Origin of the sequence: Halobacillus sp. B29, assembly GCF_052246755.1 — a bacterium.
Classification (GTDB): domain Bacteria; phylum Bacillota; class Bacilli; order Bacillales; family Halobacillaceae; genus Halobacillus; species Halobacillus halophilus.
On sequence record NZ_JBQQCM010000005.1, the window covers coordinates 173014 to 230684 of the forward strand.

At 43.0% G+C, this 57671-nt stretch carries 51 protein-coding genes and 3 riboswitches (1 of these 54 running past the window's edge); of the genes, 11 read left to right on the top strand and 40 right to left on the bottom strand.

The genetic code is table 11. The features are described from left to right. From argC to ACTWP7_RS08700, 3 genes are all read right to left on the bottom strand, one after another. Nucleotides 1–79, bottom strand: partial view of an N-acetyl-gamma-glutamyl-phosphate reductase gene (gene argC / locus ACTWP7_RS08690; protein WP_443122847.1) — the beginning only. It extends 959 nt beyond the left edge of the window; only the first 79 of its 1038 coding nucleotides appear in the window; it begins with the start codon at nucleotides 77–79; the stop codon falls past the left edge of the window. Between the two features lie 227 nt (nucleotides 80–306). Then, nucleotides 307–1320, bottom strand: a complete 1014-nt coding sequence (locus ACTWP7_RS08695; protein ID WP_443122848.1) for an NAD-dependent epimerase/dehydratase family protein — start codon at nucleotides 1318–1320, stop codon at nucleotides 307–309. A 769-nt stretch (nucleotides 1321–2089) separates the two neighbouring features. Continuing rightward, a complete protein-coding gene (locus ACTWP7_RS08700) occupies nucleotides 2090–3406 on the bottom strand; it encodes a lysine N(6)-hydroxylase/L-ornithine N(5)-oxygenase family protein (protein WP_443122849.1) in 1317 nt (438 codons plus the stop codon). Nucleotides 3407–3533: 127 nt separating this feature from the next. Between ACTWP7_RS08700 and ACTWP7_RS08705 the strand changes: the two genes are divergently transcribed. The 5 genes from ACTWP7_RS08705 (at nucleotide 3534) to ACTWP7_RS08725 (ending at nucleotide 8919) form a co-directional block, all read left to right on the top strand. Beyond that, entirely contained in the window at nucleotides 3534–3995 is a 462-nt protein-coding gene (locus ACTWP7_RS08705; protein WP_443122850.1) for a GNAT family N-acetyltransferase, read from the top strand. A gap of 839 nt (nucleotides 3996–4834) precedes the next feature. Next, on the top strand, nucleotides 4835–6367 hold the full coding sequence (locus ACTWP7_RS08710) for a spore germination protein (protein ID WP_443122851.1): 1533 nt from the start codon (nucleotides 4835–4837) through the stop codon (nucleotides 6365–6367). 2 nt (nucleotides 6368–6369) lie between these two features. Continuing rightward, the gene (locus ACTWP7_RS08715) at nucleotides 6370–7572 is read left to right on the top strand and encodes a Ger(x)C family spore germination protein (RefSeq protein ID WP_443122852.1); all 1203 of its coding nucleotides are present in this window, start codon (nucleotides 6370–6372) and stop codon (nucleotides 7570–7572) included. 9 nt (nucleotides 7573–7581) lie between these two features. Next, on the top strand, nucleotides 7582–7806 hold the full coding sequence (locus ACTWP7_RS08720) for a hypothetical protein (RefSeq protein ID WP_041601461.1): 225 nt from the start codon (nucleotides 7582–7584) through the stop codon (nucleotides 7804–7806). An 18-nt stretch (nucleotides 7807–7824) separates the two neighbouring features. Next, complete coding sequence (locus tag ACTWP7_RS08725) at nucleotides 7825–8919, top strand: GerAB/ArcD/ProY family transporter (protein WP_443122853.1); 1095 nt, start codon at nucleotides 7825–7827, stop codon at nucleotides 8917–8919. Nucleotides 8920–9346: 427 nt separating this feature from the next. Here the strand turns inward: ACTWP7_RS08725 and ACTWP7_RS08730 are convergent, their stop codons facing one another. From ACTWP7_RS08730 to ACTWP7_RS08750, 5 genes are all read right to left on the bottom strand, one after another. Continuing rightward, nucleotides 9347–9802, bottom strand: coding sequence for a cupredoxin domain-containing protein (locus ACTWP7_RS08730; RefSeq protein WP_443122854.1), 456 nt, complete (start codon nucleotides 9800–9802; stop codon nucleotides 9347–9349). Nucleotides 9803–10581: 779 nt separating this feature from the next. Then, the gene (locus ACTWP7_RS08735) at nucleotides 10582–11475 is read right to left on the bottom strand and encodes an RluA family pseudouridine synthase (protein WP_443122855.1); all 894 of its coding nucleotides are present in this window, start codon (nucleotides 11473–11475) and stop codon (nucleotides 10582–10584) included. Nucleotides 11476–11596: 121 nt separating this feature from the next. Further along, the gene (locus ACTWP7_RS08740) at nucleotides 11597–12502 is read right to left on the bottom strand and encodes a vanadium-dependent haloperoxidase (protein WP_443122856.1); all 906 of its coding nucleotides are present in this window, start codon (nucleotides 12500–12502) and stop codon (nucleotides 11597–11599) included. A gap of 73 nt (nucleotides 12503–12575) precedes the next feature. Beyond that, the gene (locus ACTWP7_RS08745) at nucleotides 12576–14384 is read right to left on the bottom strand and encodes an ABC transporter ATP-binding protein (RefSeq protein ID WP_443122857.1); all 1809 of its coding nucleotides are present in this window, start codon (nucleotides 14382–14384) and stop codon (nucleotides 12576–12578) included. After that, nucleotides 14384–16093 (bottom strand): ABC transporter ATP-binding protein, encoded by a 1710-nt coding sequence (locus tag ACTWP7_RS08750; protein WP_443122859.1) that lies wholly within the window; start codon nucleotides 16091–16093, stop codon nucleotides 14384–14386. Before ACTWP7_RS08750 ends, ACTWP7_RS08745 begins: the two co-directional genes overlap by 1 nt. Nucleotides 16094–16354: 261 nt before the next feature. Between ACTWP7_RS08750 and ACTWP7_RS08755 the strand changes: the two genes are divergently transcribed. Together ACTWP7_RS08755 and ACTWP7_RS08760 are read left to right on the top strand one after the other, a co-directional pair. Further along, complete coding sequence (locus ACTWP7_RS08755; protein ID WP_443122860.1) at nucleotides 16355–16582, top strand: hypothetical protein; 228 nt, start codon at nucleotides 16355–16357, stop codon at nucleotides 16580–16582. After that, nucleotides 16560–16943: a winged helix-turn-helix transcriptional regulator gene (locus ACTWP7_RS08760; protein ID WP_443122861.1), complete on the top strand. Its 384-nt coding sequence runs from the start codon at nucleotides 16560–16562 to the stop codon at nucleotides 16941–16943. The genes ACTWP7_RS08755 and ACTWP7_RS08760 overlap by 23 nt, the downstream gene beginning before the upstream one ends. A gap of 52 nt (nucleotides 16944–16995) precedes the next feature. On the opposite strand, the gene ACTWP7_RS08765 is transcribed toward ACTWP7_RS08760, so the two are convergent. The 10 genes from ACTWP7_RS08765 to ACTWP7_RS08810 all read right to left on the bottom strand — a co-directional run bounded on the left by ACTWP7_RS08765 (nucleotide 16996) and on the right by ACTWP7_RS08810 (nucleotide 28429). Then, nucleotides 16996–18225 (bottom strand): NAD(P)/FAD-dependent oxidoreductase, encoded by a 1230-nt coding sequence (locus ACTWP7_RS08765; RefSeq protein WP_443122862.1) that lies wholly within the window; start codon nucleotides 18223–18225, stop codon nucleotides 16996–16998. A gap of 443 nt (nucleotides 18226–18668) precedes the next feature. Continuing rightward, nucleotides 18669–19655 (bottom strand): Gfo/Idh/MocA family protein, encoded by a 987-nt coding sequence (locus ACTWP7_RS08770; RefSeq protein ID WP_443122863.1) that lies wholly within the window; start codon nucleotides 19653–19655, stop codon nucleotides 18669–18671. 66 nt (nucleotides 19656–19721) lie between these two features. Further along, nucleotides 19722–20423 (bottom strand): SGNH/GDSL hydrolase family protein, encoded by a 702-nt coding sequence (locus ACTWP7_RS08775; protein WP_443122864.1) that lies wholly within the window; start codon nucleotides 20421–20423, stop codon nucleotides 19722–19724. Nucleotides 20424–20489: 66 nt separating this feature from the next. Beyond that, the gene (locus ACTWP7_RS08780) at nucleotides 20490–21209 is read right to left on the bottom strand and encodes a CAP domain-containing protein (protein ID WP_443122865.1); all 720 of its coding nucleotides are present in this window, start codon (nucleotides 21207–21209) and stop codon (nucleotides 20490–20492) included. A 139-nt stretch (nucleotides 21210–21348) separates the two neighbouring features. Then, nucleotides 21349–22794 carry an aldehyde dehydrogenase family protein gene (locus ACTWP7_RS08785; protein WP_443122866.1) on the bottom strand — a complete coding sequence of 482 codons (1446 nt, stop codon included), beginning with the start codon at nucleotides 22792–22794 and terminating at the stop codon, nucleotides 21349–21351. Nucleotides 22795–22809: 15 nt separating this feature from the next. Beyond that, on the bottom strand, nucleotides 22810–23862 hold the full coding sequence (locus ACTWP7_RS08790; RefSeq protein ID WP_443122867.1) for a homoserine dehydrogenase: 1053 nt from the start codon (nucleotides 23860–23862) through the stop codon (nucleotides 22810–22812). After that, nucleotides 23862–25049 carry a M20 metallopeptidase family protein gene (locus ACTWP7_RS08795; protein ID WP_443122868.1) on the bottom strand — a complete coding sequence of 396 codons (1188 nt, stop codon included), beginning with the start codon at nucleotides 25047–25049 and terminating at the stop codon, nucleotides 23862–23864. Before ACTWP7_RS08795 ends, ACTWP7_RS08790 begins: the two co-directional genes overlap by 1 nt. A gap of 13 nt (nucleotides 25050–25062) precedes the next feature. Then, nucleotides 25063–26256, bottom strand: coding sequence for a cystathionine gamma-synthase family protein (locus ACTWP7_RS08800; protein ID WP_443122869.1), 1194 nt, complete (start codon nucleotides 26254–26256; stop codon nucleotides 25063–25065). Then, a complete protein-coding gene (locus ACTWP7_RS08805; protein ID WP_443122870.1) occupies nucleotides 26243–27223 on the bottom strand; it encodes a cyclodeaminase in 981 nt (326 codons plus the stop codon). The genes ACTWP7_RS08800 and ACTWP7_RS08805 overlap by 14 nt, the downstream gene beginning before the upstream one ends. A gap of 3 nt (nucleotides 27224–27226) precedes the next feature. Continuing rightward, entirely contained in the window at nucleotides 27227–28429 is a 1203-nt protein-coding gene (locus tag ACTWP7_RS08810; RefSeq protein ID WP_443122871.1) for a M24 family metallopeptidase, read from the bottom strand. 216 nt (nucleotides 28430–28645) lie between these two features. Between ACTWP7_RS08810 and ACTWP7_RS08815 the strand changes: the two genes are divergently transcribed. Beyond that, nucleotides 28646–29857, top strand: a complete 1212-nt coding sequence (locus ACTWP7_RS08815; RefSeq protein WP_443122872.1) for a threonine synthase — start codon at nucleotides 28646–28648, stop codon at nucleotides 29855–29857. Nucleotides 29858–30002: 145 nt separating this feature from the next. Here ACTWP7_RS08815 and ACTWP7_RS08820 read toward each other — a convergent pair whose 3' ends face one another. The 8 genes from ACTWP7_RS08820 to thiW form a co-directional block, all read right to left on the bottom strand. After that, nucleotides 30003–30719 carry a hypothetical protein gene (locus tag ACTWP7_RS08820; RefSeq protein ID WP_443122873.1) on the bottom strand — a complete coding sequence of 239 codons (717 nt, stop codon included), beginning with the start codon at nucleotides 30717–30719 and terminating at the stop codon, nucleotides 30003–30005. 751 nt (nucleotides 30720–31470) lie between these two features. Further along, a complete protein-coding gene (locus ACTWP7_RS08825) occupies nucleotides 31471–33012 on the bottom strand; it encodes a BCCT family transporter (protein ID WP_443122874.1) in 1542 nt (513 codons plus the stop codon). Nucleotides 33013–33180: 168 nt separating this feature from the next. After that, nucleotides 33181–34107, bottom strand: coding sequence for an oxidoreductase (locus ACTWP7_RS08830; protein WP_443122875.1), 927 nt, complete (start codon nucleotides 34105–34107; stop codon nucleotides 33181–33183). 863 nt (nucleotides 34108–34970) lie between these two features. Continuing rightward, nucleotides 34971–35588, bottom strand: a complete 618-nt coding sequence (gene thiE / locus ACTWP7_RS08835) for a thiamine phosphate synthase (protein WP_443122876.1) — start codon at nucleotides 35586–35588, stop codon at nucleotides 34971–34973. Then, the gene (gene thiM, locus ACTWP7_RS08840) at nucleotides 35585–36361 is read right to left on the bottom strand and encodes a hydroxyethylthiazole kinase (RefSeq protein WP_443122877.1); all 777 of its coding nucleotides are present in this window, start codon (nucleotides 36359–36361) and stop codon (nucleotides 35585–35587) included. The genes thiE and thiM overlap by 4 nt, the downstream gene beginning before the upstream one ends. After that, nucleotides 36352–37164, bottom strand: coding sequence for a bifunctional hydroxymethylpyrimidine kinase/phosphomethylpyrimidine kinase (thiD, locus tag ACTWP7_RS08845; RefSeq protein ID WP_443122878.1), 813 nt, complete (start codon nucleotides 37162–37164; stop codon nucleotides 36352–36354). The genes thiM and thiD overlap by 10 nt, the downstream gene beginning before the upstream one ends. Next, nucleotides 37161–37850: a thiaminase II gene (gene tenA, locus ACTWP7_RS08850; protein WP_443122879.1), complete on the bottom strand. Its 690-nt coding sequence runs from the start codon at nucleotides 37848–37850 to the stop codon at nucleotides 37161–37163. The genes thiD and tenA overlap by 4 nt, the downstream gene beginning before the upstream one ends. Nucleotides 37851–37896: 46 nt before the next feature. Further along, a riboswitch (TPP riboswitch) is annotated at nucleotides 37897–38004 on the bottom strand. A gap of 5 nt (nucleotides 38005–38009) precedes the next feature. Next, on the bottom strand, nucleotides 38010–38498 hold the full coding sequence (gene thiW, locus ACTWP7_RS08855) for an energy coupling factor transporter S component ThiW (protein WP_443122880.1): 489 nt from the start codon (nucleotides 38496–38498) through the stop codon (nucleotides 38010–38012). Between the two features lie 80 nt (nucleotides 38499–38578). Further along, a riboswitch (TPP riboswitch) is annotated at nucleotides 38579–38688 on the bottom strand. A gap of 97 nt (nucleotides 38689–38785) precedes the next feature. On the opposite strand from thiW, the gene ACTWP7_RS08860 reads away from it, so the two are divergent. Continuing rightward, nucleotides 38786–39313 (top strand): DUF3221 domain-containing protein, encoded by a 528-nt coding sequence (locus ACTWP7_RS08860; protein WP_443122881.1) that lies wholly within the window; start codon nucleotides 38786–38788, stop codon nucleotides 39311–39313. 37 nt (nucleotides 39314–39350) lie between these two features. Here ACTWP7_RS08860 and ACTWP7_RS08865 read toward each other — a convergent pair whose 3' ends face one another. From ACTWP7_RS08865 to ku, 6 genes are all read right to left on the bottom strand, one after another. Further along, the gene (locus tag ACTWP7_RS08865; RefSeq protein ID WP_443122882.1) at nucleotides 39351–41021 is read right to left on the bottom strand and encodes a PucR family transcriptional regulator; all 1671 of its coding nucleotides are present in this window, start codon (nucleotides 41019–41021) and stop codon (nucleotides 39351–39353) included. 16 nt (nucleotides 41022–41037) lie between these two features. Beyond that, nucleotides 41038–42012, bottom strand: coding sequence for a pyridoxal-phosphate dependent enzyme (locus ACTWP7_RS08870; protein WP_443122883.1), 975 nt, complete (start codon nucleotides 42010–42012; stop codon nucleotides 41038–41040). A gap of 999 nt (nucleotides 42013–43011) precedes the next feature. Continuing rightward, complete coding sequence (asnB, locus tag ACTWP7_RS08875) at nucleotides 43012–44517, bottom strand: asparagine synthase B (protein ID WP_443122884.1); 1506 nt, start codon at nucleotides 44515–44517, stop codon at nucleotides 43012–43014. A 214-nt stretch (nucleotides 44518–44731) separates the two neighbouring features. Next, nucleotides 44732–45328 (bottom strand): Fic/DOC family protein, encoded by a 597-nt coding sequence (locus tag ACTWP7_RS08880; protein WP_443122885.1) that lies wholly within the window; start codon nucleotides 45326–45328, stop codon nucleotides 44732–44734. Then, a complete protein-coding gene (locus ACTWP7_RS08885; RefSeq protein WP_041601463.1) occupies nucleotides 45321–45500 on the bottom strand; it encodes a hypothetical protein in 180 nt (59 codons plus the stop codon). The genes ACTWP7_RS08880 and ACTWP7_RS08885 overlap by 8 nt, the downstream gene beginning before the upstream one ends. A gap of 103 nt (nucleotides 45501–45603) precedes the next feature. Further along, nucleotides 45604–46440: a non-homologous end joining protein Ku gene (ku, locus tag ACTWP7_RS08890; protein ID WP_443122886.1), complete on the bottom strand. Its 837-nt coding sequence runs from the start codon at nucleotides 46438–46440 to the stop codon at nucleotides 45604–45606. Between the two features lie 101 nt (nucleotides 46441–46541). On the opposite strand from ku, the gene ligD reads away from it, so the two are divergent. Next, nucleotides 46542–48311, top strand: a complete 1770-nt coding sequence (gene ligD / locus ACTWP7_RS08895) for a DNA ligase D (protein WP_443122887.1) — start codon at nucleotides 46542–46544, stop codon at nucleotides 48309–48311. A gap of 74 nt (nucleotides 48312–48385) precedes the next feature. On the opposite strand, the gene ACTWP7_RS08900 is transcribed toward ligD, so the two are convergent. The 8 genes from ACTWP7_RS08900 to ACTWP7_RS08935 all read right to left on the bottom strand — a co-directional run bounded on the left by ACTWP7_RS08900 (nucleotide 48386) and on the right by ACTWP7_RS08935 (nucleotide 56780). Next, nucleotides 48386–49942, bottom strand: coding sequence for a fatty acid--CoA ligase (locus ACTWP7_RS08900; protein ID WP_443122888.1), 1557 nt, complete (start codon nucleotides 49940–49942; stop codon nucleotides 48386–48388). A 63-nt stretch (nucleotides 49943–50005) separates the two neighbouring features. After that, complete coding sequence (locus tag ACTWP7_RS08905; protein ID WP_443122889.1) at nucleotides 50006–50773, bottom strand: 3-hydroxyacyl-CoA dehydrogenase; 768 nt, start codon at nucleotides 50771–50773, stop codon at nucleotides 50006–50008. After that, nucleotides 50770–51930, bottom strand: coding sequence for a thiolase family protein (locus ACTWP7_RS08910; RefSeq protein WP_443122890.1), 1161 nt, complete (start codon nucleotides 51928–51930; stop codon nucleotides 50770–50772). The genes ACTWP7_RS08905 and ACTWP7_RS08910 overlap by 4 nt, the downstream gene beginning before the upstream one ends. 12 nt (nucleotides 51931–51942) lie before the next feature. Then, complete coding sequence (locus tag ACTWP7_RS08915) at nucleotides 51943–53091, bottom strand: acyl-CoA dehydrogenase family protein (protein WP_443122891.1); 1149 nt, start codon at nucleotides 53089–53091, stop codon at nucleotides 51943–51945. 271 nt (nucleotides 53092–53362) lie between these two features. Then, a complete protein-coding gene (locus ACTWP7_RS08920; RefSeq protein ID WP_014645160.1) occupies nucleotides 53363–54103 on the bottom strand; it encodes a Cof-type HAD-IIB family hydrolase in 741 nt (246 codons plus the stop codon). Between the two features lie 133 nt (nucleotides 54104–54236). Continuing rightward, entirely contained in the window at nucleotides 54237–55088 is an 852-nt protein-coding gene (locus tag ACTWP7_RS08925) for a MetQ/NlpA family ABC transporter substrate-binding protein (RefSeq protein ID WP_443122892.1), read from the bottom strand. Nucleotides 55089–55099: 11 nt separating this feature from the next. Next, nucleotides 55100–55762: a methionine ABC transporter permease gene (locus ACTWP7_RS08930; RefSeq protein ID WP_014645162.1), complete on the bottom strand. Its 663-nt coding sequence runs from the start codon at nucleotides 55760–55762 to the stop codon at nucleotides 55100–55102. Continuing rightward, nucleotides 55752–56780 (bottom strand): methionine ABC transporter ATP-binding protein, encoded by a 1029-nt coding sequence (locus ACTWP7_RS08935; RefSeq protein WP_443122893.1) that lies wholly within the window; start codon nucleotides 56778–56780, stop codon nucleotides 55752–55754. Before ACTWP7_RS08935 ends, ACTWP7_RS08930 begins: the two co-directional genes overlap by 11 nt. A gap of 153 nt (nucleotides 56781–56933) precedes the next feature. Further along, nucleotides 56934–57048, bottom strand: a riboswitch (SAM riboswitch). 206 nt (nucleotides 57049–57254) lie between these two features. Here ACTWP7_RS08935 and ACTWP7_RS08940 point away from each other — a divergent pair. Beyond that, entirely contained in the window at nucleotides 57255–57638 is a 384-nt protein-coding gene (locus ACTWP7_RS08940) for a DUF302 domain-containing protein (RefSeq protein WP_443122894.1), read from the top strand. Nucleotides 57639–57671 lie beyond the last annotated feature (33 nt).

The following is a 57671-nucleotide window of genomic DNA, read 5'->3' on the forward strand; positions in this document are numbered from 1 at the left end:
TAATGTGGGGATGTGAGTTAAGCAGGCGAAATAGTTCAACTCCGCCATAACCGGTAGCCCCTATGATTCCTGCTTTCAATTGAAAACCACCCTTATGTATATTTATGTTTAACTCTGTATATTTACAATATTATTAACCCTTATAAGGTATATGTCAATAGATTTATACGATATATTGTATATTTATCAAAATCTTAATCTTCGTTTATGACTATACAAAGGCAATACTTAACTTCAAAAATGCCTTGACGATGCATTGTGAATTCATCGCCCTGACTTTTATTTCATGTTCATAGTTTTGCATCTTTATGAACGCCTTAGCTTTTCTAATAAGACTTTCTCCTGCTCAGAATTTAACCCTGCATGATTCAAAGTTCCTCTATGGTTCCTGTACCACTCATACGTGTCACGGATGGTTTCTTCAACAGGACGAAAACGCAACCCCTTCTCAATTGCTCTTGTACAATCTATTCCGAAATCACCCTGGGTTGGTACCCAGAGCGGAAGCTCGATCCAAGGTTTAACGTTTTCTTTCAAAAGGAACGACTCCTCTGCCCATACAGGTCTGGCTTCAGGATTAAGTACTGTTTGACAACAATAGATGAGGCCTTCCATCGTCAGCTTTTCTCGCGGACCGTTAGTATTAAAAACTCCCGTTTCCTGATGTTCAATCATTTGGACAATCCACTTTGATAAATCACGTACATCAATGAACTGAATTTTTTTATCTTTTGGCTCCGGTACGATAAAAGCCTCCCCTGTTTCTACACGAACTGGCCAATACGTAAATCGGTCTGTCGGGTCGTCCGGCCCGACAATCAATCCCGGTCTGATAATGAGAGAACGGCTTTCACTCATTATTTCTTTCACAGCCATTTCACTATGGAACTTTAAAGGTCCATAATACTCATTGGCCGCCCTGCCTTTTACACCTTTAGTTGCACGGTCCAGTTCATTACCTGTTAAGGTAGATACTTCCCCGCTCTCATCAAGATGATCCTGGGCTGTGAGATGTTTGTAAACCGACATGCTGGATATGTAAGCATACAAATGAACCTGATCTTTTAATACCTCGGAGGATTGTTTAACTATTTCAGGCAAGTATCCACATGTATCGATAACTGCGTCCCAATGCTGGCCTTTTAACTTCTTTAAGTCATCCAGGTTTTCTCGATCACCAATTATTTTTTCTGTCTCTTTAAAGAATTCTGGATTGGTTTTGCCTCTATTAAATAAAGTAACTTCATGATTACGTTCTAATGCGCTTTCAACAATCGACTTACCAACAAATTGCGTTCCCCCGATAACTAACAGTTTCATAAAATGGACTCCCTTACTATTTAACTTTGTCACCTTAATAATTACTGCTGATATTTCACAAGAGGATTATTCCGCTAAAGGGCCGTTTAGTTGAAAACTCAGTTTCGAGATATTGGTTTGCCGTGAAGGTCCTGCGGGGGACGATTTCGCTTTCCGGGGTCTCACCGATTATGTTTATCCCACAGGAGTCTTCATCGTCCCTCTACGGACCTTACTAAATCAGAATCTCGAAACCACATTAAACATCACCTGCGTGATGAGGCCTTAGACCATGTGGTTTTCTACCTATTCTCAGGATGTAAAGACCCGCAATAGTCTGTCACAAAAGCATTTCTTAAAGATTAAGAAGGAGAACCTTTCTGTACTAGAAGGTCCATTCGCAGTATTATAGTTGGGTTGGTGGGGAAATGGCGAGACTCCCGTGGGAGAAGGATCTAGGTGAGACCCCACAAGGAGTGAAACGACTGAGGAGGCTCACCAGTTCCCCCACAGGAAAGCGAGTTATTTCCCCACCAACCCTTATCCATCTATCGTAACGGACCCATTTATCTCGAAACTGAGTCTTCAAGTAACGGGAGCTCTTCAAAAAGATCACTTTTTAATTATTGCAGATGATATTACTTTAATAATGATTCCATATTTTTTTATAAAATCCTTCATAAAATGAATTTATTCTAAAAAATTATAATATTAAACTGGTTAAGGTTAATCAAAAAAACACTCTTGAACAGCTGAGTTCAAGAGTGTTTAGGTTTATTATATATACCATTTAGACATTTCCAGTAAATGACTGGAAGATTCCATTATCGTCAAGTGAGTAAACTTCGCGTCCTGCTAAATGGTTGATAATCACTTTGTTGCGATGAACGGATAAGCCCAAATTGGTAGAACCAACGCCATGCGTATGGGAAATACCGCTGTGGACATAAATTTCATTTTCCGTATTTTTATTCAAAAGCATGCGATAATCAGAACTTACTTTATAACGTCCATGCTTGTCCCACTGAAGAAAGTCCTCGAGCTGATGAATAAAATCAGGAACATAAGGCTTATACCCTGTAGCAGCAATAACGACGTCTGTCTCATGCGTGAATTCCTCGTTTTTCTGCCAGTGCAGACAATCAAGCTCATAGCCGCCATTATCCTTTTCCCGAATACCTTTTACTTCACTGAGTACTCGAATACCAACGTCGAGCTCCTCTTGCCCAACAGAAAACTCATAGAGCAAATTATATATGTCATTAATTGTATGATTGCTTATCCCTTTATAATACAATCCCTGCTCAGCAAAGATTTCGTCTTTCTGATCCTGAGGAAGTTGGTAGAAGTAATTCACATAGTCCGGGGAAAAATGCTCTAAGCTGAGCTTTGACTCCTCCATGGATTCAAAGCCAGGGGAACGTGTGATCCAGTCCAACCGAAAGCCGCAGTCGCGCTGTTCCTTCAGTAATTCTCTGAAAGTTTCAGCTGCACTCTGTCCAGATCCAACTACCGTAATTGAGCCGGCCTTGCGACAGCGCTCCTGATTTGCTAGAAATTCAGACGTGTGGAACACATCTTCTGACGGAAGGTTTTGGAACGATTTCGGTAAAACGGGCACACTGCCGGTTCCAAGTACGAGATTTCTCGAACGATAAACTTCCTGTTCTCCCGTTTTAAGGTTGTTCACAGCTACTTCATAATATTCTTCATTTTCTTTCACATGACGAATGTTGGATACTCGTCTCCCAAATTTACAGCTGTCCAGCTGATGAGCAACCCATTGACAGTAATCATTGTACTCTCTTCTGGGAATATCCAAACGCTGCAGGAAATAAAACTGGTACATTCGATCATTTTTACTAATGTAGTTCAAAAAACTGTATTGGCTAGTAGGGTCTGCCATCGTTACCAGGTCGGCTATAAAAGGAACCTGCATCTTCGTCCCCTCAATCAACATCCCAGGATGCCAATCGAATTTATCATTTTGTTCAAAAAATAAGGGTTCTATGGTATCGATATCATCCAGTAAAGCCGCCAAGCTTAAATTGAATGGTCCAACGCCTACCCCGATTAAGTCATACATTTTCTCTGGTTGCTCCATCATCTCACTACTCCTTTTTCTGAAAAGACCTGCATTTCAGAAATCATTACATTACTTTTATGTTACCATAATCCCACCATAATATAATAGTTGTCTCCTAATGAGAGCTACGAAAAGAAGGAATGATTTCATGAATTCTGTAATACTGGAAGAAGTTCAGAATCGAAACGATTACATGTCTTATCTATTATTAGCAGATGAAAGCGAAGATATCATTAATGGATATATTAATGAAGGTGAACTGTATGTCATGCAGTTCGAGAATAAAGAAGTGGGTGTGGTTCTTTTCACTTTCCCGTCGATTGATACTGTAGAAATTAAAAATATAGCCATAACTGAAGAAGCAAGAGGACACGGGATCGGTATACAGGCTATTCAGCAGGCTGTACATATTTTTTCTAAAAGGCATTATGCACGGTTAATTGTAGGAACAGCGAATTCAAGTCTGGGCAACTTGGCCTTTTATCAAAAAGCGGGATTTCGATTTTATGAGATAAGAAGAGACTTTTTCCTCCATTATCCCTCTCCTGTTTTCGAAAACGGCATTCAGGCTCTCGATATGGTGGTGTTTGAAAGAACGCTCCAAATTTAATGGCTGAATCTAAAATAAACGAGGAAACAAAGAGTCCGTTACTATCAGGACTCTTTGTTTAAAGGCTTTTTATGGATTGGCGCTTAGGTTCTGCTAAACGTGACTTATGATGTTCTGTAAGAAGCTTATTGCACAATAGGGCCGGTTACTGTAAGACTCAGTTTCGAGATACCTTTGGTCCGTTACTTAATATAGAGGAGGGATGGCTGCGGAAACAACTCGCTTTTCTGCGGCCCTACACGAAGTAGGGTCGATCGACGTTGCCACAGGACGTGGCGATCTTAGTCGATCCTCCTTTTACCATAAGTCTCCTCGCTCGTTTCACTCCCTGTGGGGTCTCGCCTAGCTCCTTCTCCCGCGGGAGTCTCGTCGTTTCCTTCGCCACCCAGCCAGGAGGGGATAAAACGGCCCCTTCTATTAGAGAAGGTAACGTCCTCTAGTAACCATAAATGCTTATATAGCGGGGTTTATACCCTTGAATTCACTAGAAATTTAGCGTTGACCTTAGGTTAATGATCTTTATTTAGCAGACATCTTCGTAGAGGATTTCGAACTCCCTATTTCGCAAGGTCCGGAGGGGGACGATGAAGACTCCTGTGGGATGAACATGATCGGTGAGACCCCGGAAAGCGTATGCTTGAGGAGGCTCAGCACATGCCCACGGAAAGCGAAATCGTCCCCCGGAGGACCTTCCTCATAACCCAATATCTCGAAATCAAGTCTTCAAGTAACGGGAGGTTATCTTTAATAATTCACACGGAGATCTAACGAATTATATAAGTTAATAAAATCCAAACTTTGGTGCATGCTATCTATAAACTTTTAAAGGAGCGTGCGCTATGAACCAGGGAAATGAGCAGGGACCAAGTCAAAATCCCAATAAAGAATCTAACTCCCCGCCCCTACTTCCTCCTTTAGAAGACAGTTTAACCCACATTGAAACCGTACTTGGAAAAAGTACGGATCTTGTAATCAGACGATTTGCTATCTACAAGACTCACTGTGCTGCTCTTTATATAGATGGTCTTGTCGATAAGAATACGGTTCAGAATTTCATCATGGAAGCACTTATGCTTGAGATGCCGCACAAACGTGTTTCCGTGAAGGAACTTTACGATACGATTAAACACGCTTCCCTTCCTATAGGTGAAGTAACTGAATTCACCGATTATGAAGCACTTTTTAAGCGATTATTATCAGGCGAAACCATCCTTCTTATAGATAAAGAGAAAAAAGCATTAGCCGCCAGCACCCGGGGCTGGAGAGACCGCGGGGTACAGGAAAGCACTTCGGAAAGTGTCATCCGAGGTCCTAAAGAGGCGTTCACAGAAACGTTAAGGACGAATACAGCCTTGTTACGACGTAAAATAAAAGATCCTAAGCTTCGAATTGAAAGTAAAGCGATTGGTGAAGTGACTAGAACGGACGTAGCTGTCGTCTACTTGCAGGATATAGCTGAAGACAACATTGTGCAGGAAGTTCACCGCCGACTTGATAAAATCGATATCGATGGGGTTCTGGAGAGCGGCTACATTGAAGAATATATTCAAGATGCTCAGTATTCCCCTTTTCCCACCGTTTATTATTCTGAAAAACCTGATGCAATTGCCGGTGGATTACTAGAAGGACGGGTCGCGATCGTTACCGATGGGACACCGGATGTTCTCTTAGTTCCTGCTTTGTTTGTCAACTTTTTTCAATCAAGTGAAGATTATTATCAGAGAGCGGATATAAGTACGTTCCTGCGAATACTGAGGCTGGTCTGTTTTAATATTGCTCTGTTTATGCCTGCTTTATATATCGCTTTTACTACTTTTCATCAGGAAATGATTCCAGCACCTTTACTGATCAGTCTGGCCGCCCAGCGGGAGGGTGTCCCTTTTCCGGCTTTTGTAGAAGCCATGCTCATGGAGCTTACGTTTGAAATCCTGCGGGAAGCCGGAGTCCGTTTGCCGAAACCGGTAGGATCGGCTGTATCCATTGTTGGTGCCCTCGTACTTGGGCAGTCCGCTGTACAGGCAGGTTTGGTTTCTCCGGCGATGGTTATAGTGGTAGCTCTTACAGCCATTTCAAGTTTTGTTTTTCCTGCTTATAACATAGCGATTCCTATACGTATGCTTCGCTTTCTATTTATGATCCTTGCTGCAACGTTTGGATTGTACGGCATTATCCTCGGTCTGATTGCTATGGTCCTGCATTTATGCAGCCTAAAATCCTTTGGCGTTGCATACATGTCACCGTTTGCACCAATTAAGCCGAAAGAGCAGAAAGATGTATTAATCCGCTTTCCCCACTGGGGGCTGTTTTCCCGCCCAAGTTCTCTAACTAAGAAGAATGAAAAACGGACCAATCCATCTTCCAAGGAGAGTTGAGGATGAACACATACCATTTTCCCTTTAGAAAACTCTTGCTAATATTTATCTGCCTCCTCCTGTTAACCGGCTGCTGGAACAGCCGGGAGCTGGATGAGCTTGGCATTGTTGTTACGTTAGGGATTGATAAAACAGAAGAAGGCGAATATATTCTGGCGGTTCAGGTGATCAACCCTTCAGAGATTGCTACGGACGCTCCGACTTCACGACCTCCTGTTTCCACTTATACAACAACCGGCCGTACGCTTATGGAGGCGTTCCGCAGGCTTACGGCAAAAACCCCCAGGACTACCTACTTATCTCAGCTTCGCTTAGTTGTACTTGGAAAAGCTGTTGCTGAAGAGGGAGTAATGCCGGTTCTTGACTTACTCTACCGTGACCATGAATTCAGAACTTCTTTTTACATGACCGTAGCGAAGAATGCCAGGGTTGAAAGCATGCTCAGTATCGTTACACCTTATGAAAAAATCCCAGCCAATAAAATCATGGGTTCCATAGAAAATGTAGAACGTCATTGGGCTGCAACAAAAGGGGTTTCCATTGATAAGGTTATCGCAAGCATTAGAAATCCGGGAGAAGACCCCGTGATGAGTGGCATCCTCCTTTTAGGAGAAGAAGATATAGGGACAAACATGGGTAACGTGGAAAATGTCGATGCTCCTACAAAATTAGAAATCGATGAAATTGGCGTTTTTAAAGGAGATAAACTCGTAGGATGGCTAAACGAAGAGGAAAGCCAGGGGCTTAACTATGCGACCGGAAATGTACACTCTACAGTTATTACACACCCTTGTGACGATGAAGGATCGCTGAGCGTGGAACTGCTTCGAACAAGCGGAGCGATGAAAGGAAAAATTAAAAATGATCAGCCTGTTATTGATATAAAGATCGAAGCAGAAGGTAATGTAGGGGAAGTTGATTGTAAAGTTGACTTAAGTAAGCCTGAAGCATTAGAAAAAGTGAACAAACAAGCGGAGAAATCAATTAAAGAAAGCATTCAAGCCACCTTGGCTAAGGTTCAGAAGGAATATGGAAGCGATGTCTTTGGGTTCGGAGGAGTTATCCATCGCGATCAGCCTGAGTATTGGAAAAAAGTTGAGAAGGAATGGTCTTCCTATTATCAGGATGTTGAAGTCAATGTTGAAGCCAATGTGAAGATTAGAAGAAAAGGTAATTCAACACAGCCAATCAACAAAGAAAGTTAGGTGATAAAGATGTGGGCAACTATAGCCGTCTTAGCCGTTTCCACTCTGATTTTTTTCTTAGAGTTCCCGCGATTGAAGCGAAAAAAAAAGACGAAGGAAATCTGGTGGTTTTCCACTCTGCTGCTCATCGCTACGACGTTTAGTGTCCTGGAAAGCAGAAATGTGCAGCTGCCGAATCCATTGGATTACATTCAAGCCTTTTATACAACTATACATTCTTGGATTGGTTTATAGGAAGGAGCCAGAACACGCATGGATAATCAGACCATAAGCGCCAGGCAGTATATGTTCCTTGTCATTTTCTTTATTATTGGCAGTTCGATCCTGATCGTCCCTACCCCCCTCGCCGCCCAGGGAAAACAGGACGCTTGGATGTCGGTCATTCTCTCCATCCTAGTTGGGGTCATACTCGTCATGTTTTTAAATAAAATTGGAAGTTTGTCCTCCGGGAAAACATTTGTCCAAGCGGCTATTTTCGTATTTGGAAACTGGGCAGGACGCTTATTCTGTATATTTTATTTAAGCTTCTTATATATTTTAGCTTCTCTTGTTCTCAGAAATATTGGAGATTTCATGACCACTCAGATTATTCCAGAAACACCCTTACAATTTACTCATACTTTATTTCTGCTCGTAATCATTGCCGGAACCTATCTAGGTATTGAATCGATTGCCCGCTCATCTGAAATTTTTATGCCCTGGATGATTATCCTGCTCATTTTTCTAACTATATCCATGATGCCTCAAATTAATATGGATCAATTAAAACCTATGTTTGGTAATGGAGTTCTTCCAATAATCAACAGCTCTTCTGTAGTTATTGGCACTCCGCTGCTTGAGATGATAGCGCTATTAATGATTTTCCCTTATGTAAAAGAGGAAAAAAAAGCCAAGCGGGCCTGGATACTGGGAACTATTATCGGAGGAGGGGTCCTATTCCTTATCACCACTTTGTGCCTCCTGGTTCTTGGTAGTGATTTGACAGCTTTAAACGCTTATCCTACTTATCGAATTGCGCAAAAGATTAACATTGCTGGTTTCCTTGAGGGGTTAGAGATTATCATCGCGATCATTTGGATGCTTACCATATTCTTCAAACTAATCATCCTTTACTACGCTACTTCCGTGGGAATCGCCCAGTTCTTAACCTTGAAAGATCACCGCCCATTATTACTGCCCTTAGGAATGGGAATGGTTGTCCTCTCCATTATTGCTTATCCGGATGTAGCTTATTTCGAGACTTTCGTAGGGGAAGTATGGCTGTCTTATTCCCTTACCCATGGATTAATTCTGCCTGCGATTCTCTTGATAGGTCTGCTGATTAAAAAGAGAATGAGTGGAAGTTAAAAAGCACACCAATGACTGTCTCTGTTGGTGTGTTTTTGCGTTTAGATCATCCGCCTCCCTCACATTGAACACCTTTAATTTTCCAGCTGACTCATTGCTCTCCACGGCCAGTAGCAGAGGGATTCCCTGATCCCCCCATTCTAATAAAAACGTACATACCATTTTTGTGGAGGAGAGGGCCAACGTCCCATGAATTTCTTCTTTCCTGAGTCGATTAATAGAACATTCCCCATAGTAGCAGTTACAGCAGATGTGTATTCGCAGCGCTCAATCGAATGATCGGATAGGTAGTTCAAGACTTCTTCACATGGTCGGTCAAGTATAGACTCATCTAAGGAAATATTATGTATCTGAAATTCGATCGATGAAAGAAGCTACTAAATGAAAAAGCAAAAGGAGACTAAACTTGTCCCTTTTGCTTTTCCTTCTAATCTACAACAATATAGGCAATCATTGGTCCATTCGAATTAATGTCCGAGTGCGTGGTACAAATTAAGCGGTAGACTCCTTCTTTATCAAATTTCAAATCTACAATTGTTTCTTTACCCTGCTGGACCACTCCTTTAATGTCGGTACCTTCAATAAAAAATGGATGCTCTTTGCCATTTACACCGAATATACTTAATTTAATTGGTTCTCCTTTTTCTACAAAGATCGTACCTGGATCCCAACGATACGCTTCAATTTCTTTCCCATCAGCTGTTTCAGCTTTAAACTCCCCTGTTACAAGATTAATGACACGGGGTTCTCCATTTACTGGCTGGGATGAAGTAGCCATAGCACCCTGCCAAAAGTAGCTGCCTATAAAATAGGCAGCAAAGGCTACCAGAACAGCTGCTCCGATCACGGCCACCTTCTTGGCTGATAAAATTAATGCACCCATTTAATCCCTCCTAAGGCTTGTTTACTTATATATATGCAAACCGCCTTAGGAAACTTGCCTCCATTATTCAATAAATACCTTTTGCTTATTTCTTTGAATCTGTTAAATTTCCATATTGATTTTAAAGTAAAGCTCCCATTACTTGAAGACTCAGTTTCGAGATATCTCGTGAGAGAGTTAGGTCCTGCGGGGAACGACTCGCTTTCCGTGGGCATGTGCTGAGCCTCCTCAAGCTAACGCTTTCCGGGGTCTCACCGATCATGTTTATCCCACAGGAGTCTCCCCGTTCCCCTCCGGACCTGGCCGAATCTGATACTCGAAGCCACCTAACACTCTATAAGCATGGGGTGATGAGGTTATTTTCATGCTAGAACGATGTGAAAAAGCTTGTTATGGAAGCATTTTAGAACCTATTTAGGAGGAAAACATTCTCTCTTGAAAAGGGTCCGTTATTCTCACCTGGCTCGGTTGGCGAAGGAAACGACGAGACTCCCGCGGGAGAAGGAGCTAGGCGAGACCCCACAGGGAGTGAAACGAGCGAGGAGACTTATGGTAAAAGGAGGATCGACTAAGATCGCCACGTCCTGTGGCAACGTCGATCGACCCTACTTCGTGTAGGGCCGCAGAAAAGCGAGTTGTTTCCGTAGCCAGCCCCTCTCTATATCAGCAACGGACCTAAGATATCTCGAAACTGAGTCTTACAGTAACCGGCCCTATTGCGTAATAAGCTTCTTATGAAAATTAGTCATAAACTATAACAGAACCATTTTAGAAATCCATTATCTTGAATTGGATAGAAAGGGTTTAGGAATGGGGGATTCAAACCGCATTACTTTTTTGTTACTAGGATGTTGAAAAGCAAGAACATGGGCGTGAAGACCTAACCTTTTAATTGGATTTGTCCGTGCTCCATATTTATTATCGCCGGCAATTGGATGTCCAATTTCCTGCATATGCACACGAATTTGATTTTTCCTGCCGGTCTCCAGTTGAACCTCAAGTAAAGTTAAATTAGCATTTCCCTGCACCTTTTTATAATGAGTTATCGCGTGCTGAGCTCCCTTAGGATTCTTGGTTGTAAACATTTTCAGCGTTTTACTTTCTTTTACGTACGACTCGACGGTGCCTTCGGGCTGCTTAGGCGAGCCTTCCACTAATGCAGCATATTTACGCTCTTTAACCATTTTTTTCCATGATTGCTGGAGTTTTAATTTTGCTTCTTCGTTTTTGGCGAACAGCATAACTCCTGATGTATCACGATCCAAACGATGTACAACAAAAATTCTATGGTTTGGATTTTTACTTTTTACATAATTCATCAGCTGTCGATGTGCCGTCTCCTGTTTTTCTTTTGGAGAACCTATCGATAATAGTCCGGCACTCTTATCAATGACGATCAAATCTTCATCTTCATGTAGAATCGACAGACCTGTTAATGCGGCTTTTCGTTTAAAGGTTTTATTTTTTACGATTGTGATCTTCTGCCCTGGCTGTAATTTATGGTCATGCCTGGTTTGAACTTCATCCTCTACCAGAACTTGTCCTCGCTTAAGAACAGACTTCACTGAATTTCGACCTGTTTCGGGTAGCATTCTTAACAAAAAAGGCAATAGTTCATCAGACTGCTCTACGGTAAAGCTATTTTTCGGTGCATTATTTTTTCTTTGAGCCACATGACTTCCTCCTTATTTCTAGTACTCTTGTCTAGTTTACCATCTCACAGGCTGTTCTACCCCACAAATGGAAAAAGAGCAGCACCAGAGGCTGCTCTTTTCTTTATTATACATCTCTTTCTTAAATAAATAATTTAGGATCGACCCAATCATAGGTAGACGAATGTCCATTCGATTCATCCTCTCGAAGCAAGAGGGAGTCACATTTTTCATCGTAATCAAATGGGATAGCCTGCTCATATGTTCGAGGAATGATGTCAGCGTTTCTATATTCACGTGAAGAGCGGTCAATCGGCAATCCATCCACATTATCTTTCTTAAGCTCTTCAACCACAATCCTGCCAATCTGTCTTCCTAATCGAAGCCCTTCCGAATTATCTATTGGATAATGAACACCTGCGAATAATCTGGATTGAGCATTTTCTTCTGCAAGATAATGAAGTTTCTGACGTTCTGCAGGAAAGAAGTAACTTAGAATGACCTCAGCCGCTCCTGAAATGGAGGCGTGGCCTGAAGGATAAGAAGGATGCAAAGGTGTACAAATGTAAGTTGCCAAATGTTGATCCAATTGGTTAGGTCTTGGCACGAGCCATTTGTATTTCAATGTCCAGGCTACGACAAAAGCATCGTTCATACCGCCGAACAGCGCACTTAAAATTCGGGCTGCTCTAGGCGCTTCTATCCCGTACGTGTCAATTAGCCGATCTACAATGGGGACCCATTGTTTGGAAGCTGGACCAGTCCCCCAATACTCGGCAATAGTTTTTTCTCGTTCGGATAAATTCGCGACTGTACGCTGTACGACTTTTAATTGAGCGTACCAGTCAATGGTATCCGGATCTTTGATAGCTAAACGAATGGGCCGACCATCTAATTTCTTGAATCCGTGGCGCCGGCTGTGTTGAATAAAGTACGTCTTCCAATCTCCGGCATCTGGTTCCACTCCTCCTGCAATTGTAGGAGAATGGTCCGCACCCGCATATGGCAGTTCAGTCCAGAGTGGATAAGCTCTTTTTTCATGAGCCATATCTTCACCCCCCTTCCATATATAATATGGAAGGACAATCTTCAGGGTGTAAGCGTTCAATCTCCAGATTCCGTTACCCTCGACTTCCTGCCCGCTGTGTTTTAACCAGGTCAGCATAGAAGCCGTTTTGATCGACCAGCTTTTGGTGGCTGCCCTTCTCCACAATTTTCCCTTCTTCCAGAACAATAATTAAATCAGCCGCACGAATTGTATTAAGACGGTGAGCAATGACAAAGCTTGTACGGCCCTTCATCAGTCTGGATAAAGCATCATTTATTTTCATTTCTGTCACGGTATCAATACTGCTCGTAGCTTCATCCAATATTAATAAGGCCGGGGAAGCGATCATCGCACGGGCAATAGACAACAATTGGCGCTGTCCGTGACTAACTCCTCCTCCATCCGAATCAAGCCAAGTATCATACCCATTGGGCAGCTTTGTAATAAAATCATGTGCATGAGCCGCCTTGGCTGCATCCTCTACCTCTTCATCCGAAGCTTCCAGCCATCCATATCGAATATTCTCCCGAATGGTTGTATGGAACATGGTGGCATCCTGTAATACCACTCCCATCTGATTCCTCAAGCTGTCTCGAGTAATAGATTTTATATTTTTTCCATCAATTAAAATTTCGCCCTGATCAGGGTCGTAAAAACGGGAGAGCAAAGATATGATTGTTGTTTTTCCAGCCCCTGTAGGACCTACTAAAGCTACTGTCTGACCGCGTTCCGCCTCAAAGGTGATGTTGGTTAACGTTTGCTGATTATCCTCATATGAAAAATCCACCGCCCTGAATTCAACATCGCCCATGAGAGTCCCGGCCGCTTCCGCTTGTTCTTCATCCGATTTCTCTTCTGATTCATCTATAATCTGGAAAACTCTTTCAGCGCCAGCAACGGCAGAAAGAATCATGTTGAACTGATTAGCAAGGTCATTTAAAGGTCTTGTGAATTGACGAGAATAAGTGGTAAACGTAACGATAATGCCAATGGAAATAAATCCGTTTAAAGCGAGCAGACCGCCCGCTCCGACTATAATAGCAAAGCTTGCGTTGTTAAGCATATTCATTAGTTTGGGAATAAAACCTGTGTACACTTGAGCCCAGTAACCCGAATATTTTAAGGCTGCGTTTTTCGCTTCAAAATCCTGAATCACTCGTTCCTCTCTCGAAAACATTGAAATAATATTCTGCCCTGAAAACATTTCCTCCACATACCCGTTAACGTCACCAAGATCGTTTTGCTGCTTCTTAAAGAATTCTCCTGTTCGCTTCGTAATCCACTTCATACCAAAGTACATGACAGGAACGATCGTCAACGTCATAAGAGTCAGCATGGGACTTAACCAGACCATAATAACCACTGTTCCTATGATCGTAAGTACACTTGTGAAAAATTGGACAACGGCTGTATTTAAGGTGCGGCTCACATTTTCCATATCATTGGTTAAGCGACTCATTAACTCTCCCTGCTGACGCTGCTGAAAAAAGATCACGGGAAGCCGCTGCAAATGAGAAAACAAGTGATTTCGCATCGAGTACACGGTGTCCTGCGCTATACCAATCATCCAATAATTCTGAAGCCACAAAAACAATGAATGGAAAGCGTAAATAAGCAGGAGCCATCCAAGCATGATGATCACGTCATTTGAACTTGGTTCAGCAATCGCTAAATCTACCGTGACCCCGAGTAAATACGGACCGAGAAGAGATAGGGAAGAACTTAAGAGGATGACGGCAAGAACGGTATAAAAACGCTTCTTCTTATCTGCCATGTAATGCCAGATCCTTTTTAAAGTGGAACGAATATCATCAACCTTCGGTGGCGCTGTACCGATGCCTTGATGGCGTCGTATGGGAGGACGCCCTGATTTTTCTGCCATTATTCCGCCTCCTCTTGCTGGGACATGTAAACTTCACGGTAGTATGGACTGCGTGCGAGAAGCGTTTGATGAGTACCTTCGGCAATTACATTCCCATCCTCCATAAGAAGGATCTTTTGGGCTTGCTTTAAAGAACTGATTTTCTGAGCTACCATGAACACGGTGCAGGCCTCTTTTTCAAGGGTACGAAGCAACTCCGTCTCTGTATGGGCATCGAGCGCGCTTGTGCTGTCATCCAAAATTAAGATCGCTGGTTTACGAATAAGGGCTCTGGCGATAGATAAGCGCTGTTTCTGCCCCCCGGAAAGGCTCAGACCTTTTTGACCAAGGAGGGTATCATACCCATCTGAAAGAGTAAGAATGAAAGAGTGAATTTGTGCTTTTTTTGCCGCCTCGATGACTTCCTCCATTTCCGCATCCTCTTTTCCCCATAGAATGTTATCGCGGATACTTCCTGAAAACAGATGAATGTCCTGAGGAACTAAACTAATCTGCGATCTGATGTGTTTCACATCCAGTTCGCTGATTTCATTATCATCTAAATAGAGTTGACCCGATTGTTTTTCATATAATCGGGGTATAAGTCTTAATAAGGAACTCTTACCGGAACCTGTCTCGCCCAATATACCTACGGTTTCCCCGGATCGCACATGGAAGCTAACCTGATGGAGAACTTCTTCACTACCTTGCCTATAGGAGACCTGGTCAAATAAGAGACTTCCTTTTAACTCAGGTTTTTTGCCGTTCGTTTCAGAAAGATAAGAAGGGGTGCGTTCTTCCAGCACCTCCCCTAATCTGTGAGCAGAAGCATTCCCTCGGGAAAAAACCATAATAAGGAAGGTGAAAATGGAAAATGTAAACATGATTCGGGTGGCGTAATTAATCAGGGCAACCAGTTCCCCCGCCTTCACATTTCCTGCTTGGATATTTTCAGCCCCCATCCAGATGATGAGAAGGATTGTGATATTCATACCCAGCATAACGACCGGCATGGTTGTTTCCATCAGCCAGAGTGCCCGTTTGTTTTTATCAACTAAAGAATCATTCACTTCTTTAAAACGGGTTTCTTCATAATCACCACGGTTAAACCCTTTAATAAGGCGGATGCCGGTTAGGTTTTCACGAATCACTGTATTGACGCGATCTAACTTATTTTGTACAAGCTTAAAAAGTTTCACCCCTTTGAACAACACCCAGAAGAGAAACAGTAGAAATACTGGGACGGCAACGACAATTAGAAGGGCTAAGCCTGCGTTAATACTTAAGGCCATGATCACGGCCAATACAATAAACAGCGGAGCCCTGAGCGCTATTCGAACAAACATAAAAAGAAAGTTCTGAATTTGAGTCACGTCGTTGGTCATTCTGGTAATTAATCCAGGCGTTGAAAAAGATTGAAAGTTTTCATTTGTAAAATGCTGGACTTTCGTAAATAAATCTCGCCGTAAATCATAGCCTACTCCCTGACTGAGCTTAGCTGCAAAAAAAGAATTCGTAATTCCGGCTGCGAAAGCTAATAAGGAAAGAGCTAATAGCAGCCCTCCCCATCCAGAAACGACCGAGAAATCTTCTTTAAGAATTCCTTCATCGATGATTCGGGCCATTAGTAAAGGTTGAACCAATTCCACAACAAGCTCAATCCCCATAAGAGCTAAGGCTATAAATGCTGGTGCTTTATAATTTTTGGCATAGGAAAGAATCTTGCGCATAAAGGAGCCTCCGATTATGTAATAAATTGTTTACTATTATACAGGAGTAATGAAAGACAGCCTACTATCTAACGCACTTTATTACGTCCCCCCTTAGAAGAATGGCTTATGTCGCACCTCTTCCATCGTACTTTATTTGTCACTCGTTTATGAAAGCATAGCAAGAATAGAATAGTAACAAAATTGTAAGTACTTGTCGTCTAACGAAAAACAAAATAAAATTACAGTACCAGTGTTTCGGAGGAAAGAGTAGGTGAATGAGTGAGGAATAATGTTAAGCCCATATTCCCAGTTACGGATGAGCTGATTGAGCTTATAGACTTGCTTGACCGGATTACAGAGATCGATAAGGATCAATTTGTTCCCCATACCATGAATGTGCTGAATAAGGTCTATGCCCAGGGGATCATAGCCGGATATCATAAAGCACGTGCACAGAATAACCACGAAAATAATTTGAGACGAGGTGAAAAGGGTGAAAGAAAGTGAAACAGGTATTGAGATCACCCTGGAGATTGTCTGCGGTAAATGGAAAGGACTCATTTTATGGAAGCTCCTTCACGAAAATCCCATGAGATTTAATCAGTTAAGACGAGAGATCGATGGTGAAATTTCTTCTCGCATTCTATCCCGTGAACTAAGAAAACTTACAGACGATGGATTAGTCGAACGTATAGACTATGAAATGGTCCCCCCAAAAGTGGAATACCGCATTACCCCATACGGCAAAACGACAGCTTCTTTTTTAGCCAGCATGAACGAATGGGGACTTGAGCATAAGCGGATGTCAACATCTAAAAAAGAGATGGCCCGGCTTATTAATAAGAAAACTCAGGATGAACTTTGTTAATCTTGCCCATCCAAAAAATCAGCTTCCTGACTCGGTCAGGAAGCTGATTTTATTATTTATAGAGTTTCTTTTTCTTTAACGGGCGAGTCGTTTGATAGAGCTGATAATCATCTATCTTATCCTCCACGATCCAGTCCCTTAGAATTTTAGCAAGGATCATACTGTAAACCGTACCGTTATCACCGTAGCCCAACAAGAAGAAGCTATTTGGATACTCTTTATATTCTCCGATCACTGGAAGACCATCTACCATACCACCATAAAAAGCAGCTGAATAATAGGCAGGGCTCGTGTTGATATTTGGAAAAAGTTTATTTAACTCTTCCATAAGCTTCTTTCGCTTATGTACAAGCTTTCCATCTCGTTCTTCCGGGTGCTCTGTTTCTTCGTCAAGTCCTCCGATAATAATGCGGTTATCTTTCGTCGTCCTGATAAAAACATATGGTCGGGCAGTCTCCCAAATCAACGTGCGGTCATACCAGCCGCTAAAATGGTCTACGGGATCGGTCGTTACCGTGTACGTACTTACAAAACGTGCTTTCTTTTCATTTTTTATGTCCATATCATGATAGCCTGCAGCATAGATCACATGTTTAGCACGAATTTGAGGACCACGGTTTGTGGTGATGACAGGTTCTTCTTCCTCGTAATGTTCTCCGACCATCTTTGTATGTTCAAAAACCCTTACGCCTTTACTGGATGCATAGTGAAAAAGTCCATGAGTGAAGCTAAAAGGATTCATCTCTCCATCATTTTTAGAGAAAATGCCCCCTTGCTTGGTAAAGGAATAATGCTGGCTGATCCATTCTTCCGTTACCCACCTAGCCGGCGTGCCTCGTCCTTGAAGCCACTCGCACTCCCGCTGCAATGGAAGCAAGTCAGCATCTTTGCTCACGTAATAAAGAGTGTCCCTGCGTTTGAATTCAGCATCAAATGGCATTTGACCACACGCTGTCTCTATTTCATCAATTGCTTCCTGACATAACTGCAAGTGCCTTGTTACATAGTCATCGCCAAAAACATGAACGAGATCTGTAAATAATTTCTCGCCCGAGGATTGAAGCAAGCATGTATTTGTACTGGTGCTTCCGAGACCGATTTCTCCGGACTCAATGACGACCACATCCAATCCCTGATCGGCGAAATAATAGGCACATTGAGCACCTGAACTGCCCCCTCCTACGATCAGTACATCACACGTAATGTCCTCATCCAGAGCTGGATAAGTTGGTTTATCACTAAATGTGGCCGGCCAATAATAGGTTCCTGACTGTATATTCATAATTCCGCTCCTTACCCATTTTTTATAGTATTAGTATGAGTATGAAAAGGGTAAGCTATGTCGTTAGATTTCAATTTTTATATAAATCGCTCAGATTATTTTTTATACTGATGTTAAAGATAAGCTCCCATTAATTGAAGACTCAGTTTCGAGATATCTCGTGAGAGAGTTAGGTCCTGCGGGAGAAGGAGCTAGGCGAGACCCCACAGGGAGTGAAACGAGCGAGGAGACTTATGGTAAAAGGAGGATCGACTAAGATCGCCACGTCCTGTGGCAACGTCGATCGACCCTACTTCGTGTAGGGCCGCAGAAAAGCGAGTTGTTTCCGTAGCCAGCCCCTCTCTATATCAGCAACGGACCTAAGATATCTCGAAACTGAGTCTTACAGTAACCGGCCCTTTAGTGCAATATGTTATTTTAAATATCCACAATAATTTTTAACATTAATAGTCGTCTGCTTTAAACGCGATGCCCATCTGTTTTCTGGATTCGCCTAACACGTCAGCAGCGATTAGAGAATGTTCGAAAGAATTGATACTGGATTGCTGTTTACCTTGTTCGACGAGATGAATGAACTCTTCGATCTCATAAAACATCGGATCTTTATCAACTCTCCCCGGCAAGGTTTCTGTTGTGCCGTCATTGTATCGAATAAGAAGATCTTCAGGTTCAGAGATATTTGGAATAACTATCACCCCTTTTTCGCCTTGAATTTCAGAAGGTGCATAAGAATGAGTGATTTTCGAGTGTGTGATCACCGCTTCCAGCCCTTCATAACTGGCAATCATACTTCCTTGACCATCTACGCCCGATGCAAGCTTGACTCCATTTGCTTTGATGGACAAAGGAGCACCAAAAAGTACGACCATAGGATAAACCCCATAAATCCCTAAGTCCATATGGGATCCATTCGAAAACTCTGGATTAAATGCATTTAAGACTGTTCCTTCTTTATAGGCATCATAACGCGAGGAATACTTACCATAATTACCAAAATAGCGGCGGACTCGTCCGATTTTGGACAAGTGATCCTGTAGAGTCATAAATCCTGGCATAAGTGTAGATTTAACCGCTTCCATCAAAGCTACTCCTTCTTCCTGAGCAACTTTAATCATATTAGCTACCTCTTGCTGATTGGAAGCCATAGGTTTCTCACAAAGTACATGTTTTCCTTGTCTCATGCAGGTAATGGCTTGTTCTGCATGAAAAGAATTAGGGCTTGCTATGTATACGGCATCGACTTCTGTACTGGAAGCAAAGCTTTCAAGTGAATGGTACGAATGTTTCGCTCCATGATCAGAAGCAAACTCTCGCGCTCTCTCTTCGGTCCTTGAGTATACGGCCGTTACTTGGAAGCGTTCATGCTGGCTCCCGGCCTTCAAAAACTTTTCTGTAATGGTATTCGTTCCAATAATTCCGAAACGGATCAATATAAACCCTCCTCTTGTTGAATTATTTACTAGTATACAGGAGGATATGGCTCTCCGTGTAGAAGTTTATTTTTTCATCTGCTGAAGAGCCAGTTTAGCCAGAACCCGTTGTCCTTTTTCAGTAGGGTGAACATCTCCTTTAATGATGTAATCTGGATGACCTTTGAATGCGGAATTGGCATTCAACAGCTTCACTGAAGTGAAATGACTGAGAAGCTTAATTAATGAAGCATACTGTTGGTTAATGTAAGCTAATGGTGTATTAAGCTGGTCTCCCGCGGAAGGATAAGGATTGTAAATGTTATACACGAGAATCTGCCCCTCTGTTAGCTGATCAATCAAAACGATCGTGGAATATACATTGTATATCAGATCCCTTATTACAGGAGCAGCTTCATCAATCCGAATACCGTCCAATCCTTTATTCTTTTTCACTAAGTTAAGAAGATCGTTTCCCCCAATATAAAGAATGACATAGTCCGCTCCCTGTATAGATTGTCTGAACATATCATTGGAATGAACAGCCCTTAACAGTTCCCCGGATGTTAATCCTGGCACACTGAGATTAGTGACTTCCAAACCTGTTTCTTTCCCAATAAGGTAAGGAAAAGCTTTACTAGGAGGCATGTGGTTATCTTTCGACAAATTATATCCAAACGGAATAGAATCACCTATGGCTACTACCCGCTCTTCTTGTCTGGAATAAACATTGGACAGGGGCAGCAAAATGAAGATAATGAACGTGAATACCATAACTTTTTTAATCATATGCCCTGTCCTTTCTCGTGTTATGTAAAAAGCAGGACGCCGGACGAACCGTGACGTCTTGCTTAATTATTTTTTACCGATAAACATTTGTGTCCAGTAGTTTCCATCCTGATCGTATCCAATTCCAATATGGGTCAAATTCTTGTTCATAATATTTTTACGGTGTCCTGGACTATTTAACCAGCCTTTTACAACCTGATCAGCCGTTTCTTGACCGGCAGCGATATTTTCCGCTGCTGTACGGTAATCGACTCCGAATTCTTTCAGCATATCGAATGGTGTTCCGTAAGTTGGAGATGTATGAGAGAAGTAGTCATTGGCCGACATATCCTCTGACTTTTTCTGGGCAACTTTAGCTACTTGGCCATCAATTTTCAGTGGCTTCAAACCGTTTTTCTCCCGCGCCTGATTGGTTAACTTCACTACTTCTTCTTGAAGAGCTCCATTCACCTCTCCGAAACGCTCATCTTCTGCATTCCCCTGATCTCTGTCAGGCTCTGCCCTATTTTCTTCGTTATCCCTGATCGGTGCATCCATCATTCCGTTTGGTCCATTTGGATTTAATCCTTCAAAATGTATGTTAGGGTCGAACCTGTTTTGTCCTGGTGCAGCACCTGGATCAACTGCATTTTGACCCTTCTGCTGAATTCCTTGATCTTCAGGACCAAAACTTACTTCATTAAAGTTATTTCGCTGTTGTTCTCTAGCCGCTTCATCTGTGTTACAAGCTGTAAGCACGAGAGACATGATGAAGGCCGTAAACAATACAATTAAACCTTTTTTCATCTTTTATCCTCCTCAGGATTTCTTACGTTTACTATTCTCTCTTAGAGGGTTTTTATCCTGAGGTAAGCATTCCAATTTCCACTAAAAAAACCGCTATGTAGAAACATAGCGGCATCGAAAACAGGTCATAATAATCCTGTTAAATATTTGATTGTAAACGGAAACATACAACCTTCTGTTCTGTCATGGATTCGATCGCGAAACGGACCCCTTCTCTACCGATACCAGATCCCTTAGTGCCTCCAAATGGCATTTCATCAATACGATAATCACTGCTGTCGTTAATCATTAAACCACCAACGTCCATGTGTTTGATCGCATAAAAGGCATGCTGAAGATTATTGGTGAAAACACCTGCCTGAAGCCCATAGTTGACATTATTGGACTTTTCAATTCCTTCCTGCAGATTCTTCACTGGCTGGATGATGACGACAGGTCCGAATATTTCTTCTTGTGCAATTCGAGCATTATCAGAAACATCCGTTAAAACGGTCGGATAATAAAAAGCACCGTCCCTTTTACCTCCCGCTTCTATTTTCGCCCCTTCCTGAACAGCTTCTTCCACCCACGTCTCAACGCGTATGGCTTCTTTCTCTTCAATCATAGGACCTACATCTGTATGCTCATCCGTTTTATCGCCAACTCTTAAATCAAGGGTTAAATTCACAAAATCCTTTACAAAATCCCGATAAACTTCGCCTTCAACGTAAACCCGCTGAACCCCTATACAGTTTTGGCCAGCGGCTGAAAAAGCTCCTGATACACAAGATGAAACCGCATCTTCAAGATCCGCATCTTTTAAAACGATAACCGGTGAATTCGATCCTAATTCCATGCTCACTTTTTTTGTTCCCGCCTGGCTGGAAATTCGCTCACCTGCATCACCACCTCCTGTAAAAGAAATCATTTTTACAGCTGGATGAGTAACAAGAGGATCTCCTAACTGCTTACCTGATCCTGTAATTACGGACAGCATACCTTTTGGAAGACCCGCTTCTACTAAAGCTTCAGCTAATTTCAGTGCACTCAAAGGTGTTACCGAGGCAGGCTTTATGACAATCGCGTTACCAGCCGCTATTGCAGGACCAATTTTATGGGCCACAAGGTTTAATGGATCATTAAACGGCGTGATCGCACCCACGACTCCTACTGGAAAACGGTAATAGTAACCGGTCCGGTGTTCACTTCCTTCATTTTGATCAAAATTAATCGTTTCTCCCTTTATTCTTCGTGCTTCTTCGGCACTAATTCGAATCGTCTGCGTAGCTCTTTTTACTTCCCCACGGGCTTCTGTAATCGTTTTGCTTCCTTCTGAAGAAAGAATTTGAGCATATTCTTCTGCATGGGTTTCCATATAGTCGGCCGCTTCATTTAATACGCGGATTCGTTCGTGGACAGGCCATGGATCAACAGATTTGTATGTGCGGTCTGCTATTTCGATGGCAGCAAGCATATCCTCTTTAGAAGCAGCAGGAACATGGGCAATCAGCCTGTTATTCTGAGGATTAAGAACTTCAAATGTATGATCAGCATCAACCCATTCCCCGCCCAGTAACATTTTCATCGTTTTCACTTTTGTCTGCATGGCAGGCTACCCTCCTTATATTTTCGTTGGTGTGCGCTGCTTATGATAGTGAATTAAATCAATCAATAATGAATAACCTGTTTCCGTAAGACCTGCACCTGCTCCAGTAAGCATGATCGACCCCGCTAAATCACATTCATAGACAATCGCATTTGTAGCTCCGGTTACTCCAGCTAACGGATCATCCATAGGAATTCTCTCTGGTTTAACACTTGCCTTCACGCTTCCACTACTTTTTTCTACACGAGCAATTAACCGATACTTTTCTCCGTCTTTCCATGCGTCTCTTATTTTTTCCAAATTAAGTCCACTAATTCCTTCACACTCTACTTCATGTGGGGGGATAGGGGACCTCATTACATGACTGGATAAAATCGACACTTTATACCGAGCATCATAACCTTCCACATCACTGGTTGGGTCAGCTTCGGCGTATCCCAGTTTTTGAGCTTTTTCAAGTGCCTCCTTATAAGAAAGCCCCTTTTCCATTTCCGTTATCATATAGTTTGTGGTTCCATTTAATATGCCTTTGATTTCAGTGATCTGATTGCCTGCAAGAGTGGTTTCCGGCATTCGTAAAGCTGGTGTGCCGCTCATCACAGTGCCTTCGAATCCAAAGAACACACCCTGATCTTCGGCCAGTTGAACCAGTTCTTCGTAAGCAAGTGCGACCGGACCCTTATTGGTGGTTACTACGCTCTTTCCATGAGCAAATGCAGTCCGGCAATGAGAGATAGCAGGCTCTCCTGTTTTTACATCGGTAAACGTTACTTCCACAATAACGTCAGCATTGGAGTGCCTGATCGTTTCCAGACTACTCCACCCTTTAACCGTCTGGTGATCCTCCGGGTAAGTTTCTACTGTTGCATGTTCACTTATACCTTCAAATAATAAATCCAAGTTCAGCCCATCCGGATGATAAACGGCCCCGAGCCGCATATCGGCTACAGCAACGATTGAAAAATCGAGGCCATGCACCGTGTTAAGGTTTTCCTGGCGTTCTTTCATGATTTTAGCCAGCGACTGACCGACCCCTCCAAAACCAATAAAAGCTATTTTCATTGTCATCAAATGCCTCCCTGCTTTAGTAATTCATACGTACTTTCCGCAAGCACCCTGACTCCATCGCACATAGCAGATTCGTCTATATTAAAATCAGATTGATGGAGATTGGTCACCTTTTCTGTTGCACAACCTAAAAAAAACATGGCACCAGGAATTTTTTGTGTAAAATGACTAAAATCCTCACTGCCCATTCCAAAAGGTTCATTATATATCGTCATTGGATAAGCTGCTTTTCTGAAAACTGCATTAATTTCCGGCGCGTTATAGAGCGCGGGCTCTCCTTTTTGAACCACTAGGTCACACTCTCCTCCAAGGGATGCCACGAGGGAAGGAATCTTATTAATTTCGTGAATAAGCATATACCGGACTTCATTAGAGTACGAACGCATCGTGCCTCGGATCTCTACTTCATGCGGAATAATATTGTTGGCTTCTCCTGCTTGAATTTTCCCAATGCTAATCGTCCCCACGTCCAAAGGATCGACTTTACGCCCATTTAAACTGTACAGATTCTGCAATACGAATGTACTGATCCAAACCGGATCGACGGTTTGATGAGGATAGCCGGCATGACCACCGTCTCCTTTAATAGAAATATGGAACTCATCATTATTTGCCATACTAGGTCCATCATGGATTTGAACCTCTCCACGTTTTCTCCATGGGCACATATGAAGGGCCAGTATCGAATCAAGTTCTTCCAGCTTTTTGGAGTGCAGCATTTTGACAGCCCCGGTTTCCCCTTGTTCATCACACTTCTCTTCAGCTGGTTGAAAGACAAATTTAACCGTACCCTGAAATCGATTGGCCTTCGCATCTTCTATAAACAAATGAGCTACCCCAAGCAGAATGGCTGTATGGGCGTCGTGACCGCAGGCATGCATAACCCCATGATTTTTTGAAGCCCAGGCGAAACCTGTTTCTTCTTCGATGGGAAGGGCATCCATATCTGCCCGCACTCCGATCACAGCCCCAGGGCCATTGCTTATCGTTGCAATGAGCCCGTAGCCGCCTACATTCGTTTCAATATCCTCAATCCCCGCTTCGCGCAGGATTTCTTCAACTTTTCTGCTTGTGCGTTGTTCTTGAAAACTTAGTTCTGGATGTTGATGAAAATCTCTCCTCCATTTTACTAAAGAAGAATGAAGTTCTTGAGAGCGTCTGACTAAGTCCGCGTTTTTGGTTCTCACAAGCTACACTTCCTCAGCTTTTGACATAAGCTTCAATAGCTTTAAAGGCTTGAGCAAGATCCTGTTTTAAGTCATCAATATCCTCAATGCCAGCGGAGTAACGGATGAGTCCCTCCGGAATTCCCATAGCCAGTCTTTCAGCCGGGGTACATTCAACGTGGCTGGTCGTTCTTGAAGGTCCGACGACTGTTTCGACAGATCCCAAATTAGCCGCCCGGTTCGCGTATTTCAGTTTTGGAAGCAGTTGTCTCACGGTATCCACTCCACCGCGAACTGCAAAACTGAGCATACCTCCAAAACCAGTCATTTGCTCTTTCGCTATGTCATGGTGAGGATGGTCCTCAAGGCCTGGATAAAATACCGCTTCGACCAAATCAAATGTTTTCAGATATTCTGCGATACTTGCTGCGTTTTTATTTTGCTGATCAACTCGGAGTTTAAGCGTTTTCATACCGCGCAGAATCAAGTAGGCTGCCATAGGATCCATAGTGGCACCGTTAATTTCACGATAGTGATAAATAGCTTCTACAAGAGCTCGATCACCGCATACAGCCCCGCCAAGTGCGTCAGCGTGCCCTCCAAGGAATTTCGTTGCACTATGGATCACAAGGTCAGCACCAAGCTCCAACGGATTCTGATTGACAGGTGTAGCAAAAGTATTATCCACGATGACAGTGGCCCCTACGGCTTTACCAGCTGCAGCCATTCGTTTAATATCCGTAATTTTAACGGTCGGGTTGGTCGGGCTTTCGAGATAAAGGACTTTACATCCTCTCGCCACTTCCCTTTCGATAGCCTCATGATCTCCTGTATCACACAAAATCACTTCTACTTGCTGTCTTGGTAGAAATTCCGTGAAAATTTTGTTCGTGCCACCATACGTATCTTTAATTGATACGACGCGGTCTCCGGGGAACAGTAAAGTACTCAGCGTATTACTAATCGCAGCCATGCCTGTAGAAAAGCTGGTAGAAGCATCTGCGTTTTCAAGAATACGAATTTTTTCTTCAAATGCCTGCACCGTTGGATTGGTGTTCCGGCCATAAATATGACCCGGTTTATTTCCAATCGCTACTTCATACCATTCATCCATGTCGTCATAACCAAAGGATACACTATGAACGACCGGTACCTGTGTAGCTCCAAAAGCCAACTGTTCTTTTTCTCCGGCCCAAATCGATTTTGTACTGAATTTAGCTTTTTCCATTAATAATCTCCTCCTGAGGTACAAGTAATGAATAGACGTGGCGGGCAATAACCGTATCTTGCACACCCGTCCCTGTAAGATCGCAAACCGTAACTTCATCGGGCGACTGCCTTCCTTGCTTGCGGCCGCTTGTTATTTCTCCGAGCTCAATAGCGCGGTCCACTGTTTCCTGTTGACCATTCCTTAATTCTCCCAGCCGTACAGACTGCGCTTTTACATCACAAACTAACTGATCCGCTCGTTCCAATACCGATGCTTCAAGTTCCTGTTTATGTTCGGCATCAGAGCCCATAGCGGTGACATGCACTCCAGATTGTAACCATTCCCCTTTTATGAGAGGTTGGGATGAAGGGGTGGTAGTTACCACTATATCGCTGTTTTCTGCGACTTCCTGCGGGTGAGCACACACCTCAACTGGCAGACTTAATCGTTCTTCGATATCTTCTTTATAGGCGTCAGCCTTTTTAATATCTCTACCGTAAACCAGCACCCTTTCTATGGGACGAACAAGCGAGAGAGCTTCCAACTGCAGTCGCGCTTGAGCGCCGGTGCCTATAATTCCAGCCGTTCGACTATCCTGGCGACTGAGATGACGGGCAGCTACTGCACCTGCAGCAGCGGTACGTAAGTCAGTCAGCAGACCCTGATCTGCAAGAATCGCCATCGGTCTGCCTGTTTCCGCACTCAAGAGAATCATCAGGCCATTCGCACTTGGCAGCCCTATTTGAGGATTATTAAAAAATCCAGAAGAGAGCTTGATAGCAAAGCTATCATAACCTCTTATATAAGCGGATTTAATATCGACTTCCCCGTTATGTTCGGGGACATCGATTCGCATGATGGGAGGCATTTGCACTTTGTTATCACTTAGCGCATTGAAACCATCTTCCACCAAATCCACTACCTTTTTATCTAAACGAATCACATGATTAATTTCACTCCGATGGAATAATTGAATGATCGTCACCTCCTAGCTGATTTGTCCGCTAAGGTCCATATGATCCCTAATAATTAATTCTTGGGGATAAGTGGTAAACCGTTCAGAACCCTCTTCCGTAATACGGAAAGTTTCACTGATTTCAATTCCATCTGTATCAAACCATAAAGCCGGTATAAGGTGAAATGTCATATTCGGCTTTAAGACGGTAGGATCACCTTTTCGAATACTTGCGGTATGCTCTCCCCAATCCGGTGGATAATTCAGCCCAACGGAGTAGCCGAGTCGTGCCTCTTTTTCAAAACCGTGCTTCTTAATCGTCTTTCTCCATACTTCTTCAAGCTCCCCGCATGTCACCCCTGGTTTAGCTGCGTAAAGAACTTCCTGTATCCCTTCAAGGACGACCGGGGCTACCACTTGAAGCTTTTCATTCGGCTGTCCAACCGTTACGGTTCTTGCAAGTGGTACATGGTAACGCTTGTAACAACCCGCCAGTTCAATAATGACGGCGTTCCCTTCTACAAAAGGACGGTCACTCCACGTTAGGTGTGGGATTGAAGTCCGATCCCCGGTCGGGAGCAGAGGTACGATAGCCGGATACTCTCCTCCGAATTCAGGTGTGCCTTTGATTATTTGATAGTAAATTTCAGCGGCTGTATCACATTCACGCACTCCCGGACTTATACTTTCCACACCTTTTTGCATCGCCAAATCTGCGATCTTCGCTGCTTTTTTCATATATTCAATTTCCTGGTCTGATTTAATCATTCTTACTCGGTTAACCAACAGGGTAGCATCTTGAAAAACCGCCTCCGGCATTCCTTTTTTCAATCTCTCAAGCGCCATACCGGTAAAGTAATATTGGTCCATCTCAACGCCAACTCTTCGATTTCCATGTCCAATTTGAGTTAAAATTTCCGAAATAAAATCCATTGGGTGATAGATTTCTGAATGGACATAATAGTCTGGGTACGCAATTACATTTTCATCATAAATCCAAGTTGTAACCCGGGCACCATTTGCATCCTGGTAACGTCCAATCCATAAAGGCTGCGGCTCATCAATGATAATCACAAGCATTTGATGAACATAGAAAGACCAGGCATCATACCCTGAAAGATAATTCATATTTGCCGGATTTGAAATTAGCAGGACTTCGATTCCTTTCGCTTCCATACTCTTTTTTGTCTCTTGTAACCGCTGGTGATACTCAAGAATGTCAAAAGGAAGCACCATTTGAACCCCTCCACTTTTTTCTGAATATTAAAATAATGATTACTTATATTTTATTCAACCCGCTTTTTTTTTGTAATGTAAAAAGTGTATGAAGTTTCAAAACCAGATTTACTACAAACTTAAAAATCGACACTCTCTGTAAAAAGTCTCCCTTAGTAAGCTACAGCGAGATGGTGTGTTACCATGAAGCTAATACTTATAAGGAGGCCTCAAAAAATGAACTACAGTTACATATCTCACTTGTACTGCCCGAAATGTTTGAAAACTTATTCAAGCAAAGAAACTCAGCATTTATGCACATGCGGATCTCCGCTTTTGGTCGAATACCGCCTGGATGAATTAGCCCACGATTGGAAGAAAGATCACCTGGCGAACCGCTCTCCTGATTTGTGGCGCTATCATGAACTTCTTCCACTGGAGGATGAACAATACAAAACCACTTTAGGAGAAGGAATGAGTCCATTACTTACAATGAACAGAATCGGACAAGGTATGGGTATTGAGGATTTACTCATGAAGGACGAAGGAACGATTCCAACGGGGTCATTTAAAGCTCGTGGAGCAGCTGTAGGAGTTTCAAAAGCGAAGGAACTTGGTGTGGAAGAATTGGCTATGCCTACGAACGGAAATGCAGGGGCTGCCTGGTCTCTATATGCCGCTCGCGCATCTATGAAATCTACTATCGTCATGCCAATTGATGCTCCCAAAATTACCAGAAACGAATGTGCTATATCTGGAGCAAACTTATACTTAGTCGATGGATTAATTAGTGATGCAGGTCAAATTGTTGGGCATGCCGTAAAAGAGAAAGGAATGTACAATGTTTCTACATTAAAAGAGCCCTACAGGATCGAAGGCAAAAAAACCATGGGGCTGGAGATTGCTGAACAGTTGAATTGGGAGGTGCCTGATGTCATTCTTTATCCAACCGGAGGCGGTGTTGGACTGATTGGCATTCACAAGGCATTAAAGGAGCTTCAACAACTTGGATGGATCCAGAAAGATAAATTGCCGAGACTGGTAGCTGTACAATCAGAGGGCTGTGCCCCCATTGTTCAGGCATGGGAAAAAGGAGAAACAGAGGCTCCTTTTTGGGAAGGTTCTGAAACGGTAGCATTTGGAATTAATGTACCTAAAGCTCTTGGAGATTTTCTAGTACTTGAAGCCCTTTATGAGACAGATGGGTGCGCCATAGCAATCAGTGACGATGCTCTTCTTGAGGAACAAAAGAAAGTGGCTCAAAAGGAAGGGGCTTTTGTGTGCCCTGAAGGAGCTGCGGCATTCTCCGCCGCCCGCCGCCTTCGCGAACATGGATGGATTCATGAAGAGGAAAAGGTGGTTGTTTTAAATACAGGAGCCGGCATTAAGTATCCAGACACCGTGAACGTGGATTTGCCGATCCTTAAGCCTGGAGAGAGGATTAGGTAAACGAAAAAAAGACGGGCTAGCCCGTCTTTTTTTATGTCTTCTATATAGACTTATTTGTATAGATGGCAGCTTTTTGCAGTTTCATGAATCAAAAACCTGGTCTGATATTGAATGGCGGTCTTCCAATGATGAACCATACAATCAATTATTTACCAAAAAGGGATAAAAACCATTCCCAGCTGCCCTTCGGCTGTTCTGTTTTTTTCATTGCTTGCTCTAGACGTGTGTTAAAATCATTTTGCATGCGCCACTCTTTATTTTGCTCAGCCCGCATATTTTTAATTTCTTCTTGTAATGCTTCCGTTTTTTCTTTTTCCTGTTGAAGTAATGTTTCATAATGCTCTTCCTGCTGCTGTGACAATTTTTCAATTTTAGCATTAGTTTTTTGAGCCGAATTGCTAATCCCCGCACTTATATGGTGGTGATCCTGCTGCAGACGTGACACAGTGGTTTTTAACTCTGAAATATCATTGGTTAATTGCACATTCATCTCACGGGTAGCTGCGAGTTCACTGGATAGGGCCCTGAAAAATTCTTTTAATTGATCATTGTGCTGGAGTGAAGGATTGTATGTATCGGGCACCGATATACCAGCTTCCTTATACCCCTTTAAGCGTTCTGTCTGCTGTTCCACCAGTTCTTGAGCTATAACGTCTAATGGCTTATCCGTATCGCGTATCGATATAAGTGCTTCGATATCAGAATGAACAAAGATACGCCGGTCACGATTTTTGAAAAACTCATATCCATTCCGTTCTAAGATTTGAGCGTATTTTCGAACAGTTGGTGTCGCAATTCCCACTTCTTCGGCTACTTCTTTAGAAGAGAAAGCCTGTTCATTTGGTTGAATATCGCTTCGCATATCGCACCTCTTTCTATTAAATACCAAGGTTTCCTGAGACCTCTCCAGGTTATATCGCCTTGCGATATACCTGACTATCAAAAAAGTGCTTATAAAAATAACATAATTAAAATTCCCTTAGGCTGTAGTCCGTCTTTTATTCTATACAAGATCTTATATCGCCTGTCGATACAGGCAATATGATGACCATTAGAAAATAATGAATAGATGATAATAAAACTACTGTTTCTTAGTTATTATAAGATATATCGCCTTGCGATACAACTAGATTCTAAAGACATAATCTTCTATAAACAGAGTCTATTAGGCCCCATTTGTACCTATGGCCGTGCTTATTTCATATCCATTGAATTCAGAAAGTTCATATCGTGTCGATATAGGCGATATGCTATCAACTTCTCCTTCTAAAAAATGATAGTCTTACTATAAAATGTTTCTGTGAAACATTTTCACTGTTGGTTATTTTTTAATCACTTCTAGTAAAACTAGAAAAAGCCTTAAATAATGCACTCTCAAGCTTTTTGACTAATTTTATATGAACAGTATATGGCAGAATAATGGACAATTCCGTAAATGTGAGTGGGTCGTTACCAAAGATATAAATGTGCGGACGCTGATAGTGAACGCTATTTAAGCTACCTTACATAAAATAGGGAGAGTCAGCTGATTTAAAATATTCACTTAATACTTGCGCAGATTTTCAGCAATAGAAAACCCTCTCTCCGTCATGGTCGGAAAGAGGGTTTTATTATTAACTACTACTTCGAATGTTATGCTTCCAGGCTTTATCCTCATCAATCATACGTTTTGCAGCGTAAATGAGTATAAACTGAAGGAAGATAATAGGCAGACCCATAAGTCCTGAAATAACTTCAAGAGGCGGTAGGCCACCAATACGCATAAGCACTAAAGCCAAACCAGTTATAACAGCTGCAATAATAATGCGCAGCAATTTCGGCGGCTCATACTTACTCATATCTCTTGTACTCGTATAAGCAGCTACGGTGTAAGTGGTGGAATCAAGCGTGGTCGTTAAGAACACGAGAGCCACAACCATAAAGATGATAATAGAAATTTCTCCGAACGGAAGAGTCGACAATATTTCTGGAATAGCTGCCATTCTTGCGTTATTTTCAACCATCTGAAGAATAGACATATCTCCCATAAGATATCTATGAACACCTAGTCCTCCAAGTACTCCTGTCGCAACCCAAGATATAAGGGTAGGCGCCAGCAAGTAAGTCAGAATCATTTCCTTAATCGTTCTGCCTCTTGAAATTTTAGCGGCAAATACACTGTGGAGCATAGCCCATGTAGCACTGTAAGCATACCAAAACACGGTATTACTTTGGATATGTGAGGTTGCCCCCTGATGCACAGATTGTGTGTTTAACGAAATATTAAGGTAATTAGCTAATAGGAAGGATACACTATCGGAGAAGTAATTTAATATAAATACTCCTGGTCCTCCTATTAAAATAAATAAAGCAAATATAGCGGCTAAATACATATTAAACGTACTCAACCGTTTTATTCCTTTTTCAATACCTAAATAAGCACTAAGTGAAAATAAGAACACCCATATGATTGTGACCGTTATGGTCAGACCAAAGTTAACTTCTATACCTAAAAGGTGAGATAAGTTCTGAGTAATAATAGGCGCCCCTAATCCAAGTGTTACAGCTGCGCCTGCAAGAATACTAATAAGGAATAAAACATCAAGCACTTTGCCGCCTAATCCATCCGTAAATTTATCGCCAAAAAGAACACGACAAGCTTCAGATATCCTCATTAATGGACGTTTTCTTACGTGAAGAATGTACCCCATCGCCGGAGCAATCAACACGAAGATGGCGAAAACTTGAAACCCCCATAAAAACATGCTGTAGGCATTTCCCCATAAAAGAGCTTCCGGAGATCCAGCTTCTACTCCTGCTGGTGGGTCATTAGCAACAGAAGTCCACTGAAGCATTCCGGTTCTCATAATGGTCGAACCTACGCCCATAGCAATCAGTATCGATGCGTATTCAAATAAAGTGAACCGCGGCTTCTCATTAGGTTTTCCCAGTACGACTTGGCCGTATTTTGAAAATGATAAATACAATCCTGCTATAACTAAAATAATTCCATACCAGAGATAACCCCAGCTGAACACCTCTACAATATAATCAAATATAGAATTCAATACTTCCAATGACTCTTTCTCGTACATAGCAAATGGGATACTAATACCCAGTATAATTAATAGCGAGGGTATAAATATTTTGTAATCGATGAGCTTCTTCCTATCCATCTAAATCCTCCTCAATCCTTTCTTAATGTTGGTATATATCCCTGCTTACCCGCTCATTATAAAAAAAAACTAAAATTAATATATTAAAATACCTTTTTTATTATTTTCTTTACTCTGGAAAAAGCTCAAAAAAAGCCTAAGCCTTAAAAGGCTTAGGCAGTCATTCTATTAAACAGGGAACTTCACACCTGTTAATCGCTCGGACTCTTTCCAAAGCAAGTCCGCGTCCATTACATCGTAAGCATGAGTTTTAGGAGCAACTACTACAGGATCCCCTTTCATCTCCATAAAACCGGAAGGACCTAAATAGCGTCCGCCTTCTAAAGAAGAATCGGTAGCTGCGCGAATACCTGGAAGCGCTCCATCATAGGCACTTTGTGTAACGCGGGTAAGCACCCCTTCCAGCATTTTATAAAGAAACTTGTCTTCTACATGCCGTGCCAAGTTGGTTTGAGCACCTCCTGGATGAGCCGCTTCGCTTTTTATAGACAAGCCGGCTTGCTCAATTCGTCTCTGCAATTCAAAGGTGAACAGCAAATTGGCCAATTTAGATTGGGAATAGGCCTTCATTGGTTTGTATCCTCTGCCGCCTTCAAACATCAGGTTATCAAAATCGACCGTTCCTGATTTGTGGGCATTACTGCTGATATTAACCACTCTGGAGTCCTTTGTTTCTTTTAAGCGTTCGAATAGAAGCGCAGTCAAAGCAAAGTGGCCCAGATGATTTATGCCGAGCTGCTGCTCAAAACCGTCTTTCGTTTTACCGTAAGGGGTCGTCATTACTCCTGCGTTATTCAGCAGGATATCCAGCCGAAAGTATTTGGCTTTAAATATACGCGCGAATTCTTTCACCGAATCCAAATCCTGAAGATCTAATGGCATCACATCAATAATGGCATTCGGATTTTCTTTCCTGATCGACTCATATGCCTCTTCTCCGCGTTCTAAAGATCTTGAAGCCAAGATAACAGTTGCTCCTTTTTCAGCAAACACTTTTACCGCTTCGAATCCAAGACCTCCGTTCCCGCCTGTTACAATGGCTACTTTATCTTTTAATGAAGGGATTTGATCTACAGACCAAGTTTGTTGACTCATTTTCTGCTCACTTCCTCTATTGGTATATTGAATGGATATCTTCTCATCTTGTAATGACCTAAATTTATTCTTCCTATTCTTTTACCCTTCACCCTCTTAACTAAACCGATCTGAAATAAGGAAGTAAACCCATGGCGGAAATGACCAATAAAAAAACAGTGCCATTACTGCAAACACTGTTAAAACGATAAATTACTATTAAAGATAAGCTCCCGTTTGTTGAAGACTCAGTTCCGAGATATTTGGGTTGAGAGGACAGTCCTCCGGGGGACGATTACGCTTTCCGGCCCTGCACGACGCAGGGTCGTTCGACGTTGCCACAGGAAGTGGCGGTTTTAGTCGAACTTCCTATATGTGGTAAGCTTCCTCAGGCTTCGCCTTCCGGGATCTTACCGATCATGTTCATCCCACAGGAGTCTTCATCGTCCCCCTCCGGACCTGGCCGAATCAGAAACTCGAAATCCTCCAAAAATGCCACCTATAATTAACAGGAGAACAAAAAAGCATCTAGCTTATTTAAACGTACACTCTCTGATATATAAGGGTTTTAGGCTTATCCAGAACGACTATCTCACTTATAGAAGTGTCCGTTCACTCCTCGATCATAGGATGGCGGAGGAAACAGCGAGACTCCCGCGGGAGAAGGAGCTAGGCTAGACCCCACAGGGAGTGAAGCGACCGAGGAGGCTTGCCAGTTCCCCCGCAGGAAAGCGAGTTGTTTCCGTAGACAGCCCCTCCTAATATGAGCAACGGACCAAAAACATCTCGAAGTCGAGTCTTCAACTAATCGGCCCTATTGTTGAATAAGTGTGCATCGGTATTGTTTGACCAACGTCTGGTAAAATACTGCACTCCAAGTTTCGTTATAGACGCTTGACCGCTTCAGCTATCGATTCGGCATGTGTGATAGCTGAAACAACGGCTACCCCAGCAGCTCCTGCTTCTGTAACCAAAGAGGCATTTTCCGTATTAATCCCTCCGATGCCGACAATCGGTAAATCCGGATACGCCTCTCTCAGCTGCTTAATCCAAACGGTTCCGACCACAGGCTTGGCGTCTTCCTTCGTGCTCGTTTGAAAGATTGGACCAGCTCCAAGATAGTCGACCTTTTCTAACGAACTTTGGATTACTTCCTTCTCTGTCGAAACAGATAGACCGAGGATTTTGTCTGGAAATTGCGACCTTATGACTTCCACACTTATGTCTTCCTGACCTACATGAATCCCGTCTGCCTCAAGCGGTTCAACCATATCTAAATCATCATTGACTATGAAGAGGATCTCCTTCTCCCGGCAAAGGCTTCTTAGTTTCCTGCCAAGCTCATGTTTCGCCTCTCCTTTGAGCGATCCCGTCCCCTTTTCTCTATATTGGAAAGCGGTTATCCCTGCTTGGATGGCTTCTTCCAGGACAGCTTCAGGATCCCTGTCTGTGTCCTGGCTGCCCATCACGAAATACTTTCTTAACTGCTTAGATAAGGTCACTGTTCGTCTCCCCTCCACTGATCAGGGTCCATAGCCAATGCATCGAGAAAACGAGAGGTGAATGTCCCAGGTCCCTGTACTTCTTCCTTAGATGCAGCGTATTCAGCCGCTGCTCCGAAAAATTCCAGAGCTGTATGGATCTTGGTTACACTTGATCCAGTTGCAGACATGCATGCAGCAAGAATAGATCCTAGAAGGCATCCGGTTCCTGTCACCTTCGCTAAAAGAGGGTGACCTGTTGAATTAGTCCGGGTTTCGGTTCCATCAGAAACTACATCCATTTTTCCTGTGACAACAGCGGTCGTCTCATAAGTTCGTGCTACTCTTTCAGCAATTGATTTCTCGTTCCCTGTACCGGTCGATTCCACCCCTTTTGTCTCTACTTCTTCTCCTATTAAATGAGCAAGTTCACCGGCATTTCCTTTAATTACAGAAGGTTTAACCCTTTCTAAAATGCTTTGAATACTTTTCGAGCGGAATTTAGTAGCAGGTGCTCCAACCGGATCCACTACCACAGGAACCCCTGCTTCATTAGCTGCCTGGCCTGCTGTAATCATGGCATTTACCTGTTTTTCAGTTAATGTCCCTATATTAAGAAGAACACTGTCGGCAAGACGCGATACATCCTCAACCTCTTCTTCGGCATGTGCCATGATGGGGGAACCTCCAAAAGCAAGTAAACCGTTTGCACTGAAGTTCATCACCACTCCATTCGTAATATGATGAACCAGCGGCTGCTTTTCACGCACTTCTTTAATAATATTTATATCCATTTGTTAGAAACCTCCTCACGAGTAGCAAAATGATTAGTCGGACCACTGCCATGGCCTAAATCGAAGGAATACCGAATTGCTTCCGTTACAAAATATTTAGCTTGTTTGACCGCTTCAACTAGCGAGAGTCCCTGCGCCAGGTAAGCAGTAATCGCTGCTGAATAAGTACAGCCGGTCCCATGAGTATTTTTTGTTTGAATACGTTCGGATTCGAAGGTATGGATCTCATTTCCATCAAATAAATAATCGATGGCTGAACCTGCTCTGTGCCCGCCTTTGACTAAGGCTGAACCTGCTCCGAAGTTCTTAACGATAGCTTCAGCTGCTTCTTTCATATCTTCCTCCGTTTCAATCCTTTCCCCGGTTATTTCTTCCGCTTCCGGGATGTTAGGGGTTACTAAAGACGTTAAAGGTAGCAGCTGTTTTCGTAACACCTCCCGAGATTCTTCCTCACTTAATGAATCACCACTTTGAGAAATCATAACAGGATCCATTACATAATAAGCGTTGATCTGCGGGATCCACTCGGCTATTACTTTCATCATATCTTTTTGAGCGATCATTCCTGTTTTTAAGGCTTGGACCGGCATATCTTCAGAAATAGACTGCAGTTGTTTTTCCAGGAAATCAAGGGGAAGATGGTGAATATCCTTTACCCCTGTTGTATTTTGAGCTACAGCAGATGTGATCACGGACATCCCGTAGCATTTTAATTCCTGGAATGTCTTTAAATCTGCCTGGATACCTGCTCCTCCGCTTGGATCTGTACCTGCAATAGTCAGTGCGCATGGAACGTGGTTCATTTAACATCCACCGCCTTTCCTTCAATCCATTCTTCACATGTATAAGCCATTTCCCAAAAAGACCATTCCAGCTGACAGCTTTTCCGAAACGCATCTCTTATACGATTGAGTTCTTTTTCTGAAGCCTGTTCAGCTAAATGATCCAGCCGGCTTCGTAAATGATCCGTCAGAATTTGCATCTCGCTTTCGGCATAGAATTTTATCCAGGGAGAAAAAGGATGATCTTGGTCAGGCTCATACTCCTCCATCAAATATCTCCCTATCTCTAAATAAGTCCAAGGACAAGGGAGCAGTGCGGCAATAATTTCACCAAGACCTCCCATTTGAGCATGGTACATCATATGCTTCACATAATGATCAGCCGTTGGAGGGAGCGGGTAACCTTGAAGATCCTCGTACCGAATGCCGATATACTCGCACAAATTATGATGGGGGTGTACTTCACTATGAAGAACAAAATTAACCTGTTCGTTAAAATATTGAATATCTTCACGCTCCGAAGACTTGGAAATTGCAACTCCATAAATGTGCATAAACGCATTTAAATATTCGTAGTCTGCTTTTATATAATGAGCAACAGATTCTGAGGGAAGACGACCATTTCCAATCCCTTCAACAAAAGGATGATGAAAAATTCTTTCAAATATATCATGATTTTCTTGTCTTAACTGTTCTGTAAATGACATGAATATGCCTCCTGATTTTTCGGAAGCTACTAAGGGAGGGAGAGAGTGGGGCTGCTTACTACTTCCCTCCGCTGGCATGATCCAGATCAGGTGTTAAGGGACCAAGGAATTTATTTCCTTATCTCAGCGAACACTCGCGCCCCTAGTAGATTCCGTGTATTATGGTTGTAAGATATATTTTTCCAATTTAACTCTTGTGACGATGATCCATCCTATCATAGCGCCCGATATACTGCTGACTAAAAAAGATGGAAGAAATACCAGAGCTCCAGATGAGCTGCCCATGAGTAAGTTGGCATATGGAACAGCGAATAAGGCTCCAATAACTCCGGTACCAAGCACTTCACCGGCAACGGCTGCCATTTTATTCTGAATCCATTTGTATAAGATACCCGCAAGAAAAGCACCGATCATTCCTCCAGGAAACGCCAGCAAGGTACCTAACCCCAGGAGGATTCGTAAGAGACCGATCATAAAAGCTATGGCTACAGCCGGTAAAGGACCAAGTGTAATAGCTGCCATCACATTTACCGCATGCTGGACTGGATAAGCCTTTGCCACGCCTGCTGGAAACCATAGTAGCTGAGCACCAAGTGTTCCAATCGCAACGAAAGCAGCCATTGTCGTTAGTAATCTTGTTCTGTTCATGTCTGTCCTCCCTTCCGTAGGGGAAAAATAAAAAAGCCAGATCCTGGGAAGGACCTGACTTAAAAGGGTAATGTCTAATAAAAAATAGTAGACTACTTCCCTCCGCTGGTCTTAACCAGATCAGGTTCTTAAGAGTCGGAATGCTTCTTTGCTTTCCTCTCAGCCTATTTAGGCTCCCCTAGTAGTTATAATCATAGATTCACTTGGTTGTTTTACACTATAACAAAGTTAAAGATAGATGTCATGGAAAATTATTCAAAAATCCAAATAGAAAGGCAGGCAAGTCCATGAAAGCTTGGGGATGCATATTTTTCATAGCTTTGATTCTGGCCGGGTGCGGCTCTGCACCAACTTCTAATTCTGATAGTGATTCCAAAAAATCACCCGAACAGGAAAATCCTGCGCCTCCTGAAATTACTGGATTTGTTATGGAGCAGAAAAAGGACCAAATCCTAGTGGTCTCCCCCTTGGACTCTAATTCTGACAGTACTGCGAATGCGATGTGGGTCTCAGGCGCTCCTAAAGACCGCTGGGTAGGGAAACAAGTAGAAGTGTGGGTGAAAAATGGGGTCCGTGAATCCTTCCCTTCTCAGGCAGAAGCAGAAGAAGTGACGGTTCTCGAAATGAGCCATGTAGAGGGTGCAGATTTAGAAGCTTCTGAGGCTCTGTCTAAAGCTCTAATGGAGATTCCGGGGGACAAACTTTTAGCCGTAAAGATGATTTCTTATGTTGAGGAAGAGGATGTATGGGAGATTCAATTAACTAGAATTGGTTCAAGGAACGAAGACTTAGAAACAATCGTCGCCGACAGATAATAAATAAAAATGAGCGGCTCCTTTGCAGAAGAAGCGCTCATTTTTCTATTTTCTTCAACATCCATAATCGCACACTGAGCTCCAGGAGGAAAAGATCATCTGCATCCAATAAGGAAAGCCCTGTTAATTGTTCAATATTCCTTAAGCGATGCAGCAACGACTGGCGGTGAAGATTTAAGGCACGGGCCGTCTGGCTTACGTTACTGTTGTATTTGTTATAAACAATGAACGTATGAATTAAGTCGGTCTGTCTTCGCTGATCATATTCAATTAGTTTCTCCAAGGTATTCTGGACAATAAACTCAATTTCCTTTTCGTGTGATAGGGCCATTAACAAGCGATTCATTCGTGTATCACTGAAAAAAGTGCGGTCACCATCTTCATGTTTCTGGCGCCCGATATTTAAAGCGGTAGCGGCCTCTTCATAGCTCTGGTGGAAGTTGTACAGGCCATCTTTATGGCAGGAGACTCCCCAGGAAATCGTAATACCGGCAAGTAACTCGTGAAGGCGCCGCTCCACAAGATCAAGAAACTGATTGGCTGTCTCCGTGTATGTCTTGGCATCCGCTTCTATATAAACAATGACTTCCCCTTCATCAAAAGTGGTCATCGTCTGACGCTTCAGCACATCGCCTGCATGTGTCACTTCCTTTTGAATATAGTAGTTCCGGCTGTGCATGGAGGAAGATTGGACCGAATGTTCCTCTGAACCTACGGGACCATCAACCTGCTTTTTAAATCGAATATCCCCTACGAGACATACATATGGTTTCTCTAAATCATATCCAAGGAGGTGAGCTTTTGCCAGGAGCGACTTATCGATATCGACTTCGGTTTTGGCAAGTTCTAGCAGAAAGTTATCCTTCAAGCGGATTTCGGTCATTTCGATTGCGTTTTCTTTTACAAAATATAAAGCGCAGGCCGTTAACGTATGCTCTAAAATCGATAAATCCACCCATGACAATTCATGGTCCTCCTCTGGCTTAAACAGCAGATATCCTTGCTTTTTATAATTCGAAAGGATCGTCAGCTGATAGCAAAAATGCGGACCAATCTCATATTTTTCAATGTAATGAACTAATGGATGATCACTAAAAGGCTCGGGAGAAACGAGTTGAAACGCTTCGTTTTCTTTTCCGTTCAGCACGTCCAGAAAATAACGGTCGAATTGCTGATTAGCCCTGATTTGTTTATTATGATCACTGATAGCAGCAGGAATATGAGTATTATCGTAAAGAATCGTGGTGATTTCCTGCAATCCTTTGCCATTCAATACACAATTAATCAATTCCTGTCGGATGGTTTCGGCTCGCTGCTGTCCGGTCTGCTTTTCTTCACTTATTAAACGAAGAACATCCTGCAGAATATCTCCGAACCTCACCTCCCATGGAATTTCCATAATCATGAAATTGTGTTCCTCTGCTATTTTCAGAATGCGGTCCGGGATTTTGTAAAGATATCGTCCTGTAGCAAAAGCGAGAGCTGAAGCATCTGCACGAATAACATCCTTCACATATTCCTCAAGTGCCGTTATATCGTCTCCGCAGCCCACCCCGGTACTCAGTACAAATTCATTGTTTCTAACAAAATTTTCCACAGGTGTCTCGATTACGGATATCCATTGAACGGGCTTATCTGTGATCTTAGTTAACACTTTGGCTTGTTCAAAAATAGGTAACCGCAGCACATTTTCCACTGTAACTCCCATTCGCTTCACTCCTGCCCTATTGATTCTTAATTAAGTGATCGATGGTTTGTTGGTCAATGTTGTTTCCGCTGACCACCAGTACGACATGGTTACCTTTAGCACGCTTTTCGTTAAGTAGCCAGCCGACGCCTGCTGCAGCAGCACCTTCCACCGCCATTTTGTGATGGTTAAGCATGAATAAAATTCCTTTCCCAATCGATGCTTCAGAAACCAATTTTGCTTCATCTAAAAAGGTCTGTGTTAAAGAAAAAGTGTACTCATTATTAGGACCAAGGCCGCCAAGCAGACTATCTGCTAGCGTGTCTTCTTCTTTCAGGATAACGGGCTTGCCCTTTAGCAGACTCTCATACATAACCGCTGATCTTTCCATTGAGACCCCGGTGATTTGAATGTCAGGATCAATACTCTTTAAAGAGGCCCCAATACCTGATAGTAATCCACCCCCTGATAAAGGAATAATTACCTGATCCACATCCGGACACTGCTCCATAATTTCAAGTCCAATGGTCCCTTGACCTGCGATCACTTCCCGGTCGTCAAATGGTTTGATAACGGTCATACCAGCTTCTCTCTGAAGTTCATAGCAGCGGGCTTCAGCATCATCCTGACTTTCCCCCACCACTTCTACCTGAGCTCCCAGACGCTTCAAACGATCGACTTTAGCCGCGGGTACACGATTAGATATACAGACGACACACGGAATGTTAGATTGTCCCGCCACATAGGAGACAGCGATTCCATGGTTTCCTGTAGAAAAAGTAGCGACTCCTTTCTCTTTTTCCTCCGGTGTCAGCGAGAGGATTTTGTTCGCAGCCCCCCTCAGCTTAAATGATCCGGTGGGATGAACGTGTTCAAGCTTCAAGTAGACATGTGAGCCCGCATGTTGGGAAAGATGCTCAGAATAAATTAAAGGTGTTGGGCCATCAACAATCTCTCGAATGCGTTTTTTTGCTTTCCAGACTTCTCTAAATGGCAATAATGGATGCTCCACCAGCCCGTCCCCCTTTTCTTTACTATATGAGACAACCATTCTGACTTTTCTGATATTTTTGTTGTACTTCTTATTATAGTTGATAGTACGCTTCTCATAAAAGAGTCTGTCAGGAAAAAAACAATATTCCTCCTTTTTCTTCGATAGTTTCATTGTAGCTTGTTAAAGATAAGCTCAAATTTGTTGAAGACTCAGTTTCGAGATAAATCGTTCCGTTATGTCAGATGGATAAGGGTTGGAGGGGAAATAACTCGTCTTGTTCCATCACCCAGATACTCGAGACATAAGCCGTTCGTGTCTATCGGGGTGATTCCACATCTGGACACTTTCCTATGGCCCTACACGACGTGGGGTCGATCGACGATGCCACAGGACGTGGCGACTTTAGTCGTTCCTCCTTTTTACCAGGAGCTTCCTCAGTCGTTTTCACTCCTGTGGGGGCTCACCTAGATCCTTCTACCACGGGAGTCTCGCTATTTCTCCTCCAACCCAACTATAATTTTATGAACGGATCCTGCTAGTAGAAAAAGTGGGAACCCTAACGCGTCTTAAATGCTTCTATAAACGGCTTTCTCCCCTGTACAGACTCTTTATTTAGCGTTGAGCACGTAGGTTACCCTTCCTTTTATGAAGGCATTTACATAAAGGGGTTGGAGCTTCTTATGAACGCAAAGAGGTGGAAGGGAACGGCGAAAACTCCTGCGGAATGAACATGATCGGTGAGATCCCGAAAGGCGAAGCCTGAGGAAGCTCACCACATGCCCGGGGAAAGCGAGCCGTTCCCTGGAGTCCCTTTCTCCACTCAATATCTCGAAATCGAGTATTCAACTAAACGGCCCGATTGTTTAATAAGGCGTTTGTAGAGTAAGATAAAAAATAGCCTGGAGAGGAACCAGATGGGTTCTCTCCAGGCTGAGAAGCTTGGAATAATTTATTATTATCAGTAAGGGGTTAGATCTTTTCTATGACGATAATGTAACATGGGAAATTAAACGTCTCCTAAGCCGTAGCCCATTTCCCCACGGTCTGAATCATATTTTCTCCAGGGAAATGCTTTTTAAATATTCGATAGTAAAAAGCTTCCTGCTTCGAGCGAATTTCTACAGGGGCAGTCTCCTGAAGACGAATCAATTCATCATCCGTGATGCTTTCTTCGGCATGCGCATCCAGTAGATCCAGCGCTCCGCTTCCTTCAGAGAATTCTGCTTTCTTTCTCCAGAGAACTTCATCAGGGAGCACGCCATCAAACGATTTTCGGAGCAGCCATTTTTCCATGCGGTCTTTTTTATGAATCTTCAGACCAGCCGGAATTTTCAGGGCATTCTCTACCACTTCCATATCAAGAAACGGAACACGAAGTTCAAGCGAATGCGCCATGCTCATTCTATCGGCACGCTGCAGGTTAACATGATGAAGAGTATTTAGGATCCGGATGATTTCTTTATTAAGCATTCTTGTATCCTGAAACCTCTCCATGTAGGCGTAGCCTGCGAACAGTTCATCAGCACCTTCACCTGAAAGGATTACTTTCACATGTTCTGATGCTAATTTTGATACGAAATAATTTGGAATCGCACTTCTGACTAAGGAAGGTTCATAAGACTCTAAATGGTAGATTACATCCTCTACCGCCGCTACCAGTTCCTCCTGCGTATAAATATATTCATAATGATCTGTTCCAATCGCTTCGGCCACTTTTCGTGCATTGATTACATCCGCACTGCCTTCCGCTCCAACACAAAAAGATTTAATCGGAAATTGCCCTTTATGATATCGTTTAGCGATCGCGGCTATTAAACTGCTGTCCAGACCGCCGCTCAGCAGAACACCCACTTCTACGTCGGCAAGTAAACGCTTCTCCACAGCTTTCTCCAACGTTTCACGAATCGATTGGTTGACCCGATCCAGTGACTCTTCATTAAACATACTTTTTGGAGCTTGCACATGTCTATAACATACAAAACCTTCTTCAGGAGTGAAGTAATGACCATGGGGGAACTCTTCAGGTTTATGAACGAAGCGTTCAATAGCCTTAAGCTCAGAAGAAAATACATACTGTCCGCCCTTGTCTAATCCGTAATATAAAGGTTTTATCCCTAATGGATCACGGGCTACAATAAAGCTACCATTACGTTCATCCGCAATAAAGAAAGCAAACATTCCATCAAGCTGATCAATGGCTTTCGCGCCTTCTGATTCGATCAGTTTTAAAGCCACTTCACTATCTGACTGAGTCAGAAAGCTGGTCTTACTTTCCAACTCTGATTTTATAGATTCAAAATTGTAAATTTCTCCATTACAGACGATCCATTGATCTTTTTCAGCGTTGTGAATGGGTTGAATACCATCATCCAGGCCTATAATCGAGAGGCGCCGGTGACCTAAATGGACGCGGTCGGTCACAACTGATTTCCCTTCATCCGGACCACGGTGATGAAGTAGTTGCAGTACTTCATCCATTTGGCTCTTTTCGATTTCTCCCATTGACACAAATATCCCACACATTTGACGGATCCTCCTCCATAAATATCTTTCTTGTCAGTAGTCTTACAACAGGCTACGCCCATTTGCAATATTATTCAAACCTCAAATACCTCCAAATTCCTGTAAAAAAGCCTACTTTCTATGACCAGGAGTACTGTAGCAAAAGACGCAGGGAATGTTTGCTTTTTGAAAAAAAATAAAGCCTCCAGCTTCATAATAGCTGGAGGCGTGTACTTTATTTCTTTTTACTTAACGATTCTTCAATGACTCGTCTAAGCATGTGGGTGTCATGGACAGACTCAATGCTTGCTTGCAAAATCCGTTCTCTAGGGAGCACAGACCAATCAAGATCGAAATTCGCTTCTAAGGCCAGACAGCGAATAAACTCACGGAGTGCGCGCCCATTTCCTTCTCGAAAAGGATGGAGTACATTTAACTCCGCCATGTAATAAGCAAGATAAACTGCTAACTCTCCACGGTCCATATGTTCCCAATCTTCTTTTGCTATTGCTTCAAACAGCGGACCAGCGGCTTCTTTAATAAAGCGTGCTTGAGCAAAAGAGAACCCATCCTTGGTTATATTTTCAGTCCGTATTTCCCCGGCAAATGGATACAAATCTCCAAATAAATACTTATGAATCTTTTGCAAATGACGTAAATCAAAATCACCTTGGGCAGGAAATGCCTGAAGTTCAGCCAAACGCTGGGTGGAAAGAATCGTCTCCATTCTCTGTAACTGATTGTCATCCATAATATCATAATGGTTAATCAGAACCGTAGAATCCCGGTAGTAATAACGGGAAGAGCCACTGCCGTATCGGGAGTTAGGCATGTCGCGAAAGTTCCAAAGCCCTCTTAATAAATTCCTTATGGGTGATGGCACCGGTTAAACATTTCTTCACAAGTGTCTCTTGCTTTTGACTTAGGCGCAGGCCTTCGACAGCCAATGATGCTTTAGCTGGACGCATCAAATTTTCCGCCTCTTCCTCTGTACGCGTACTCATTAACAAACCCTCCGCCTCATAATCATTCTATTATATATTATACTACAATTTGGAGAAAAAATACAGGTGAATCGAGCGACAAAATCCTATTACGACGCCTTTTTTATGAGGTTTTCTTCTTTGAACCTGTATTCGATTTTCGCTTTGTTGTCTTTTTCTTGGTCCCTCCTTTTGTTTTTTCTAAAGATTTCTCTAAAGCTTCCATCAAATCAGTTACATTATCAGGCTTCGGTTTATCCGCAGCTGTGGTAACCTCTTCATTGTTTCTTTTAGCTTCAATTAAATCAAGCAGAGCTTTACGGTATTCATCCTTATACTTTTCCGGGTCAAACTCTGCCGTAAGCTGATCAATTAACGTCACGGCTGTACTTACCTCTTTTTTGCTCAGTTCCGTTTCTTCCGGAACGTTAGGTACATCTTTAGATTGGCGGACTTCGTCCGGGAAATGAATGGTCTCCATAACCAGCGTATTTTGGTAAACACGAACGATGGCAAGCTGCTCTTTAGAACGAATAATAATCTTTGCTACACCGATTTTTCCTGTGTCGGTTAGCGCTTTTCTTAACAATCCATAGGCTTTACCTCCACCTTCGCTCGGTGACATATAGTAGCTTCTTTCAAAATAAATGGGGTCAATTTCTTCAAGTTTTACAAAGTCCAGAATCTCTACGGCTTTATCTTCCTGTTCCTTTTTTAACGTCTCTAGATCTTCCGCATCTAAGACCACGAATTTGTTCTTAGCGTATTCATAAGCTTTTACAATTTCCTGACTTTCTACTTCCCTCTCACAAACCGGGCACCTTTTTTTATATTCAATCGGCGATTTACATTCTTCGTGAAGCTGTCTGAGCTTAATGTCCTTATTCTCGGTTGCTGCATGAAGCTTTATTGGAATATTAACCAGCCCAAAGCTAATCGTGCCTTTCCACATTGTATGCATAGAGCCCACTCCTTTTTCCATAGCTTTCTCGAATGCAGGGAAAATATGTTTAAAAGCGCAGGGATAACTCAAACTAATGGATACAATGAGGAGGTATAAAGATGGTCAAACCTATGCTGTTGACGCTGACGGACGATCTCCCTGAAAGTGATGAGTGGATGTATGAAGTGAAATATGATGGATTTCGTGTACTCTTACATGTGAACGAGGGTAACATTACACTCATAAGTCGAAATGGCAAAGACTTTACTTCTCAGTTTCCTGAAATAAGCGAGTTGAAAATCGACTCTGACTTCTCCCCTTTTACGCTGGATGGGGAACTCGTCATCTTAAACACCCCTTATCAAGCTTGCTTTTCTGCCCTTCAGCAAAGAGGAAGGTTACGAAATGCAGATAAAATACAGCGGTCGGCCAGGCAGAGACCAGCCGTCTTTATGGCGTTTGACTACCTGAATGAGGAGAAGGCTTCCTACATAGAAAGGAAGAAGATTCTTGAAGAACTTCTTAAGACCTTACGTCATCCCAGCATACAGGCTGTCGAATCGTTTCCTGACCTGAAGGATGTTGAAGGTCTTGTCCATCTTCATCGCGGAGAAGGAATCATTGCGAAAAGAAAAACTAGCCGCTATGAAGCCGGTGTAAGATCTAAACATTGGCTTAAAGCCAAGCAATGGAGAGCTGCTTCCGGGTTTCTTACAAGTTATGACCAATCGAACGGATACTACCAGCTTCATGTGGAAGAAAAAAATAACAGCCTTTATCCTCTGGGGCACTTTAAACACGGCATGACAGCTGAAGAAGATCATACTTTACGAAATTTTTTTAAAGAGAAAGGAACTAGAAAAAAACAGGTGTGGGAGATAGAACCAAGCGTATGTGTTGATATTCATTGTTTGAATGCTGAAAAAGGAGAGATGAGAGAGCCTACATTTCACCAGTTCCGGTTTGATCTGTCTCCGTCCGACTGTACTTTACAGAAGCTGAAATGGGATTTGTCTCTCTTTCCGGAACAAGTGGAAGCTACAAATCTCTCCAAAGAATTATGGAACGGCCTGTCCAAAATGGACTATTTAGTGTATATGAGAATGGTATCGCCCTATCTTCTACGTTTTCTTCAAGATAAGAAAATAACCTTAATCCGCTACCCGGACGGAATTAATCAACAATCTTTCTATCAAAAGCACTATCCTGATCATGCGCCGGATTATGTTGATGTCTTTGAAGAAGCAGGAGAACGTTATATTCTATGTCAAAACTTATCCTCCCTGATGTGGATCGCCAACCAGGGTGCTCTTGAACTGCACCTTCCTTTTCAAAAAGCAGGAGCTTCCTTCCCTGATGAAATTGTCATTGACCTGGACCCTCCAGACCAAAACCACTTTCACTTGGCCATTTCAGCAGCCAGCCTGTTAAAACCTCTTATGGACAAGCTGAACATTAAAAGTTTCATAAAAACTTCCGGAAAAAAAGGAATGCAAATCCATATCCCTATCCCAGAACGCACTCTGAGTTATGAAGAAACCAGGAGGATCACCGAAACTTTTGCACGGGTGCTTGTGGAACAAGAGCCTGATCTTTTTACAATTGAACGTCTCAAAAAGAAACGGGGAGATCGTCTCTATATAGACTATGTACAGCATGCAGAAGGCAAAACAATAATAGCCCCCTACTCTGCTCGAGCAACCAAAGAAGCCACAGTTGCCACCCCTGTGTATTGGGAGGAAGTAACCAAGAATCTTGATCCCAGGTCGTTTACGATTAAAAATATAGTAGAGCGCATTGAGCGAGTGGGTTGTCCTTTTTCTAATTATGAAAAAGCAAGATACGAGCAGCCAATTGATCAGTTGCGAAATGTAATGAGCGATAAATAATCTGTATTTCTGTCGATTATTGCCCGGGAAATGAAAAAATCCCCGGAAATATTCCCGGGGATTTTAATGGGCTGCTACTCAGATACTAAATTGAAAGCTTCTCTTAATTTGAACTTTTGAAGTTTACCACTGGCATTTCTCGGAAGCTCATCTACAAACTCATAGCGTCTGGGTCGCTTATACCGGGCGAGCCGGTTACTGGAGGTACAGAACTCATCAAGGGTTTGTTCATTAAGGCTTTCATCTTGTTTAACAATAAAAGCTACCACTCGTTCTCCCCATATTTCATCCGGTTCACCAATAACAGCCGCATCGAGTACAAGAGGGTGCTCAAAAAGAGTATCTTCTACCTCTCTGGAATATATATTTTCCCCGCCCGATATAATCATATCTTTAACCCTATCACTGACCCATAAATAACCCTCATCATCTATTGAGCCAATATCTCCTGTATGATACCACCCTTTATACAGAGCTTCCTCTGTTGCTTCCGGTCGGTTGTAATACCCTTCCATCATACTAGGTCCTCGTACAATAATTTCCCCTCGTTCACCAGGTTTGCAGATTGCCTCCGGTTCAGATGGCCCATGCTCGTTGGTTCTTACTACCCGAATTTCATGATTTAACAGAGCGCGGCCCGCTGATCCAGCTTTTGAAATCTGTTCGTCTTCCATTAAAGCAGTAATTGCCGGCCCCATCTCCGTCATACCATAAGCCTGCAGAAGCTGTACTCCAATCGCTTCGTGCAGACGTAATGTTAAGGCGGGTGCCATTGGCGCTCCACCATACAGTCCTTTTCTGAGGGTCTGAAAATCCTCTTGGGAGAAGTCCTCCTGGAGCATCATATTCCACATGGTAGGTGCAGCAAACAACGTCGTAATTTGCTCCTGTTTAATCGTTTCAATAACCGAAGGAGCATCAAAGTGGTGAAGCAGTACATTGGTACTTCCAATCATGACTCTTGGGAAGAAAGCGCAATGCAGTTCAGCACAGTGGAAGATGGGAGCCGTGGTTAATCCCCGCTCCTCCGGGTTCAACTGCAGGCAGGCTGCCATAATTAAAGATTGATCAATCATATCCCTGTGTGAGTGAACGACCCCCTTTGGAAGGCCAGTCGTACCAGAGGTGTACATGATCGCATAGGGATCTGTTTCATCTAAATCGCAGGAAGGTCTGACAATGGGAGCATCTATTAATTGATCATAGTAATGGACAGCATAAGCAAGGTCGTGTTCATCAATTGACCATAACTCTACATCGCTAAGCACAGGAACCAACGGCTCCACTCGATCTGCCACAGCCTTTTCAAAAAGAACCACTTTCGGATCAGCGTCTTTTAGAATAAATTCGATTTCTTTAGAGGTCAGCCTGAAGTTGATCGGATTGAAGATGGCTCCAAGCTTCGTACAGGCAAAGAGTGCTGTAGCAAACTCAGCAGTATTGAAGAGGATGGTGGAGACTTTATCCCCTTTTCCGACGCCAGAGGTCTTAAGTGCATTAGCCAGTCGATTTACTTCAACATCCCACTCCTGAAACGTCCATCTTGTACCTAAACGCAGATCTACTAATCCCTCTTTGTTCGGATATTTCGCTGCCGTCTGTTCAAACATGCTACGTAATGTTGCTCCCACTTTGATCGACTCCTTTTATATAATTTTAGTAACACACGTTTTCAAGAACCCTCTCATGAACACCTACTTAATTGGCATCCTCACTGCTCCGTCGAGACGGATCACCTCCCCGTTCAACATGACGTTATCCAATATAGCAAGTACCAGCTGGCTGAATTCTGCGGGCTTACCGAGTCGTTTAGGAAAAGGCGTCATATTTCCTAACGAATCTCGCGCATACTCTGGAACCTGACTGAACATAGGTGTATCAAACAATCCTGGAGCAATCGTCATTACTCGTATTCCGTGCTGGCCAAGCTCTCTTGATATGGGGAGAGTCATCCCGATCACCCCGCTCTTTGAAGCACTGTAGGCGGACTGTCCAATCTGCCCGTCATACGCTGCAATAGATGCGGTATTCACAATGACACCGCACTCACCTTTTTCATTTGGCAGGTTGTGCTGCATCTGCTCAGCAGTCAGTCGAATCATATTAAATGTGCCTATTAGATTTACTTCTATCACCTTCGAAAAGGATTCTAATTGATGAACTCCCTGCTTTCCAATCACCTTTTCTCCAGCTGCAATTCCAGCACAATTGACAAGAACGTTCACTTTACCAAAAGTGCGACATACCTGATCAATGAGCTCTTTCGCTTGCTCCGAAGAAGTCACATCTGTTTTTTTAAAAAGAGCCGCCTCTCCTAACGATTGAGCAAGCTTACTTCCTCTTTCTGTATCCTGATCTGCAATAACAGCACGCCCGCCGTTCTCTACTATACTTCGGACCACTGCTTCCCCTAAACCGGAGGCTCCGCCCGTGACAATCGCTACGCTCTCTTTACCGTTCATTCCTGCTTGTCCAGTCGTTCAATAATGGTACCATTGGCCATTCCCAATCCTTCACATATCGCAACCAAACCATATCGCCCCCCGATACGCTCCAATTCATGAAGTAAACTAGTCATAAGTTTAGCTCCTGTAGCTCCTAAGGGATGACCTAGAGCGATAGCTCCTCCATTTACATTTAACCGGTCATGTTCCACCTTTGTTTCCTTCATCCAGAATAAAGGTACGGACGCAAAAGCTTCATTAACTTCAAACAGATCGATGTCATCGATGCTAAGTCCGGATTTTTGTAATACTTTATGTGTAGCAGGAACTGGTCCCGTCAACATTAGGGTTGGATCGGAGCCAACTACGGAGCGGGCAACAATTCTAAATCTAGGCTGCACACCTAACTCTTCCGCTTTTTCACGCGACATTAATAAAAGGGCAGCTGCTCCATCACTAATCTGACTTGAATTTCCAGCTGTAATAAGTCCATCCTTTTTAAAAGCAGGCTTCAGTTGAGAAAGAGAAGCTGTCGACGTGCCCGGCCTCGGTCCCTGATCCACATTCACCTTTACGGACTGTCCCTGCTCATTCGCCCCCATTACCGTCATTGTTTCTCTTTCGAAATATCCTTCTTTAATCGCATTTAGGGCCCTTTCGTGACTGGAAGCAGCATAAGCATCCAGTTCCTCCTTTGATATTTCCCACTTTTCTGCAATGCGTTCAGCGGATAGACCCTGGTTGATCATGTCATACTTCTCAGTAAGCTGTTCACTATACTTGCTCCCTTGCATATTGGAAAACATCGGTACACGCGACATGCTTTCTACTCCTCCGGCAATAACTACGTCCATATCCCCACAGGCAATCGCCTGGGAAGCAAAATGAACGGCCTGCTGACTCGACCCGCATTGACGGTCTACGGTTACTCCGGGTACCTCTAGTGGAAAACCTGCCATTAGCGCTGAAATCCTGGCTACGTCCCCCGCCTGCTCACCTACTTGTGATACACAGCCTGCAATGACGTCTTCTACTTCCTTAGGATCCACTTGACTCCGTTCGATTAGTTCCTGTAGCACTAACGCAAAGAGTTCATCGGGCCTTTGCCCACTTAATAAACCATTTCTCTTTCCAACCGGGGTACGAACCGCTTCAACGATAACTACTTCCTTCATATTCCCTGCCTCCTAAACGAGCCCCATTTTTTTCGCAATGATTGATTTCATGACTTCATTCGTGCCTGCATAAATAGCTGTGACTGGTGCGTCACGGAACCTTCTGGCTATCTCATACTCTTCCATATATCCGTAGCCTCCGTGCAATTGCATACATTCAAGCGCCACTTTTTTCACAAGTTCAGTTGTCCACCATTTGGCCATGGAAACCTGTTTTTCCACATTTTCTTCCTGTATATGAGCTTCTATCGTTCGGTCGAGAAAAGTACGGCCTATTTCAACTTCCGTCTGCAGTTCAGCCAGTTTGAACTGAGTATTTTGAAAAGAAGCGATCGACCGTCCGAACGCCTGGCGTTCTTTTACATATTGGATCGTCAGTTCTAGCATTCGCTCACAGGAAGCAATGGCTCCAATTCCTACGATCAGCCGTTCCTGCTGAAGCTGATTCATCAAATAATAGAACCCCTCTCCTTCTTTCCCTATCAGATTGGCAGCCGGTACTTTAGCGTCTTCGAAAATAAGTTCAGACGTATCCTGGCTGTGAAGTCCCACTTTTTCGAGCTGTTTTCCCCTTGTAAAGCCCGGTGTGTCTTTCTCTACTACGATCAGACTGATCCCTTTATGAGCTGGAGAGGCTTTAGGATCCGTCTTGCACACCACGAGGACTAAATCGGCATAGGTACCATTGGTGATAAACGTCTTTTCCCCATTTAATGTATAGTGGTCGTCTGTCTTCTGAGCTGTTGTCTTTACCGCTGCCAGGTCTGAACCAGCCCCTGGCTCAGTCATAGCAATAGCGGTCACACATTCCCCTGTCGTACATTTCGAAAGCCAACTTTTCTTTTGGTCCTCGGTCCCGTAAGCGGATAAATAGGGAACGACGATGTCGTTGTGCAGGCCAATGCCAATCAATCCTGTCCCCACTCTTTCCATCTCTTCATTAATAATTACGGAGTAACCAAAGTCAGCATGGAATCCGCCATACTCCTGATCTAGCCAAGGACATAGATAACCTTGTTCCCCGAGTTTTTTCCAAAAGGAACGTGGAATGGCTTTTTGTTTTTCCCACTCCTTAAAGTATGGATAAGCTTCTTTCTCCAGAAATTGGCGTAGTGACCTTCGCAAAATATCATGCTCTTCTTTTATGTAACCTGCTTTCATCATAGCCTCCTAATTTAATCGTTCCTAAAGGGAAATCATTTTCTAATAGAATGATTCTCTCTGCTCCTGTTTAATTCCTCCATGATTAGGAAAACGGTTACAAAAAGACGTTTAATTGAATAATATGACATGTTTTTACACCATGTTTAGGCTAAACAGACGTTAAAGTCCTCCAATATAAACCCTTACAGGTAAGCAATTTGCCTCCGCAGCGCATAAAAAAGCTTGCAGGAAAACCAACTGGTTTTCCTGCAAGCAGAATTTATGATCTCTATGAATTCAATATTTTTTCGATGGCCTGAGCTACTCCATCTTCAGCATTTGTTCCTGTGACGAACGCCGCTTCTTGCTTCACTTCATCCTGAGCGTTGCCCATCGCGACTCCTACACCTGATTCACGGATCATCGCTATGTCATTCATGCTGTCCCCTACCGCCATCACGTTTTCCATCCGCAGATCAAGCCATTCACAAACTTTTAGCAAAGCCGCGGCTTTCGTGACACCTGTTGGGTTTACTTCGATATTCGTAGGACTGGAGTTTGTAACCTCAAGGTCCTGATTGCCATTCAGTTCCTGAAGAATAGCTTCTCTAATCTCATCATCTTCTATATCGAAACCGAACTTAAGCCAGTTATACTCTTCAATTTCTTTATCAAAAGGTTCCTGGGAGTTAAAAATTCCTTGTTCCGTAGAAGACCAGAAATATAATCCATGTTCTTCTTTCAGCTCCCACAAACGACTGACATGGTGAGGCTCCAGTAAGGTCTGGTCAACCAATTCAAAGTCCTGATTATAAATCTCACCACCGTTGATCGTTACAATATAAGAAGAACGACCAAGCTGCTCCGCTATATCGCGGCATCGCGACAGTGATCTTCCTGTACTTAATAGGACATGAATTCCCTGATCCTTTGCTTTTTGGACGGCTTTAATATTCGCGTCTGATACAGTTCCCTCCGGATTTACAAGGGTCCCATCTACGTCTAGTGCAATTAATTTAATATCTGTCATTGTATTCACGTCCTCTCTTCTACTTTCTCTATTCTAATACAAGGACAGACTTTCATACAACGAAACGACTAAACCGTATCGGCTGGTTGTTTCAATTGATTAACAAAAGTTCAATTTTTACGCTCCTATTTGCTTACCAGCCTATTTTTTCAAGGGGTACAAATGTAGGAATCAAGGAGTCATTGTAAACTTCACGAATGTGCTGCGCTACGTCTTCTTCCTGATATAGATCGACAATGGTTTGATACACTTCTTTATCCGTTTCATCTGCGCGGGCTGCAATGATATTTATATAAGGCTGTGCCGTGTCATCTTCAATAAAGATGGCATCATCTACTGGAACAAACCCGGCTTCAACGGCTACTCCATTATTAATGATTGATGCGGCAACGTCTGGCAGTACGCGGGGGGTCTGGGCCGCTACGATCGGTTCAAATTTTAAATTCTTAGGATTTTCCTGAATCTTGTCCAGGTTCCCATTTCCATCAAAATCGTCAGGCAGACCAATCACTCCAGCTTTTTCAAGGAGTAATAAAGCCCGTCCCATATTGGTTGCCTCTTTTGGTATAGCAATGGTGCTTCCTTCTGGAATATTTTTTACATCCTCATATTTTTCAGAGTAGATTCCCATTGGAGCGATTAACGTTGTACCAATTGGCGCCAGGTCCAGATCATGTTCTTTTATAAAAGAGTCAAAATAAGAGACCGTTTGAAACGCGTTTAAATCAATGTCTCCATCCGCGAGTGCCATGTTAGGACGTACATAATCTGAAAACTCAACTAACTCAATTTCAATATTCTCCTTGGCTGCTTTTTCTTTTATTTTCTCCCAGATCGGCACGCCAGAACCATTTAGGCCGACTTTTACGACCTTTTTCTCATCCGATCCTTCGCTTGATTCTGCTCCGCTGCTTTCACTGGAACATCCTGCTAATACGGTTCCAATGGCAGCTACTAAACTTAATAAAATGAATAATTTTTTCATGATGAGACCTCCTATTGTCTGCGGATTTTTTTAGATACAAAGTTTCCTATTGTTTGCGTGATTTGCACAATGACGACGAGAAGAAGCACGGTCGCAATCATGATATCCGTCTCAAATCGCTGATAGCCATACGAAATCGCTAAGTCACCAAGACCACCGCCGCCTACGAATCCGGCCATCGCCGAAGCTCCTACAAGACCAATCGTCGCAATGGTCAGATTCAGTACAATGGAACTTAACGCTTCCGGTATATATACGCGCGCGATAATTTGCCAGGGGGTGGCTCCCATAGCCTCCGCTGCTTCGATAACACCTGACTTCACCTCGAGCAGACTGCTCTCTACCAGCCGCGCGATATAGGGCGCCGAGAAAATAACGAGCGGTACTACCGCTGCAGCCGTGCCAATGGATGAGCCCACAATAAATCTTGTCACGGGCAGAATGGCTACCAGTAAGATGATAAATGGGATCGACCTGAAGAAGTTAACTACTGAACTGAGCGCATTGAATATAGGTTTGTTTTCAAGCAGTCCGCCATCTTTAGTAACCACTAACGCAATCCCAAGGGGAAGACCAATTAATGTGGCTGCAAGCAGAGAAATTCCGACCATTAAGAGGGTCTGATTGGTGGCTTCCAGAATTCTCGGCCAAAAATCCATTAAGTTAACCTGCATGTGCTTTCACCTCCTGAACTGTTACGGAACGCTGGATGGAGTCGATTGCTCTCACAATTTCTTTATCTTCTCCTTGCATCTCCACCACTAAATGTCCAAACGGAATGCCCTGAAGCTCTGTAATCTGCCCAAAAAGTACATTCACTTCCACTTCATATGACTTCGATACGTGGGAAAGTACTGGCTGCCCCGCACTTTCATCTACAAAGGTGACACGGTAAATATGCCGGCTTGCGCCCCGCTTTTCTATCCCCTCCAGGATGGATGCTGGAATTTCATTTTCCATAACCGTTCTTACAAAGTTCTTTGTAGTGGGATGTTCCGGCTGGGAAAACAAATCAAATATGGATCCTTGCTCGATGACACGACCATGTTCCATAACTGCGATCCGGTCGCAAACTTCACGGACAACATTCATTTCATGTGTGATCATAAGAATCGTGATGTTATATTCATCCCGCACTCTGCTCAAAAGTTTAAGAATGGACTTGGTAGTCTCAGGATCAAGAGCAGATGTCGCTTCATCACATAGCAATATGTCCGGAGAGGTGGCTAAAGCCCGTGCAATTCCGACCCTCTGTTTCTGTCCACCGGATAACTGGTCTGGATACTGCCTTGCTTTATCTGACAAACCTACAAATTCCAAAATTTCTTCTACACGTGCGTCAATATCTTTTTTAGGTACCCCTGATATTGCCAATGGAAAAGCGACATTGTGGCGTACCGTTTTAGACTCCAGCAGATTAAAGTGCTGAAAGATCATGCCGATTCGCTTCCGGACTTTTCGTAACTCGGGTTTAGACAGTTGGGTCAAATCTTCCCCATCCACGAGAAGCCTGCCTTCCGAAGGATATTCCAGTAAATTAACTAAACGAACAAGCGTACTTTTTCCTGCCCCGCTATAACCAATAACTCCGAAGATTTCTCCTTTATTCACGGCTAAATCCACTTGATCTACAGCTCTTAATTCATTTCCATTGTGTTCATAGATTTTTGATACTCCTTCAAACTCAATCATGAACGTCCCCCCTTTGTTTTTCTTTTCTTCCAATTAGCTGTCTTTCTTATGTACGACAAAGCGTGAAACTTTCGTTATGGCACATAAAAGAGCCCCTCTTCTTAAAAGATAAGAAGAGGGGCTCTATCATACGTGATTTATGAGAACCGTCTCTTCTCATCTTTCACGTGCATAAAGCACCTGCTGGAGTTGGCACAGTTTCTGATGACGCATCAGTCCCGCTGCCGAGGTTTCGTAGGGCCAGTCCCTCCACCTCTCTAGATAAGAAGATTTTTATTTGTTTTTAAATTGGATGGTGATTATCTTATTATAGCTCATCAGCTTTGTCAATTTTATCTGTGAAACTTTTCGTTTTTTCTCTTACCTGACTAAAAGCCGGTCCCCATGTCTATTACAGTAAAACCCAATTTTTACGATTATCTTCATACCTTAACGGGTATGCTGAAATAGAGAGCTTATAAAGGAGGTTTAAACATGTTTCATTACACAGTAGAAACAGAAAAAGGAATTGAAGAAGCAGTAGAAAGTTTAGAAGCCAGCCTTAAAGAAGCCCAATTCGGAGTTTTATGGAATTTTGATATTAAAGATAAACTCAATGAAAAAGGATTAGAATTCGAGAAAGAATTCAAAGTATTGGAAGTATGTAACCCTAAGGAAGCTCAGCGTATTCTTAATGAAAATACACTAGCTGGTTATTTCCTGCCATGTAAAATGGTTGTTTATTCTGACGGGGGCTCTACAAAAATTGGTATGCCTAAACCAACTGCCCTCATTCAATTGGTGGAAGATGAACAAATTCAGAGACTCGCAGAAGATATTGAACAACGATTAATCCATTGCGTGGATCAAAGCGTATAACGCATATGAGGAGGGATAATCTTTGAATTATCC

Coding starts and splice junctions, on each gene's coding strand:
- ACTWP7_RS08695 (WP_443122848.1), bottom strand. CDS start 1,320: ATGAAACTGTTAGTTATCGGGGGAACGCAATTTGTTGGTAAGTCGATT.
- ACTWP7_RS08700 (WP_443122849.1), bottom strand. CDS start 3,406: ATGATGGAGCAACCAGAGAAAATGTATGACTTAATCGGGGTAGGCGTT.
- ACTWP7_RS08705 (WP_443122850.1), top strand. CDS start 3,534: ATGAATTCTGTAATACTGGAAGAAGTTCAGAATCGAAACGATTACATG.
- ACTWP7_RS08710 (WP_443122851.1), top strand. CDS start 4,835: ATGAACCAGGGAAATGAGCAGGGACCAAGTCAAAATCCCAATAAAGAA.
- ACTWP7_RS08715 (WP_443122852.1), top strand. CDS start 6,370: ATGAACACATACCATTTTCCCTTTAGAAAACTCTTGCTAATATTTATC.
- ACTWP7_RS08720 (WP_041601461.1), top strand. CDS start 7,582: ATGTGGGCAACTATAGCCGTCTTAGCCGTTTCCACTCTGATTTTTTTC.
- ACTWP7_RS08725 (WP_443122853.1), top strand. CDS start 7,825: ATGGATAATCAGACCATAAGCGCCAGGCAGTATATGTTCCTTGTCATT.
- ACTWP7_RS08730 (WP_443122854.1), bottom strand. CDS start 9,802: ATGGGTGCATTAATTTTATCAGCCAAGAAGGTGGCCGTGATCGGAGCA.
- ACTWP7_RS08740 (WP_443122856.1), bottom strand. CDS start 12,502: ATGGCTCATGAAAAAAGAGCTTATCCACTCTGGACTGAACTGCCATAT.
- ACTWP7_RS08745 (WP_443122857.1), bottom strand. CDS start 14,384: ATGGCAGAAAAATCAGGGCGTCCTCCCATACGACGCCATCAAGGCATC.
- ACTWP7_RS08750 (WP_443122859.1), bottom strand. CDS start 16,093: ATGCGCAAGATTCTTTCCTATGCCAAAAATTATAAAGCACCAGCATTT.
- ACTWP7_RS08765 (WP_443122862.1), bottom strand. CDS start 18,225: ATGAATATACAGTCAGGAACCTATTATTGGCCGGCCACATTTAGTGAT.
- ACTWP7_RS08775 (WP_443122864.1), bottom strand. CDS start 20,423: ATGATTAAAAAAGTTATGGTATTCACGTTCATTATCTTCATTTTGCTG.
- ACTWP7_RS08780 (WP_443122865.1), bottom strand. CDS start 21,209: ATGAAAAAAGGTTTAATTGTATTGTTTACGGCCTTCATCATGTCTCTC.
- ACTWP7_RS08785 (WP_443122866.1), bottom strand. CDS start 22,794: ATGCAGACAAAAGTGAAAACGATGAAAATGTTACTGGGCGGGGAATGG.
- ACTWP7_RS08790 (WP_443122867.1), bottom strand. CDS start 23,862: ATGACAATGAAAATAGCTTTTATTGGTTTTGGAGGGGTCGGTCAGTCG.
- ACTWP7_RS08800 (WP_443122869.1), bottom strand. CDS start 26,256: ATGGAAAAAGCTAAATTCAGTACAAAATCGATTTGGGCCGGAGAAAAA.
- ACTWP7_RS08810 (WP_443122871.1), bottom strand. CDS start 28,429: ATGGTGCTTCCTTTTGACATTCTTGAGTATCACCAGCGGTTACAAGAG.
- ACTWP7_RS08815 (WP_443122872.1), top strand. CDS start 28,646: ATGAACTACAGTTACATATCTCACTTGTACTGCCCGAAATGTTTGAAA.
- ACTWP7_RS08820 (WP_443122873.1), bottom strand. CDS start 30,719: ATGCGAAGCGATATTCAACCAAATGAACAGGCTTTCTCTTCTAAAGAA.
- ACTWP7_RS08825 (WP_443122874.1), bottom strand. CDS start 33,012: ATGGATAGGAAGAAGCTCATCGATTACAAAATATTTATACCCTCGCTA.
- ACTWP7_RS08830 (WP_443122875.1), bottom strand. CDS start 34,107: ATGAGTCAACAAACTTGGTCTGTAGATCAAATCCCTTCATTAAAAGAT.
- thiM (WP_443122877.1), bottom strand. CDS start 36,361: ATGGATATAAATATTATTAAAGAAGTGCGTGAAAAGCAGCCGCTGGTT.
- thiD (WP_443122878.1), bottom strand. CDS start 37,164: ATGAACCACGTTCCATGCGCACTGACTATTGCAGGTACAGATCCAAGC.
- tenA (WP_443122879.1), bottom strand. CDS start 37,850: ATGTCATTTACAGAACAGTTAAGACAAGAAAATCATGATATATTTGAA.
- thiW (WP_443122880.1), bottom strand. CDS start 38,498: ATGAACAGAACAAGATTACTAACGACAATGGCTGCTTTCGTTGCGATT.
- ACTWP7_RS08860 (WP_443122881.1), top strand. CDS start 38,786: ATGAAAGCTTGGGGATGCATATTTTTCATAGCTTTGATTCTGGCCGGG.
- ACTWP7_RS08865 (WP_443122882.1), bottom strand. CDS start 41,021: ATGGGAGTTACAGTGGAAAATGTGCTGCGGTTACCTATTTTTGAACAA.
- asnB (WP_443122884.1), bottom strand. CDS start 44,517: ATGTGTGGGATATTTGTGTCAATGGGAGAAATCGAAAAGAGCCAAATG.
- ACTWP7_RS08880 (WP_443122885.1), bottom strand. CDS start 45,328: ATGCCTAACTCCCGATACGGCAGTGGCTCTTCCCGTTATTACTACCGG.
- ACTWP7_RS08885 (WP_041601463.1), bottom strand. CDS start 45,500: ATGAGTACGCGTACAGAGGAAGAGGCGGAAAATTTGATGCGTCCAGCT.
- ku (WP_443122886.1), bottom strand. CDS start 46,440: ATGCATACAATGTGGAAAGGCACGATTAGCTTTGGGCTGGTTAATATT.
- ligD (WP_443122887.1), top strand. CDS start 46,542: ATGGTCAAACCTATGCTGTTGACGCTGACGGACGATCTCCCTGAAAGT.
- ACTWP7_RS08905 (WP_443122889.1), bottom strand. CDS start 50,773: ATGAACGGTAAAGAGAGCGTAGCGATTGTCACGGGCGGAGCCTCCGGT.
- ACTWP7_RS08910 (WP_443122890.1), bottom strand. CDS start 51,930: ATGAAGGAAGTAGTTATCGTTGAAGCGGTTCGTACCCCGGTTGGAAAG.
- ACTWP7_RS08915 (WP_443122891.1), bottom strand. CDS start 53,091: ATGAAAGCAGGTTACATAAAAGAAGAGCATGATATTTTGCGAAGGTCA.
- ACTWP7_RS08920 (WP_014645160.1), bottom strand. CDS start 54,103: ATGACAGATATTAAATTAATTGCACTAGACGTAGATGGGACCCTTGTA.
- ACTWP7_RS08925 (WP_443122892.1), bottom strand. CDS start 55,088: ATGAAAAAATTATTCATTTTATTAAGTTTAGTAGCTGCCATTGGAACC.
- ACTWP7_RS08930 (WP_014645162.1), bottom strand. CDS start 55,762: ATGCAGGTTAACTTAATGGATTTTTGGCCGAGAATTCTGGAAGCCACC.
- ACTWP7_RS08935 (WP_443122893.1), bottom strand. CDS start 56,780: ATGATTGAGTTTGAAGGAGTATCAAAAATCTATGAACACAATGGAAAT.
- ACTWP7_RS08940 (WP_443122894.1), top strand. CDS start 57,255: ATGTTTCATTACACAGTAGAAACAGAAAAAGGAATTGAAGAAGCAGTA.